The 57,135-nt window shown below is 49.5% G+C and carries 55 protein-coding genes, 2 pseudogenes and 1 other annotated feature (2 of these 58 only partly in view); of the genes and pseudogenes, 14 read left to right on the forward strand and 43 right to left on the reverse strand.

Annotated elements, in window-relative coordinates; all coding sequences use genetic code 11:
• A protein-coding gene (locus tag ACFQ3W_RS14975) for a DsrE/DsrF/DrsH-like family protein (protein ID WP_379320042.1) crosses the window boundary here: on the forward strand, positions 1-221 show its final stretch. It extends 256 nt beyond the left edge of the window; the window shows 221 of its 477 coding nt (coding positions 257-477); its start codon lies off the left edge, out of view; the stop codon is at positions 219-221.
• A 30-nt stretch (positions 222-251) separates the two neighbouring features.
• On the opposite strand, the gene ACFQ3W_RS14980 is transcribed toward ACFQ3W_RS14975, so the two are convergent.
• The 3 genes from ACFQ3W_RS14980 to ACFQ3W_RS14990 are packed head-to-tail and all read right to left on the reverse strand — an operon-like array spanning position 252 to position 3,287.
• Positions 252-1,241, reverse strand: coding sequence for a FecCD family ABC transporter permease (locus ACFQ3W_RS14980; protein ID WP_379320043.1), 990 nt, complete (start codon positions 1,239-1,241; stop codon positions 252-254).
• On the reverse strand, positions 1,238-2,263 hold the full coding sequence (locus ACFQ3W_RS14985) for a FecCD family ABC transporter permease (RefSeq protein WP_379320044.1): 1,026 nt from the start codon (positions 2,261-2,263) through the stop codon (positions 1,238-1,240). The genes ACFQ3W_RS14980 and ACFQ3W_RS14985 overlap by 4 nt, the downstream gene beginning before the upstream one ends.
• 19 nt (positions 2,264-2,282) lie before the next feature.
• Positions 2,283-3,287 carry an ABC transporter substrate-binding protein gene (locus ACFQ3W_RS14990; protein WP_379320045.1) on the reverse strand — a complete coding sequence of 335 codons (1,005 nt, stop codon included), beginning with the start codon at positions 3,285-3,287 and terminating at the stop codon, positions 2,283-2,285.
• Between the two features lie 266 nt (positions 3,288-3,553).
• Here ACFQ3W_RS14990 and ACFQ3W_RS14995 point away from each other — a divergent pair, with 266 nt between their 5' ends.
• Entirely contained in the window at positions 3,554-5,068 is a 1,515-nt protein-coding gene (locus tag ACFQ3W_RS14995; protein ID WP_379320046.1) for an aminotransferase class V-fold PLP-dependent enzyme, read from the forward strand.
• Positions 5,069-5,111: 43 nt separating this feature from the next.
• Here the strand turns inward: ACFQ3W_RS14995 and ACFQ3W_RS15000 are convergent, their stop codons facing one another.
• The 4 genes from ACFQ3W_RS15000 to pcp all read right to left on the reverse strand — a co-directional run bounded on the left by ACFQ3W_RS15000 (position 5,112) and on the right by pcp (position 9,512).
• Complete coding sequence (locus ACFQ3W_RS15000) at positions 5,112-6,026, reverse strand: DMT family transporter (protein ID WP_379320047.1); 915 nt, start codon at positions 6,024-6,026, stop codon at positions 5,112-5,114.
• Positions 6,027-6,503: 477 nt separating this feature from the next.
• A complete protein-coding gene (gene aguB, locus ACFQ3W_RS15005) occupies positions 6,504-7,382 on the reverse strand; it encodes an N-carbamoylputrescine amidase (protein ID WP_379320048.1) in 879 nt (292 codons plus the stop codon).
• Positions 7,383-7,414: 32 nt separating this feature from the next.
• The gene (locus ACFQ3W_RS15010; RefSeq protein ID WP_379320049.1) at positions 7,415-8,446 is read right to left on the reverse strand and encodes an agmatine deiminase family protein; all 1,032 of its coding nucleotides are present in this window, start codon (positions 8,444-8,446) and stop codon (positions 7,415-7,417) included.
• Positions 8,447-8,906: 460 nt separating this feature from the next.
• A complete protein-coding gene (pcp, locus tag ACFQ3W_RS15015; RefSeq protein WP_379320050.1) occupies positions 8,907-9,512 on the reverse strand; it encodes a pyroglutamyl-peptidase I in 606 nt (201 codons plus the stop codon).
• A gap of 306 nt (positions 9,513-9,818) precedes the next feature.
• Here pcp and serS point away from each other — a divergent pair, with 306 nt between their 5' ends.
• The 5 genes from serS (at position 9,819) to ACFQ3W_RS15040 (ending at position 15,191) form a co-directional block, all read left to right on the forward strand.
• Positions 9,819-11,099 carry a serine--tRNA ligase gene (gene serS, locus ACFQ3W_RS15020; RefSeq protein ID WP_379320051.1) on the forward strand — a complete coding sequence of 427 codons (1,281 nt, stop codon included), beginning with the start codon at positions 9,819-9,821 and terminating at the stop codon, positions 11,097-11,099.
• Between the two features lie 85 nt (positions 11,100-11,184).
• The gene (locus ACFQ3W_RS15025) at positions 11,185-12,357 is read left to right on the forward strand and encodes a C40 family peptidase (protein WP_379320052.1); all 1,173 of its coding nucleotides are present in this window, start codon (positions 11,185-11,187) and stop codon (positions 12,355-12,357) included.
• Between the two features lie 157 nt (positions 12,358-12,514).
• Complete coding sequence (locus ACFQ3W_RS15030; protein WP_379320053.1) at positions 12,515-13,159, forward strand: guanylate kinase; 645 nt, start codon at positions 12,515-12,517, stop codon at positions 13,157-13,159.
• Positions 13,160-13,231: 72 nt separating this feature from the next.
• Positions 13,232-13,792, forward strand: coding sequence for a GNAT family N-acetyltransferase (locus ACFQ3W_RS15035; protein ID WP_379320054.1), 561 nt, complete (start codon positions 13,232-13,234; stop codon positions 13,790-13,792).
• A 79-nt stretch (positions 13,793-13,871) separates the two neighbouring features.
• The gene (locus ACFQ3W_RS15040; protein ID WP_379320055.1) at positions 13,872-15,191 is read left to right on the forward strand and encodes a glycosyltransferase; all 1,320 of its coding nucleotides are present in this window, start codon (positions 13,872-13,874) and stop codon (positions 15,189-15,191) included.
• 121 nt (positions 15,192-15,312) lie between these two features.
• Here ACFQ3W_RS15040 and ACFQ3W_RS15045 read toward each other — a convergent pair whose 3' ends face one another.
• The 6 genes from ACFQ3W_RS15045 to ACFQ3W_RS15070 all read right to left on the reverse strand — a co-directional run bounded on the left by ACFQ3W_RS15045 (position 15,313) and on the right by ACFQ3W_RS15070 (position 21,477).
• Positions 15,313-16,377, reverse strand: coding sequence for an LLM class flavin-dependent oxidoreductase (locus tag ACFQ3W_RS15045; RefSeq protein WP_379320056.1), 1,065 nt, complete (start codon positions 16,375-16,377; stop codon positions 15,313-15,315).
• Between the two features lie 108 nt (positions 16,378-16,485).
• Complete coding sequence (locus ACFQ3W_RS15050) at positions 16,486-17,367, reverse strand: hypothetical protein (protein WP_379320057.1); 882 nt, start codon at positions 17,365-17,367, stop codon at positions 16,486-16,488.
• 154 nt (positions 17,368-17,521) lie between these two features.
• Positions 17,522-18,544 carry a hypothetical protein gene (locus tag ACFQ3W_RS15055; RefSeq protein ID WP_379320058.1) on the reverse strand — a complete coding sequence of 341 codons (1,023 nt, stop codon included), beginning with the start codon at positions 18,542-18,544 and terminating at the stop codon, positions 17,522-17,524.
• Positions 18,545-18,600: 56 nt separating this feature from the next.
• Complete coding sequence (locus ACFQ3W_RS15060) at positions 18,601-19,236, reverse strand: DUF2997 domain-containing protein (protein ID WP_379320059.1); 636 nt, start codon at positions 19,234-19,236, stop codon at positions 18,601-18,603.
• Between the two features lie 17 nt (positions 19,237-19,253).
• On the reverse strand, positions 19,254-20,885 hold the full coding sequence (locus tag ACFQ3W_RS15065) for an AAA family ATPase (RefSeq protein WP_379320060.1): 1,632 nt from the start codon (positions 20,883-20,885) through the stop codon (positions 19,254-19,256).
• Positions 20,878-21,477 (reverse strand): 4Fe-4S single cluster domain-containing protein, encoded by a 600-nt coding sequence (locus tag ACFQ3W_RS15070; RefSeq protein WP_379320061.1) that lies wholly within the window; start codon positions 21,475-21,477, stop codon positions 20,878-20,880. Before ACFQ3W_RS15070 ends, ACFQ3W_RS15065 begins: the two co-directional genes overlap by 8 nt.
• Positions 21,478-21,803: 326 nt before the next feature.
• On the opposite strand from ACFQ3W_RS15070, the gene ACFQ3W_RS15075 reads away from it, so the two are divergent.
• Positions 21,804-22,010, forward strand: a complete 207-nt coding sequence (locus ACFQ3W_RS15075; RefSeq protein WP_379320062.1) for a sugar diacid recognition domain-containing protein — start codon at positions 21,804-21,806, stop codon at positions 22,008-22,010.
• 79 nt (positions 22,011-22,089) lie between these two features.
• On the opposite strand, the gene ACFQ3W_RS15080 is transcribed toward ACFQ3W_RS15075, so the two are convergent.
• The 14 genes and pseudogenes from ACFQ3W_RS15080 to ACFQ3W_RS15145 all read right to left on the reverse strand — a co-directional run bounded on the left by ACFQ3W_RS15080 (position 22,090) and on the right by ACFQ3W_RS15145 (position 39,099).
• Positions 22,090-25,203 (reverse strand): alpha-mannosidase, encoded by a 3,114-nt coding sequence (locus tag ACFQ3W_RS15080; RefSeq protein ID WP_379320063.1) that lies wholly within the window; start codon positions 25,201-25,203, stop codon positions 22,090-22,092.
• Positions 25,204-25,224: 21 nt separating this feature from the next.
• Complete coding sequence (locus ACFQ3W_RS15085) at positions 25,225-25,476, reverse strand: NifU family protein (RefSeq protein WP_379320064.1); 252 nt, start codon at positions 25,474-25,476, stop codon at positions 25,225-25,227.
• Between the two features lie 36 nt (positions 25,477-25,512).
• On the reverse strand, positions 25,513-26,352 hold the full coding sequence (locus tag ACFQ3W_RS15090; RefSeq protein WP_379320065.1) for a carbohydrate ABC transporter permease: 840 nt from the start codon (positions 26,350-26,352) through the stop codon (positions 25,513-25,515).
• Positions 26,353-26,424: 72 nt separating this feature from the next.
• Entirely contained in the window at positions 26,425-27,348 is a 924-nt protein-coding gene (locus tag ACFQ3W_RS15095; RefSeq protein WP_379320066.1) for a carbohydrate ABC transporter permease, read from the reverse strand.
• Positions 27,349-27,366: 18 nt separating this feature from the next.
• Positions 27,367-28,791: an extracellular solute-binding protein gene (locus tag ACFQ3W_RS15100; protein ID WP_379320067.1), complete on the reverse strand. Its 1,425-nt coding sequence runs from the start codon at positions 28,789-28,791 to the stop codon at positions 27,367-27,369.
• Between the two features lie 310 nt (positions 28,792-29,101).
• Complete coding sequence (locus ACFQ3W_RS15105) at positions 29,102-30,250, reverse strand: CdaR family transcriptional regulator (protein ID WP_379320068.1); 1,149 nt, start codon at positions 30,248-30,250, stop codon at positions 29,102-29,104.
• 117 nt (positions 30,251-30,367) lie between these two features.
• Complete coding sequence (dapA, locus tag ACFQ3W_RS15110; RefSeq protein WP_379320069.1) at positions 30,368-31,264, reverse strand: 4-hydroxy-tetrahydrodipicolinate synthase; 897 nt, start codon at positions 31,262-31,264, stop codon at positions 30,368-30,370.
• Between the two features lie 19 nt (positions 31,265-31,283).
• The gene (gene garR, locus ACFQ3W_RS15115) at positions 31,284-32,171 is read right to left on the reverse strand and encodes a 2-hydroxy-3-oxopropionate reductase (RefSeq protein ID WP_379320070.1); all 888 of its coding nucleotides are present in this window, start codon (positions 32,169-32,171) and stop codon (positions 31,284-31,286) included.
• Between the two features lie 42 nt (positions 32,172-32,213).
• Positions 32,214-33,581 (reverse strand): glucarate dehydratase, encoded by a 1,368-nt coding sequence (gene gudD, locus ACFQ3W_RS15120; RefSeq protein WP_379320071.1) that lies wholly within the window; start codon positions 33,579-33,581, stop codon positions 32,214-32,216.
• A gap of 34 nt (positions 33,582-33,615) precedes the next feature.
• Complete coding sequence (locus tag ACFQ3W_RS15125) at positions 33,616-34,800, reverse strand: glycerate kinase family protein (protein ID WP_379320072.1); 1,185 nt, start codon at positions 34,798-34,800, stop codon at positions 33,616-33,618.
• Between the two features lie 298 nt (positions 34,801-35,098).
• Positions 35,099-35,319, reverse strand: a pseudogene (locus tag ACFQ3W_RS15130) (GntP family permease); the annotation flags it as partial.
• Positions 35,320-35,726: 407 nt separating this feature from the next.
• Entirely contained in the window at positions 35,727-36,911 is a 1,185-nt protein-coding gene (locus ACFQ3W_RS15135) for a hypothetical protein (RefSeq protein ID WP_379320073.1), read from the reverse strand.
• 270 nt (positions 36,912-37,181) lie between these two features.
• A complete protein-coding gene (locus ACFQ3W_RS15140; RefSeq protein ID WP_379320074.1) occupies positions 37,182-37,919 on the reverse strand; it encodes a histidine phosphatase family protein in 738 nt (245 codons plus the stop codon).
• A 769-nt stretch (positions 37,920-38,688) separates the two neighbouring features.
• A complete protein-coding gene (locus tag ACFQ3W_RS15145) occupies positions 38,689-39,099 on the reverse strand; it encodes a YjdF family protein (protein ID WP_379320075.1) in 411 nt (136 codons plus the stop codon).
• A gap of 251 nt (positions 39,100-39,350) precedes the next feature.
• On the opposite strand from ACFQ3W_RS15145, the gene infC reads away from it, so the two are divergent.
• On the forward strand, positions 39,351-39,857 hold the full coding sequence (infC, locus tag ACFQ3W_RS15150) for a translation initiation factor IF-3 (RefSeq protein WP_379320076.1): 507 nt from the start codon (positions 39,351-39,353) through the stop codon (positions 39,855-39,857).
• A 68-nt stretch (positions 39,858-39,925) separates the two neighbouring features.
• Here the strand turns inward: infC and ACFQ3W_RS15155 are convergent, their stop codons facing one another.
• Genes ACFQ3W_RS15155 through ACFQ3W_RS15165 form a run of 3 tightly spaced genes read right to left on the reverse strand, consistent with a single transcriptional unit; the run spans position 39,926 to position 41,983 of the window.
• A complete protein-coding gene (locus ACFQ3W_RS15155; RefSeq protein WP_379320077.1) occupies positions 39,926-40,858 on the reverse strand; it encodes a GNAT family N-acetyltransferase in 933 nt (310 codons plus the stop codon).
• A gap of 1 nt (position 40,859) precedes the next feature.
• Entirely contained in the window at positions 40,860-41,756 is an 897-nt protein-coding gene (locus tag ACFQ3W_RS15160; protein WP_379320078.1) for an alpha/beta fold hydrolase, read from the reverse strand.
• 50 nt (positions 41,757-41,806) lie between these two features.
• Positions 41,807-41,983 (reverse strand): hypothetical protein, encoded by a 177-nt coding sequence (locus ACFQ3W_RS15165; protein ID WP_379320079.1) that lies wholly within the window; start codon positions 41,981-41,983, stop codon positions 41,807-41,809.
• Between the two features lie 163 nt (positions 41,984-42,146).
• Between ACFQ3W_RS15165 and ACFQ3W_RS15170 the strand changes: the two genes are divergently transcribed.
• Entirely contained in the window at positions 42,147-42,326 is a 180-nt protein-coding gene (locus ACFQ3W_RS15170; RefSeq protein ID WP_379320080.1) for a hypothetical protein, read from the forward strand.
• Between the two features lie 233 nt (positions 42,327-42,559).
• Here the strand turns inward: ACFQ3W_RS15170 and ACFQ3W_RS15175 are convergent, their stop codons facing one another.
• Entirely contained in the window at positions 42,560-44,035 is a 1,476-nt protein-coding gene (locus ACFQ3W_RS15175) for a protein adenylyltransferase SelO (protein ID WP_379320081.1), read from the reverse strand.
• A 168-nt stretch (positions 44,036-44,203) separates the two neighbouring features.
• Between ACFQ3W_RS15175 and ACFQ3W_RS15180 the strand changes: the two genes are divergently transcribed.
• Positions 44,204-44,557: a hypothetical protein gene (locus ACFQ3W_RS15180; protein ID WP_379320082.1), complete on the forward strand. Its 354-nt coding sequence runs from the start codon at positions 44,204-44,206 to the stop codon at positions 44,555-44,557.
• A 145-nt stretch (positions 44,558-44,702) separates the two neighbouring features.
• On the opposite strand, the gene ACFQ3W_RS15185 is transcribed toward ACFQ3W_RS15180, so the two are convergent.
• The 7 genes from ACFQ3W_RS15185 to ACFQ3W_RS15215 form a co-directional block, all read right to left on the reverse strand.
• Positions 44,703-45,815 carry an NADH:flavin oxidoreductase gene (locus ACFQ3W_RS15185; protein WP_379320083.1) on the reverse strand — a complete coding sequence of 371 codons (1,113 nt, stop codon included), beginning with the start codon at positions 45,813-45,815 and terminating at the stop codon, positions 44,703-44,705.
• Positions 45,816-45,925: 110 nt separating this feature from the next.
• Positions 45,926-46,237: an ArsR/SmtB family transcription factor gene (locus ACFQ3W_RS15190; protein WP_379320084.1), complete on the reverse strand. Its 312-nt coding sequence runs from the start codon at positions 46,235-46,237 to the stop codon at positions 45,926-45,928.
• Between the two features lie 45 nt (positions 46,238-46,282).
• Positions 46,283-47,074 carry a class I SAM-dependent methyltransferase gene (locus tag ACFQ3W_RS15195; RefSeq protein WP_379320085.1) on the reverse strand — a complete coding sequence of 264 codons (792 nt, stop codon included), beginning with the start codon at positions 47,072-47,074 and terminating at the stop codon, positions 46,283-46,285.
• Between the two features lie 396 nt (positions 47,075-47,470).
• Positions 47,471-47,687 (reverse strand) — a binding site (T-box leader).
• A gap of 27 nt (positions 47,688-47,714) precedes the next feature.
• Positions 47,715-49,103: a S41 family peptidase gene (locus ACFQ3W_RS15200; RefSeq protein ID WP_379320086.1), complete on the reverse strand. Its 1,389-nt coding sequence runs from the start codon at positions 49,101-49,103 to the stop codon at positions 47,715-47,717.
• A gap of 475 nt (positions 49,104-49,578) precedes the next feature.
• Positions 49,579-49,806: a hypothetical protein gene (locus ACFQ3W_RS15205; RefSeq protein ID WP_379320087.1), complete on the reverse strand. Its 228-nt coding sequence runs from the start codon at positions 49,804-49,806 to the stop codon at positions 49,579-49,581.
• Complete coding sequence (locus ACFQ3W_RS15210; protein WP_379320088.1) at positions 49,791-50,000, reverse strand: hypothetical protein; 210 nt, start codon at positions 49,998-50,000, stop codon at positions 49,791-49,793. The genes ACFQ3W_RS15205 and ACFQ3W_RS15210 overlap by 16 nt, the downstream gene beginning before the upstream one ends.
• A 91-nt stretch (positions 50,001-50,091) precedes the next feature.
• On the reverse strand, positions 50,092-50,463 hold the full coding sequence (locus ACFQ3W_RS15215) for a hypothetical protein (protein WP_379320089.1): 372 nt from the start codon (positions 50,461-50,463) through the stop codon (positions 50,092-50,094).
• 92 nt (positions 50,464-50,555) lie between these two features.
• Between ACFQ3W_RS15215 and ACFQ3W_RS15220 the strand changes: the two genes are divergently transcribed.
• Both ACFQ3W_RS15220 and ACFQ3W_RS15225 read left to right on the forward strand, forming a co-directional pair.
• Positions 50,556-51,308, forward strand: coding sequence for a hypothetical protein (locus tag ACFQ3W_RS15220; protein ID WP_379320090.1), 753 nt, complete (start codon positions 50,556-50,558; stop codon positions 51,306-51,308).
• Positions 51,309-51,465: 157 nt separating this feature from the next.
• Positions 51,466-51,770 (forward strand): annotated as a pseudogene (locus tag ACFQ3W_RS15225) (IS4 family transposase); the annotation flags it as partial.
• 91 nt (positions 51,771-51,861) lie between these two features.
• On the opposite strand, the gene ACFQ3W_RS15230 reads toward ACFQ3W_RS15225, so the two are convergent.
• The 3 genes from ACFQ3W_RS15230 to ACFQ3W_RS15240 all read right to left on the reverse strand — a co-directional run bounded on the left by ACFQ3W_RS15230 (position 51,862) and on the right by ACFQ3W_RS15240 (position 54,581).
• Positions 51,862-52,503: a TetR/AcrR family transcriptional regulator gene (locus ACFQ3W_RS15230; RefSeq protein ID WP_379320091.1), complete on the reverse strand. Its 642-nt coding sequence runs from the start codon at positions 52,501-52,503 to the stop codon at positions 51,862-51,864.
• Positions 52,504-52,505: 2 nt separating this feature from the next.
• Complete coding sequence (locus tag ACFQ3W_RS15235) at positions 52,506-53,702, reverse strand: MFS transporter (RefSeq protein ID WP_379320092.1); 1,197 nt, start codon at positions 53,700-53,702, stop codon at positions 52,506-52,508.
• Positions 53,703-53,891: 189 nt separating this feature from the next.
• Positions 53,892-54,581 carry a bifunctional 4-hydroxy-2-oxoglutarate aldolase/2-dehydro-3-deoxy-phosphogluconate aldolase gene (locus ACFQ3W_RS15240; protein ID WP_379320113.1) on the reverse strand — a complete coding sequence of 230 codons (690 nt, stop codon included), beginning with the start codon at positions 54,579-54,581 and terminating at the stop codon, positions 53,892-53,894.
• Positions 54,582-54,690: 109 nt separating this feature from the next.
• Between ACFQ3W_RS15240 and ACFQ3W_RS15245 the strand changes: the two genes are divergently transcribed.
• Positions 54,691-55,458 (forward strand): IclR family transcriptional regulator, encoded by a 768-nt coding sequence (locus ACFQ3W_RS15245; RefSeq protein WP_379320093.1) that lies wholly within the window; start codon positions 54,691-54,693, stop codon positions 55,456-55,458.
• Between the two features lie 45 nt (positions 55,459-55,503).
• Here ACFQ3W_RS15245 and ACFQ3W_RS15250 read toward each other — a convergent pair whose 3' ends face one another.
• Together ACFQ3W_RS15250 and kduD are read right to left on the reverse strand one after the other, a co-directional pair.
• Positions 55,504-56,448, reverse strand: a complete 945-nt coding sequence (locus tag ACFQ3W_RS15250; protein WP_379320094.1) for a sugar kinase — start codon at positions 56,446-56,448, stop codon at positions 55,504-55,506.
• An 18-nt stretch (positions 56,449-56,466) separates the two neighbouring features.
• Positions 56,467-57,135: the 3' portion of a 2-dehydro-3-deoxy-D-gluconate 5-dehydrogenase KduD gene (gene kduD / locus ACFQ3W_RS15255; protein ID WP_379320095.1), read on the reverse strand. Its footprint extends 108 nt past the window's final position; 669 of the gene's 777 nt are visible here — the last part of the coding sequence; its start codon lies off the right edge, out of view; the stop codon is at positions 56,467-56,469.

The following is a 57,135-nucleotide window of genomic DNA, read 5'->3' on the forward strand; positions in this document are numbered from 1 at the left end:
GCAAGCTGATGCTGACAGAGATGATTGAAGACAACGAAGCGCCCAAGCTGATCCATTTCCTAAAGGGAGCGCAAAAGAAAAACGTCAAATTTTACGGCTGCAAGCTTTCCGTAGACATTATGGGCTTTAAGCCGGAAGAGTTCATTCCGGAGCTGGAAATCGTCGACGCCAAAACATATTTGCGTGATGCGCTGGAATCCGATATTCAGCTGTTTATTTAAAAATAAATCAGCTTCCAGGGGCCTCTGCCCCTAGCCTGCTGCCGGCGATTTTCGATTTACAAGCAGGTAAATAAAATAAGGGGCGCCGATTAAGGCGGTTATTAAGCCGGCCGGGATTTCTACCGGCGGAAGAATAATCCGTCCGAGCAGATCGGCCACCGTGACGAGCAGGGCGCCCATGAGCGCCGATACCGGCAGGAACAGGCGGCTGTCCGAGCCGCCGACGAGCAGCCGCGCGGCATGCGGGACGACCAGGCCGACGAAGCCGATGGTGCCGGCCACGGCAACGGAGCTCGCAGCTAGGCCGACGGCCGCCCCGAGGAGCAGCAGCCGAACGGCGTGAACGCGCAGGCCTAAGCCGCTTACGGTCTCTTCGCTCAACAGCAGCAAATTGATTTTTCTAAAGTTGAACAGCATAACCAGCGCGCCAATCACCGTCCATGGCCAGAGCATCTCAGCGTGCTGCCACGATCTTGCGTATAGGCTCCCTTTCAGCCAGACCAGTGCCTGTGCCGAATCCAGCGCAAACTTGACGATCATGAAGGTGATTAACGCATGCAGGCCGGCGGAAATCGCAACGCCCGCTAACGCCAGGCGTTCAGGCTTTATACCTCCTGGCCCCGCCGAAGCGGCATATACGATGAAGCCTGCCACAACAGCTCCGGCAAATGCCGCGACCGGTAACAGGAGCGGAGGGGAGCTGGGAAATAGCAGCAGCATAATCACTGCCGCTAGTCCACCCCCGGCAGATACCCCTACAATGTCGGGCGCCGCTAGCGGGTTACGCGTTACGCTTTGCAGTACCGAGCCTGACAAAGCCATGTTGATTCCTACTAGCACGGCAATGACAAGTCGCGGCAAACGATACTTGAATACAATCCCCTTCCCCTCCATAATGCCACTCAGCATCTCGGAAAAGGAAGTGGACACGGCCCCGAGGCGGAGGCTCAGCAGTGCAGCAGCCGCCAATAGAGAAAGGCCAGCTAGCATGATGAGCGTAAATCTAATCCTTTTGTTCATTTCACATCCCCTTTCTTGCTGCGGAGCAGATAGACGAAGAACGGGGTGCCAAGAAGCGCCGTAATAATTCCTACCGGAATATCAGCCGGGTAGGTGATCCACTGCGAGGCAAAATCCGCGAGCACAAGCAGATTCGCTCCCAGCAGCGCCGAAAAAGGCAGTAGAATCCGGTAGTCATGGCCAACGAGCCTGCGAGCCATATGCGGAACCATTAACCCGATAAAGCCTATGGGGCCAGCTACCGCCACCGCGCTACCGGTGAGCACTACGATCAAAACAGAAAGATACCTGCGGATTCGAAGCGTGTTCATCCCGAGGCCCTGCGCTGTCTCCTCCCCGAGAACAAGTACATTCATCCGCTGGGCCAGTGCAAAGGAGCAGACCAGCGCCACCAGCACAGGGATCAATATGATACGGATGTCATCCCAATTCGAGCCTGACAGCTTTCCGGCCATCCAATACAAAATTTCCGTCAGCTTGTTTTCATGCAGTAGAATGGTACCCGTTGTTAGCGCCCCTAGAAACAAGCTTACTGCAGACCCCGCCAAAACAATCCGATAAGGCGAATACCCGCTGCGAAACGCCAGTACATAAATCAGGCTTCCTCCTGCCGCTGCGCCAAGGAAAGCTGCTCCTAAAATCAGCCATGAAGCATTTTGCTCTCCGAACAGCACCAAGGCGATCACCACAAAACAAGAGGCCCCTTGATTAACCCCCAAAATCTCCGGATCAGACAGCGGGTTGCGCGTCATTCCTTGCAGTAAAGCCCCCGCAGCGGCAAGCCCGGCTCCTAACAGCACAGCGAGCAGCACGCGCGGGACGCGAACATGCCAGACCGTATAGCTTACCGCATCATTGGACTGGGTGGCAAAGACCTCAGCCAGATGTCGCAAGGAAATGCCTTTTACTTGAAAAAGGGCTGAAGCCGCCCCAAATATGATCAATAGCAGCAAAAAGAAGCAGAAATAAAAAACAGAAGAAACAAACGGGGTCTTAACCCGTTTGTCCCTTAATGGCGCCATATGCAAGCTTGCTCACTCCTTACTTTTGGGCAGACTTGCCGGTCAGCTGCGAAATCGCCTCATCCAAAATTTTGTTTGCCGCAATCGGCCCGCGTCCGCGCGACCAAATATTCCGGTCCACGCGGATCATATGCTGATTTTTTACCGATGTCATCTGTTTAAACAACGGGTTGTCTTTATATTTATCCAGCTCGTCTCCATAGATGAAAATGTAGTCCGGATTAATTTCGCTCAGTCGCTCAAGCGTCATGTTAACGACCTCGCCCTTCCCCTCAACCTCCGACTTTTCCCCCTGGAGCGGATAATCCACTCCGATGTCGGTTAAGAGAGAGCCGACAAACGAATCCTTCAGCCATACCGCAAACTCGTCGTCAAAGAGGCCGACAACAAGCACTTTTGGATTGCCTGTAATCTGCTGCTTAGCCTCGGCAACTTTTTTCTCCAGATCAGCCCGAATTTTTGCAGCCTCCTCTTCTTTGCCGACCGCTTTTGCGATCAGATCCATGTTGCTGAGGATTTCTTCATAGCTGTTATCGTCTAAAGCAATGGTGGACGTAATCGCCTGCAGTTCATTCTTGATCATGTTGTGGCGGTCCTGGCTGGCCAGAATCAAATCCGGGCCTACCGATTCAATCACTTCCAGGTTAGGCGCCTTGCGCTCGCCCACGTCCACTACGTCCGACGTGATTTGGTCCTGCAAATATTCCGGGATTCTCGACTCGCTGACCCCGGCGTTTCCAACCGGCATTACACCTAAGGCAACCATTGTATCAATAAATGAAAAGTCTAGCGTCACTACTTTTTTGGCTGGTTCAGAGAGCTCGGTCTCACCCCATGCATGTGTGAATTTCAAAGCCCCCGCCGGGTTCGCCGCTTGCCCCGATCCTTCGCTCGAAGTCTGAGTTGAAGATTGCACCGCCGCCTCTTTCGCCGAGTTATCCTTCGCTTCTCCCCCGCAGCCGGCCAACATCCCCAGCGTAAGTAAGGACGCAAATACGAGCCCGATCCATTTATTTCTGAGCATAAAAATAGATTCCCCTTTGTCTCTTTTTTGTTTGATATTGATTATCATTTTCATTAATATAATATCAAAATTTTAAGTGATGTCTACTCTTTTTTAGTGGAAATTCCTTTAACCCTTCTGGGCGGATGTGCGTATTCTAAATCGACTAGGAAAGCCGCACCGCGTTGTGTTTATTTACTTTCCCACGCCGTTTCCGTCAACACGAATGGAGCTAAATGTAAAAAGTTCAGCTAATTATGCCAATGTGTCAAAAGGGGAGAATCAACATGCTGGAAGCTGTCATCGGCAGCAGTACGTATGTACTGTCTACTTCTGACGAGGAAGAGGAATATTTCAAGGGATACCGGGATAATACGATCGGATACGAGCAAACATTTGAATCTCCTTATGGAATAAAAAAGCTGCTCTATGCCGACTGGGCGGCGAGCGGTCGCCTGTACCGTCCTATTGAAGCAAAGCTTGCTGGTGAGTTCGGGCCTTTTGTTGGAAATACCCACTCCCATTCCAATATGACAGGCACCACGATGACCGATGCTTATGAAGAGGCCAAAAGGATTATCAAAAAGCACGTCAATGCAGGCCCGGAGGACATTCTGCTGTTTGCCGGAACCGGCATGACGGGCGCGGTGAACAAGCTCCAGCGGCTGCTGGGGTTAAAGGTTCCGGATAAATTTAAAGCTGCCTGCCGAATGGCAGACGCTGATCGGCCGGTTATTTTCGTCACCCATATGGAGCATCACTCCAACCAAATTTCCTGGGCGGAAACGATTGGCGATGTCGTATGCATCCCTCCGGGGAGAGACAGCTCCGTCGACCCGGAAAACCTGGAGCGGATGCTGCGTCTATTCCGCCAACGCAGGCAGAAAATCGGCGCCTTCACAGCCTGCTCCAACGTCACGGGTTTCCGTACGCCCTACCACCGGCTGGCCCGCAAAATGCATGAGCATGGCGGCATCGCCGTTGTTGATTTTTCCGCCAACGCTCCTTATGCGGATATAGATATGCACCCCGGATCACCACTCGAAAGTCTCGACGCCATCCTGTTCTCCCCGCACAAATGCCTTGGTGGTCCCGGCACGAGCGGTGTGCTTGTGCTAAATGCTGCGCTCTGCGTCAATTCAGTCCCCGATCAACCCGGCGGCGGCACAGTATCGTGGACGAATCCCTGGGGCGATTACCGGTATTGGGCCAATGCCGAGGCAAGGGAGGAGGGCGGAACGCCCGGCGTGATGCAGGCCATCCGCACCGCGCTTTGCCTGAAGCTCAAGGAGCGGATGGGCACCGCCCGAATGCAGCGACGAGAGCAGAGGCTGACAGACTTGCTGCTGCGGGAGCTAGAGTCGGTGCCAGGGGTCCGCATTCTAGGTGGGTCCAGCCGAGAACGGCTCGGGATCGTATCTTTTACAGCCGAATCCGTCCATTACAATCTGATGGTAAAGCTGCTGAACGACCGCTTCGGTATTCAGGCACGAGGCGGCTGCTCCTGCGCCGGACCGTACGGGCATTTTTTGCTGGGCATTGGCAAGGGGGACTCCGAGAAAATCGCCAAACAGATAGAAACGGGTGATATGTCGGCTAAACCAGGTTGGGTACGTCTCTCCCTGCATCCCATGATGACGGACCGTGAAATCACCTATATTGGGGCTGCTGTCAGATCTATTATGGACAATATTGCCCTATGGAAACAGGACTACATATACGAGCCTAAATGCAACGAGTGGTCCCATCTTGGCAAAAAAAAGCCACTCGCTTTGTGCGAATGGTTTGAGTTCGAGCGTTAAAGACTGCGAAAATGATAATCATCACATCGTAATACCTTCTCTTTTACCGGATCTCAGCACCAAGGTTCGTTGCATTTCCGGCAGGCCGTACTGACGTTTTATTAGCCAAATATACGCCCCCGAGGATGAACACAAGCCCGGCGAGGAGACGCCAGCTGACTGGCTCATTTAGCAGCGTGAAGCCCCAGATGATCGCCGTGGCCGGGACCAGATAAGTAACCGTCGTGGCTAACTGCGGACTGCCTTTTTGCACCAAAAAATAGAACAAAATGTAGGCGATCCCCGAACCAAAAACCCCAAGCCCAATCAGTGCCCCTAAGGTTGGTAGCGAGGCAAGTGGAGTCAAGGAAACTCCCTCCGTCGAAAAAGCCATGATCCCGCTGCCTATCATAGCGCTAATTAGCGTGCCGAAGGTGATTTGGTACATCGACAGCCCGCTGCCAAGCCGCTTCGACCAATGCGAGCCGACCGCATAGCACAATGTCGCCGAAAGCATGCAGGCAAAACCGAGCAAATCGACCGAAACGATGGACGACGGATTTACGCCGAGCAGTACGATAATGCCGATGAAGGCAATGCCCATGCCGAACCACTGCCTTTTTACCACCGCCGAGCGAAAAAACAGCACCCCGACGATCATCGTCCAAAGGGGTGTCGTTGCATTCAGTACCGAAGCCATGCTGCTGGTCAGCCGGGTTTCGCTGAATCCGATAATCGCCCAAGGGATGGCGGTATTGACCAAGGCCATCAGCGCCATCGGGAGCCACGGGATGCTGCGGAGCTGGAATGGTTTCTTAAGAGCGAGCATGATCACCACGAGGGTGACAAGCCCAAGCCCCGAACGGAGGAAAGCCACGGTCCAGGGACCGAAATCCTGCAAAAGGATTTTGATAAAGAAAAAGGAGCCTCCCCAAATCAAGCTAAGTAATAGTAATGCCAAGTATAGTTTGCGAGCCATGGTCTTCCCCCTCTTTCTGATTTGGAAAAACGCCTAACGGCGTCCTTTGAGTTGGCATAGACTTCTACATTAGAGGGATGGGAGGGATGGGTATGGGGTTTCACCCGCTGTTAAAGTCGTGTTCTTATGGAATGGATCATGGGGTCAGAACACGACTTTAAAGGCGGGCCGTAAACTTTCCACCCCATACCCATTCCCTCTTCTGTTCTACTTCGAAGACCCCTTCTACTTCCTTTTGCTCAAAGTGGATCGTTCCCCTTCGAGTTGCTCCTACCCATCTTCCTCTTTTCCATCACCCTTCAGGACATCCGTTATACGGTCATATCTCCTTCATATGCTGACAATTTGCATACATGTAAGAGAACCACTTCGTGGCTCCCCAAAATATTTCAAATAAAAGCCCCTAATCCTGTCTGTACAGTTCAGTTTGGACACTGCAGCTGTAGGATTAGGGGCCAAAATGGTCTGTTTATGCTATCAGTCTATGCGAAGCTCGCCATCATAAGAGGTGATGATTTTGTACAGATCCGGCCGGCGGTCGCGGAAGATCCCCCATTCGATCCGCTGCGTCTCCAGTTGGTCCAGATCAAACTCGGCCACGAGCACCGTTTCTTCGGTACGGTTCGCCTCGGCGATCTTGTTGCCCTGCGGTCCCGCGATAAAGGAGGAACCGTAGAACGTGATGCTCGAATCCTCATCCGTCTCCAAGCCGACCCGGTTGGAGGCGATGACCGGCACCAGGTTCTGCGCCGCATGTCCGAGCATGCACATTTGCCAGTGGTCCTTGGAGTCGATGGAGCCGTCCTGCGGCTCGGAGCCGATTGCGGTCGGGTAGAACAGGAGCTCCGCACCCATCAGCGCCATGCAGCGCGCCGCTTCGGGATACCATTGATCCCAGCACACCCCTACTCCGATTTTGGCGTAGCGCGTCTTCCACACTTTAAACCCGGTGTCGCCCGGATTGAAGTAGAACTTCTCCTCATAACCCGGACCGTCGGGAATATGGCTCTTCCGGTACCGGCCGAGCACCTCGCCGTTTGCGTCGATCACGGCCAGCGAGTTGTAGCGGGCGTTGTTCTTTTTTTCATAGAAGCTGATCGGAAGCACCACTTCCAGCTCCTTGGCAACCTGCTGAAAATGCTTGATCGCTGCATTCTCCTCCAGCTCGGTGGCATATACGTAGTAGTCGGATTTTTCCTTCTGGCAAAAATAAGGGGTCTCGAACAGCTCCTGCAGCAAAATAATCTGCGCCCCCTGCTTCGCCGCCTCTCTAACCAGAGCATCGGCTTTGGAAATATTGTCTTCTTTATTGCACGAGCAGCTCATTTGTGTTGCTGCCACTTTAACTTTTCTCATGTTGGTTCGATCCCCCTTTAGTTATATTGGTTTCAAACTGCCGGCATTTGCTGGGTCGTGCAGTGCACATTGCCGCCCTCGCGAATGATCGCCATACCGTCAACCGTGCGTATTTTACGGTCCGGGAACGTTTCGCTCAGCACCTGGATCGCCTTGCGGTCCGTCTCTTCCGCCGCTCCGCCGAACACCGGCAGGATGATGCCGCCGTTGACGAAGTAAAAGTTCAAATAGCTCAGCGTCAGCCGCTGATCCTCAAAGATCGCCTTCGGCGGCTGCTGAATCTTGATGATTTCCAGCTTACGGCCTCGGGCATCGACAGCTTCGCTTAATATGTTGATATTTTCCTGCGTAATCTCATAATTCTCATCGTTCGGATCTTCGCATACCTGGAGAATTACTTTACCTGGCGCCGCAAAGCAGGCCACGTTGTCGACATGACCGTCCGTTTCGTCCCCATGAAGTCCACGTTTCAGCCAAATGATTTCGTCCACGTTCACGAAATTTTTGACGGCGGCTGCGATTTCTTCCCGGCTCATATGCGGGTTGCGGTTTTGGTTGAGCAGGCACTCCTCGGTCGTGAGCAGCGTCCCCTCGCCGTCCGTATGGATGGAGCCGCCCTCCAGCACCAGCGGAGCGGTAAACTGCTTCACTTGATGCGCGCTCAGAATTTGCGGAGCCACCGCATCGTCTAGATCCCAAGGCGAATATTTGCCGCCCCAGGCGTTGAAGCCCCATTTTACCCCGGCCAGCTCCCCCTCGTCACTTATGATAAAGGTAGGGCCGTTGTCGCGAAGCCACGCATCATTATGCTCGATAGGCAGGCATTCGATGCGGTCGCCGGCGTTTGCAAACCGGCCTTGGACCTTGTCCAGATCGTCCGGATTTACGATGACCGTAACCGGTTCGAATTCGGAAATGGCCCGGATAACCCCGGCATACCCCTCGCACACCTCGTTATATTGCTCCGGGTAGCACATCGAGTCCTGCACCGGCCATGAAATAAACGTACGTATATGCTGCGCCCATTCGGCGGGCATTTTATAGCTTAATTGTTTTGGATACATCGTTTCCCCCACACTCATGTCATAGAAATCAATTCCTGCGGATAAACCGCATGAAATCCCATTTTACCATGATATCATATAACAAAAAATATCCGCCCACAATGGAAGTGTTGTCCGGCAAACGGGGCGAATGAGGGGATCAGGGAATTATCATGTATTCCATGCCTATTCCTCTTGGAGTAACTCATCCCATCTACCTCTTGCTACGGTTGCGGTGTAAATTCACACCACTAAATGCATTTAGTGCAGCTATTTTCGGGCAAATTGAGGATTTCCGGATTTTAACTGTAAAACGTGCAACTAAAATGGGCTAAAACGGGAAGAAGAGGCGATTCCCCCCTTTTTAACTGCGCTTTTTACAACTAACTTTCTAAGATTGCCATAATGACAAGGATTAACTGTATAAAATGCAATTACTACGTGCGAAGACTTGAACCTAAGAACGAGATACAACCCTCTTCTACTCCAGAATCTCTATTGCCTGCTCCAAACCCGCAACCATCAAGTCCAGCGTCATGCTTGGGGCACCCTTATGCTCCAAGGCTTGCTCGGGAAGGTAAGGAATATGAACGAAACCGCCCCGCATCTCCTTCCCGCTCACCGCAATATGATGCATCAGCCCGTAAAAAAGCTGGTTGCACACGAAAGTCCCGGCCGAATCGGAAACCGAAGCCGGAATACCGCTGGCGTGGAGCCTTGCGACCATCTGTTTGATCGGCAGCGTGGACCAATAGGCTGTGGGTCCACCCGGCACGACCGGCGTATCCTCCGGTTGATTGCCTTCATTGTCCGCAATACGGGCATCATTCACGTTAATGGCGATTCGCTCAAACGAAATATCGGGGCGACCGCCAGCCTGCCCAAGGCAGATGACAACATCAGGTTCGATCAGCTCCACGGCCTCAATCAAACGATCAACGGACTTGCCGAACACCGTCGGCAGCTCCAGTCCCTCAACCATGTACGGACCGACTGTTCGCTCCTTCAGCCGCTCCATCACCAGAACGGCCGGATTGATTCGCTCTCCTCCAAAAGGCTCGAAGCCGGTCAACAATATTTTTTTCATAAAATTTTCTCCCCCCTCTTGAATAAAAACGAATCCCTGAGCTATACTGTTCACAAATATCCAAACCATGTCTATGAAGAGCATCCAACTCGGAGGCGTTTTCGTCAAGGGGAATCGTGCCGGTACGCGCGAAGCCATTCCCCCTAAGTTAACCGGGTCCGCCCGTTACCGCGGAACAAAGAGGATTGAACAGTCTTAGGCTTGTTCAGTCAATTTGGGTGGCACCGCGAGAATATAAGCGCTCCTCGTCCCAACGGACGAAGGGCGCTTTTTTGTCTTTTTACACCTATTAAAGGAGCGGTGACCATGTTAGACATTAAATGGATTCGGAAAAACGAGGAGCTCGTGCAACATGTAGCAAATCAAAAGGGTATTCCCCTCTCGATCGCGGAGCTTCTGGAGTGGGACGACAAACGGCGGCTGGCCTTGCAAGAAGTGGAGCAGTTGCGACAGGAACGAAACCGGATGACTCAGCAGATCAACACATTCATTCGGGAAAACCAGCAAGAGCTGGCAGAGCGGCAAAAACAGGCGGTACGTGAAGTCAACCGTCGTCTCGACACCTTGGAGCAGGAGCAACGGGAAGCCGAGCAGCGCTATCGCGAGCTGATGATGCTGGTTCCAAATCAGGTGTCGCCGGATACGCCGGAGGGGCGCTCGGATCAGGACAATGTGGAGATCAAGCGAGTCGGCGAACCGAGGGCATTTGATTTCGCACTAAAAGACCACGTCGCTTTAGGCGAGCTGCATCGCATGATCGATATTCCCCGGGGCGTAAAGACGGCGGGCAGCCGCAGCTACTATTTAACTGGAGTGGGCGTTGCCCTCCACCGGGCCGTGCAGCAGCTGGCCATAGACCTGCTCGTGAGCCGGGGCTTCCAGCTGCTGGAGGTGCCGCTCATGGTGCGTACGACGGCCATGTACAATACCGGTTTTTTCCCGATTGGGGAGGATCAAACCTATCGGTTGACGGAAGAGGACCAGTGGCTGGTCGGCACCTCCGAGGTGCCGCTCGTGTCGTATTACGATCACGAGATCGTCGATGTAACTAAGCCGATTAAGCTTGCGGCGGCTTCGGTTTGCTTCCGGAATGAAGTAGGCTCGGCGGGCCGGGATGTGCACGGGTTGTACCGGGTGCATCAGTTTGCCAAAGTTGAACAGGTCATTCTCTGTGAAAACAGCCTGGACACCTCGGAGACTATGTTTCAGGAAATTACGAAAAATGCCGAGGAGCTTTTGCAGCAGTTGGAGCTGCCTTACCGGGTCATGAACGTTTGTACGGGCGACATGTCCCAAAAGACGTACAAACAGTGGGACATCGAGACGTGGATGCCGAGCCGGCAGGCATACGGAGAAACTCATTCGTCGTCGCAGCTGCTCGATTTTCAGGCCCGGCGTTCCCAGATCCGGTTCCGCGATGCCGCAGGCAGCTTGCAGTACTGTTACACGCTGAACAATACGGCGGTGGCCTCGCCGCGCATCCTGATTCCACTCTTGGAAAATCACCAGCAAGAAGATGGCTCGATTCGCATTCCAGAGGCCCTGCAGAAATATATGAACGGGCTGGATATCATCCGGGCGGAATAGCCCGCCGGAAAAATTTGGCACACAACAAATCAACTTTACTATCGTCCAACTATATGAAAATACATCCAGAAATCAGGTGATCGTTGTGACGATACGCAAACGTGTAATTGCTGGATTGCTGGCAGCTTCGCTGCTGCCTTCCGCCGCTCCGTATGCGGGAGCGGAAGAAGCTGCGGGGTCAAGCGGGCAGCCAGTTCCGGCTGTCGGCAGCCAAACCGAGCCGGTTGTCTACAGAGCCGGTAGCAGCGGCAACGGCAATGCTAGCAGCACCAGTGCCAGTAGCAGCGCAAGCCCCAATGTCGGCAGCACCGACAGCACCATCGCCGTCTACTTGGACGGTAAGCTGCTGCAGCCCGAGACGGAGCCGCTGAACGTGAGCGGCACCGTGCTCGTACCGATGCGGGGCTTGTTTGAGGCCTTGGGCGCCAAGCTGTCCTGGAACCGGGACAGCAAAACCGTAACGGCCGCCAAGGCTGGCACCACGCTCATTTACCGCATCGGCGAGCCTTCCGCGCAGCTGAACGGACAAGCGCTGCCGCTCAGTGTACCCGGCCAAATTGTGGGCGGGTACACGATGGTGCCGCTGCGCTTTGTCAGCGAAGCGCTGGGAAGCAGCGTGGACTGGGACGCCGCCGCAAAAACGGTGCGGATCACTTCGGAGCTGAAATATGAGACGACTGTCAAGTGGGGCGTGAACCTTCGCAGCGCGCCGAATGCCTCCGCAGACAGCGTCACCAAGGACATGCTTCCCACCGGGGAGAAAGTGCACGTCGTCCGTGAGGCCGGACCCTTGTGGCTGGAGGTACGCACCCGCGACCGGCACAGTGGCTATATTTCTGCAAAGCCGAAATATACCGACTATTCAAGCCCCTCGCTGATTGCGCTGCAGGCGGACGAGCTCATCGCCTACGGAAAAAAATACTTAGGCGCTCCGTACGAATTTGGTGCTTCTCCGGATCAGACAGATACGTTCGACTGCTCCTCCTTTGTCCAGCGTGTCTTTCAGGATACGCTCGCCATAGAGCTTCCTCGCGTCTCCTACGATCAAGCCAAGGAGGGCACGGAAGTCAAAATTGAAGACCTGCGCAAAGGAGATTTGCTCTTTTTCAGCGCACGAGGGCTAGACATCGGACATGTCGGGATTTACGCAGGCAACAACGAAATCCTGCACACGTACTCCAAGAATCAAGGCGTTCATATCGAGCCATTCACCGCCTCTTGGCGAGAACGATTTGTGACTGCTCGGCGAGTATTTTAGAGCGTAGTCCTGCTTACAGGGCTATTTTCCCTGAAACCTACGAATAGCATAAGCTTTTTGCTGCTTTTTGCCGAAATATAATATATAGAAGTAAATGCAGCAAGGAGGTGAATCCCTGTGCGGGCAAGGTGAACCCTTGTCAGGCGTAGGGTAAGATATGTGGGACTGGCTAAAAACATCCAAGACAACGCATGGCAAACCAGAAACGAAGGCCGAACCCGACAAAAGCACCGAACCCGTTCCGGCTGAAACCCCTGAGCTCAAAATCATTATTATCACAGGCACCAGCGGTTCGGGACGCAAGGCTACAGCCAAGAAGTTAAGCACGGATCTCGGAATTCCTTACGTGCTATCGTACACCACGCGTGCCAAACGCCCGAATGAGCAGGACGGAGAGCATTATCACTTCGTTTCGACTGATGAATTTCAGGCTATGGCAGGCCGGGATGAATTTTACGAAGCAGTGACCCTGGAGCGAGGCCGTTATGGCGTCTCGAAAAATGAGCTGAATCAGGCGCTGGAGAAGCGGAAGGCTGCGATCATCGTCGTGAACTGGGATGGGGTGCAAACGTTCCGCAGAGAGTTCGGACAAGGAGCGATTCGGATCTTCCTCTACGTTACCAAGGATGATATCCGGCTGCGCCAGGAGCGGGAAGCCGCACCGCCAGAAGTGCTGGAGGAGTATTTGCGAAACTACCCGGACCAGGTGATTCACAAGAAAGAATCGGATTACCTTCTGCAAAACATTGAACCATCCGTAACAGTGGACAAAATCAAAGCGTTCTTGCATGATAAACTATAGAGTGCCTAAAAGGGACTTCCGGTTCGCCGGAGGCCTTTTTAGTTTTTAATAATTTTATAGGGAGGCCTACATATGAACATCAGACCGGCTGTTATGGAGGATGCATTGCCGTCAGCCCGGCTGCTGTATGATGCACTGCATGATATCGCCCATCAGCTAACGGGGCAGGAAAGCAAAGAGGATGCAATTCGCGGTATGGCTGAGTTTTTTGAAAAAAAAGAAATCCGGCTTGGTTATCCGCAAGCCTTGGTCAGCGAGATCGATGGCAAGGTTGCGGGGGTTATCGTTACTTATGCGGGGAACGAAGCAGAGCAGCTCGATCGGCCAATCGTGGAACGCCTTCGGGAAATGAAACACGACCCATCCATCACACTCGATAAGGAAGCCGATGAGGATGAGTTCTACATCGATACCTTATCCGTTTCGCCCGAGTACGGCGGACAAGGAATCGGCTCCGCCCTGATGAAGGCAGCGGAGGAACGTGCAAAGCAGCGCGGTTTTCACAAAATCGCACTGGCCGTCGTAACAGGGAACGACCGGGCATACTGCCTCTATTTGCGAAGGGGTTTTCAGGTGGATAAAGAAATCATGATTAACGGGCATGTTTATTATCATATGGTTAAAGCCTTATAGGTCATTTGTCCATTTCGCGGCGGCGGGGCGAACGTATAATAGGTACGAAATCACGAATGAAGAGGTGATCCCCCCGCCCATGAAATACAGCGTCATTATCCCTGCTTACAACAGATCGCAGCAGTTAATGCTCACCTTAGCGGCGTTTGAGAAACAAACGTATCCCATGGATCAATTTGAGGTGGTTGTGGTAAACGACGGCTCCACCGACGATACGCTGGAAAAATTGCAGCAATACCAAGCTCCATACCGACTGGCCATCGTGAACTTGGCACAAACGAGCGGAAGGTCAGCAGCACGAAATCGGGGTGTTGCTGAAGCAAACGGGGAATACATTATTTTTTGCGACCCGGACTTTCTTGTATCTCCCCACTTTATTCACGTGCACGATTCATATCATCGGCAGCACCCGAAAGCCGTCGTATCCGGCGTCCCCTACCTGTTTATGAACGCTTATACGCAGCTGCATCCCGACTTCTCCGAAGAAGAGAAAATGGCTATGTCTGGAGTGCTCATCCCCGCCGGCTTGTGGAGCGAGCATTTCTTGCACACGAATGAACGGATTGAAATCGTCACTCGGGAAGATATCCTGAATGAGACTGATCGGCTGTCAAAGGTAATCGCTCCTTGGGAGCCCGTAGAGTCCCACTATGCCCAGTTTTCTACTACGGATGTGGCCCCTTGGCTTATGGCAATTACCCGCAATTTATCCCTGTCGAAACAACTGTTTGATCGAGTCGGCGGCTTCAACGAAACCTTTCAAAAGCATGGGCTGGAGGATTGGGAGCTAGGCTACCGCCTCCATCGATACGGCTGCGCCTTTATTAGCATGAATGAGCCCGTAGGTTATCATCAGGAGCACCCGTCAGGGCACCGAACGGAGGATACCCAAGGGGAAAACATCAGGATTATGTTCAAAACGCACGGTTTTGAGGATCCGGAGCTGTCTTTGTTTGCTGTGATGTCACCTTCCGAGGGCATTGAAGCGTACAAAAATATGTTGCGTATTTTGCAGGCATGGCGTAAGAGCAAACGGGCAGCTTTGCGTTACGCGGCCAAGCGGGTGCGCCGGGCCTGTACACGGAGCGCCAGACTGTTCTACAAAAGTCCCGGCTCTCCTGAATATGAGCGTTTCAAAACTGTACTCAAAGAAGCCTTCACGGCGGCGCATGCTATATACACAGAAACACAGGTCGCTGGCAAAAACCACAGAATAAAAGCTGTCCTTAGCCAAGCATGCCGCAGCTTGATGCCAGTGACTCGGAAATCCGTACCTCGGAGGTCCTTTGCTCGAAGATCCTTTGCTCGAAAGACCTTTACTCGGAGGTCCTCTACTCGCAGGGCTGTTGCCCGGAAGCGCAAAGGACTCCGAACTAGAAAGCGGCTCTCCCGGCGCTGACTTCGATTATGTTTTTTGGGGGGATGAGGCAAATCCCCGTTTTGTCCGGCAGCACCTCCATTACGGGGGTGCTCCTTGGTCAAACTTCATCTCATGAGTAGGTGACCTTCACCTCTCACCTCTACTCTTTCGGTTCCCCGGCCGCTTCCCAGCGCGCTATTTCCTCGCGTACCCGCGGCGCTACTTCAGTTCCGAGCAGCTCAATCGACCGCATGACATCCTCATGAGGCATTGTGCCCAGCGGGCAGTGCAGGAAGAAACGAGTGATGCCTACGTTTTTGCGTAGGTGAATGATTTTTGCGGCTACCGTCTCCGGATCGCCGACGTACAGCGCACCTTCGAAGCTTCGTGCGGCATCGTAGCTGGCGCGATCGTAGTGGCTCCATCCCCGCTCCCGGCCGATGACGTTCATGCTGGCCTGCGTTGACGGAAAAAACTTCTCGACTGCAACGTCGAGCTTATCTGCGATGAACCCATGGGAATGCGAGGCCACTGGCAGCTTCTTGACATCATGGCCCGCCTTGGTCGCCGCTCTCTTATAAAGCTGAACAAGCGCAGCAAACTGAATCGGCCGGCCTCCGATGATCGCCAAAACGAGTGGAAGTCCCCGCATCCCTGCTCGGATCACCGACTCCGTATTTCCACCACTGCCGATCCATACCGGTAATGGCTGCTGAACCGGCCGCGGATATATCCCCAAGTCATGAATAGCCGGTCGGTGCTTGCTGCCTGCCCAGGTCACTTTTTCCGAATCCCTCATTTTAAGCAGCAGCTCCAGCTTCTCATCGAACAGCTCCTCGTAATCATTAAGATCGTATCCAAACAACGGGAAAGACTCGATAAAAGAACCGCGCCCGGCCATAATCTCCGCGCGTCCATTTGAAAGCCCGTCGAGCGTAGCAAAGTCTTGGAAAACCCGAACCGGATCGTCCGAAGATAGTACCGTAACCGCACTGGTCAGCCGAATCCGCTTCGTTTGCGGAGCCGCTGCCGCCAGTACAAGAGCCGGGGAAGATGCCGCATAATCTTTGCGGTGATGCTCACCCACGCCAAATACATCCAGCCCTACCTGATCGGCTAAAACGATCTCCTCAACGACCTCACGCAAGCGCTGGGCATGACTGATAACCTCACCGGTCACTACATCCGGCGTCGTCTCAACAAATGTACTAATTCCAATTTCCATGGGTCGCCCCCCGTTTCTCAAAATTATTGTATCTACAAATTAAAATTTCTTCTTTATGAGGTAAGCATATACTTTTATGTACAATAGCGCAAAAAAGCTAATTATGAATCAACGAGGCGTAGCCGAACGCGCAGATCCATCAGAAGCACTTGAGTCAGTGGACCGGGAAACCATTATCTTTCCGCTCACTTCAGGCATAGCCCCGGAATTCAGCTTCACCTGATCCAGCGCTTTCAGCAGCGAGGAGATAAATTGTTCTGGCGAGCCTTGATAGCTCCCACCGACCAAGTAAAGGTGTAGTATTATTCCATCAACCAACTTCATCGTGATGACTTTCTCACCGCTATACTTGCCAGAATTAAAAATATGGAGACCCATAATATCATTTAATCGAATTTCATATTGTTCCACTTCCGACGAAGTTTTTAATCGAACCATTTTCAATCGATCCGTAGTTATAACAAATACCTTGGAATCGTATGGCGCTCTTGACCAGGAGGTAGAATCCTGATAGAACCCAACTACCATCTCATCCAAGTTAATAAGGCCCCTTTGCTCAAGCTCCAAGAGACTATGACCATCCATGGCAGTATGCTGCTTTATTCTTCGTTTAAGCGTGAACTGGACATAATAAATACCTGCGACCGATGCAGCCGTGGCGTACCAAATTTGATATTCCAGCACCCAGCATACAATAATTGTAAGTAGCATGATACATTGACTTACCGTTAATCGGATTCGCTTTCCCCGAGGGGATAGCCGGTAAAACCAAAACCCTTTCCCAGGGCGGTAGTGGGGGATATTTCCCTCAAGCAGTTTGCCATACGTGATTGTCATGATCAATGCCAGAACTAAAAATAATCCCCCTATAAAAAGCCATACCCATTCTTTTACATAAAAAAGCAGAACCTCAGATGGAATCAGCACGAGAATTATATTCCTACAGGCCTTATATACTGTCCTAGTCTTATCCTTTGCTACGTTTTCCAAAGAGAACACCTCCTTAATCCATAATGGTCATTATATAGCCTACGATCCCAGATAAATGGCCTTAGTCCTTAAATTCATTGGACTAAGGCCATTCCTTAAGTATCAGTCCCTCTAAATTGGGCAGATGGCGTTATATGGGGTCCATTTCACGTTCCTAAAAATCAATTTTTCGTCTGTTCGTTGTGTCAGGGGTTACCATTTGGCCTCTTTCCTGGGCTACCTCTATAGCACCACTCGGCCGACTCTGATCTTGCACTGTATCAGGATAATTTGATGGCGTATAGTTGGCTAAATCAAGATGTCTGATTACGGGACGTGGTGCTCCTTCATTAAAGCTCGGTTCAGCAGGTTTATTGCGCATCGCCTTACCCGTCTGTTCAGGAACTGCTCCGGGATTCATTTTCACTTGATCCAGTGTTTTCAACAACGAGGAAAAGAACTGCTCCGGCGAATCCTGGTTGCTTTCCCCGGCAACATCAAGGTGGATAAGCGTCTGATCATTCATCAACAGCGCGACAAGCTTTCCCCCACCGTGCCTCCCGGTATCCACAAATTTCAGTCCAAAAATATCTCTCAGCCGAATCTCGTAACGCTCTCCTTCCTCTGGGGTGGTCATTCGGATAACAACCAGCCGATCCGGCGTCAATATAAGGATCTTAGCGTTCTCGGGAACCTCCGACCAGGAGAGGAAATCCTTGTACAATGAGATGACCGATTCTTCCGGTTCAATAATGCCTAGCTCCTCCAATTCAAAGAGGCTGGCATCATCCACTTCTGTATGGAGCTGGATTCGGCGCTTTAACATGACCTGAATATAGTAAATACTGAACAGCCCACCAACAGCTGCATACCAGCTATGATGTCCAGACATCCAATAGAGGAGGACGATAAGGAAAAGCGTCCACTGGGTTACCGTGAAATAAACCCTTTTGCTCTGGGGCGACATTCGATAGTACCAATACCCTTTTCCCGGTTGAAAAGGAGCAATCGTCCTCATCAGCATACTACGACTTGAGATTATAGCAAGGATGATCAATGCGTCAAATGCCCCGGTAAACAATGTCCCTGTCCAATCCTTGGTAATCACAAATAGGAGTGTAATCGGAATAAGAATGCACAGTGCGATCCAAAACATGATATATTTTCGTCTAATTTTGTTATACCCCTCGTTATCCATGAAAGAAGCTCCTTTATAAGATAGATATCCAGCCCAGCTTTGTTAGGTAATATTACTTAACGGCTGGTTAGCCGCAGTACCTGTAGTTCGCGATCCTCAACCGTTGCTTGATAGGAAGGCATCCATGTTCTCTGTATCGTTGATCCCTGAGTATCCGCTAATAGCGATTCTAAAACGGATGTTGCATCGGTACAGGAGCGCCCTATAACACCCTGAACCTTCTCCTCAATCATGCCGTCGTCATTTCTGGTGACGGTAACGGACTTGCCGGAAGCACCGAAAGTGAGCACAAATGATACCCCTTCCTCCGTCTTATTCTCACGGACTTCCGCGTACAGCCCTGCTTCCCTGTATTTCTTACAGGCGGCATTCACGGCGCAGCGCAGATAAGCAACTTGAACTTCCGATAAAAGCTGCTCACCGGCAGCATCAAGCTCCTCGCCAGACAACTCGCTGGACTCTACGTTCGGCTGCAGGCCATCTTCCGATTCCATGAAAATGATATTAAGGTCATCTCTAGTCCCTGTTAACAGTTTGCCAAGGGGCTGGCCTCCGATCCCGAGCCGCTTTTGCAGATCAGAACCGAATACGTTCCATGCGACATTTTCCGGGTTCAATCCCATATCCCGCATCGCTCGAAAAAGCAGCCGCTTATCTCTAAAAATCATTTGAAACGTTGTACAGTGGCTCATCTTGGTCCCTCCTTCTACTAAAAATCGATACTCCGTCCGCCAGTTACCTCACTGGCCGAGGCGCTCCCCACGGCTGCAGTCATGACCTGCTCAGGAGTGAGGCTGGCTCGCACAGCGTTTTCCATCGCCCAATTCCGCATATAGCCGATATCTTCCTTTCGCACTCTGCTTAACGGAACGGATTGGAGAATAGCTCTCTCAAAATCAGCGGTTGTAACGTCCTCTTCAGGGTGCACCGCCGAGTTTTTCACAAAAAATGCCTCCAATAACGCCTGATTTACGCACGCCTCAATCTCCGATCCAGTCAGTCGAACACCATCTCCCCAGGTAGATTCACCGGACAGCTTGACCATTTTGCCAATGTCAAATTGATCAGGGTCTCGCTTGATGCGTTTGATATGAATGCGGAATATTTCTTCGCGTTCCTGCTCATTAGGCAGATCGACAAAGAAGATTTCATCGAATCTCCCTTTACGAAGCAGTTCGGGTGGTAGGCTTGCGATATTATTGGCCGTAGCAAAAACAAAAACAGGGCTTTTCTTTTCCTGCATCCACGTTAAAATCGTGCCGAACACTCTTGATGTCGTCCCACCATCCGTCTGGCTGCTGCTCGCTTGTCCGGATAGGGCCTTTTCAATCTCATCAATCCAGAGGATCGAAGGAGAAACGGCCTCGCACATGGCGAGGGCCTGCCGAATGTTGGCTTCCGACGTCCCAACGTACATTCCGAAGACACGCCCAAGATCGAGTCGAAGCAGCGGCATTTTCCAAGCTGCAGCTACACACTTCGCGCTTAAGCTTTTTCCGCAGCCAGGTATCCCGACTAGCAAAACCCCTTTAGGCCAGCCAATCCCGAACTGTTCAGCTTCAGGCGTATAAGCCTGTTTGCGGATCTCCAGCCACTTCTTTAAATTGTCGAGACCTCCAATATCGTTCGTTTCCAGGTTTTCCGTCTCCACGTACTCTAAAATGCCAGCCTTACGAATATTCTGTTTCTTCTCCTCCAAGATGAAGTCAATGTCCTGTCTGGATATCCCTTTATTCTTAACTAATGACTTCGCCAGACAATTTTCAATTTCCGTCTTGGATAGGCCTATCGCCGCTCTTCCTAGTGCGTCTAATGTCGGATCCGAGCAGTCGATGTTCAGTTCCGTTCGATCGGCATACTGTTTAGCAAATTGTGAAATGATGCTCTTTAGCTCGGCAAGATCGGGATAAGGCATATCGATAATCGTTACTTCTTTTTGAAGCTCCACCGGGATATCCGCTAAGGGGCCAACAATAATTGAGTTTGATGGCATTCTCTCCCGAATTTCCTGCGAAAGCTCCTTAAATCGCCGGACATATACAGGCGAACTATTCAAATGAGACTGGAGGTCCAGCCATACGAAAAGGGAGGGCTCCTCTGCAAGCTGCTCTACCTTGGCTATGGCCGTCATCAAATCCACGGTATTCGGATCGATGGCTTGATCATCATTCATGGTCAACCCTTTGGTGCACGACCAAGTGAGCAATCGCTTATTCAGCTTGGCCGCCATACTTTTAAGAAGATCCAGAGCTCTTTCTTCCTCTAACGTATTTATGAGGATAATGCCATAGCGTGCGCGAATGAGGACTTCAAGTTCCTGAAGAAATTCATCTTTAGTCATCGCTTAAACCTACTTTCATGAGATTAGAAAAAATTTCACGCAGCCTCTTGTCCGGATACCCGGATAACCTAAGCGTATCGTCTGACTGAAAGGACACCTCCATACGCCGTTCCGGCGTAAGGGTATCCGGCTTAATCCGATCGGTTACAAGGATAAGCTGCTTGGAATTCCAAATTTCGGACGGATCCGTTCCTTCCACATAAGGTCCGGCGAGTACTGCATCCGCCAGAAGAATCGCTGAACGAGCGGCTGGCGAGGCAAAAATACGCTGTGGGGCGTAGCCGCTGAAGATTAACACCGTTCCGGGATTGACCTGCCTGAATGACCTGATGAGTTCAGATACAGCTTCAGGCTGCTCCAACGGTTCTCCACCAGACAAAGTCAGTCCATCCACATTTAGCTGTCCAAGCTCCCTGCCCAATCGTTCCGGATCGGCCCCTTCGTCCGTAGCCGACATCTTCGAATGGGTACCCGGGTTAAAGCAGCCCGGACAGCCTATGCTGCAGCCCTGCACCCAGACGACAGCCCGGGTACCGGGACCATTAACGAGACTATTCGGGTTAATATCATGAATGTATAACTTACTAGTCACAGCTTCCCTTCCCTCCGATATTCTCCCCCCTCGTTTTGCCCAAAAGCTTTCGTTGGCAGGGAACTAATGGGGGAAATCCACCGAATCGTGATACGTCTGACTATTTCTCCATAATCTAACAAATTTCCTGCTTCCTAATAACTAACTCGTCTATTTGAGTTCTCCCTTTATACGATTGTGATTATGTTTTGGAGTAGTTGAAAAGTTGAAAAAATGAAATAAACACTTGATAGTTTCGTGCAAAACGCACAAATATGACTTTACTCTTTTTCAATGAAAACACATACGACGGGTAATTACTTTTTTTACAAGAGGAGGATTCCGAATTGTCTCAGCTCTCCGAGAAGCAGGCTCAGGAAATTGTCGACAAAATGATGATGGATATTCCCTATAACATCAATATCATGAATGACAACGGCATCATCGTCGGAAGCGGAAAAAGAGCCGATTCATCGACAGCAGATGCGTCGGCGTTATGGTTGGGTGGTAACTCCATTTTACAGAGAGTGGTTTCTTTTTATTTGACTAAATGAAAAAGAGGAAGTCCCTTAGTCATTACGGTGACTTTGGGACACCCTCTTCTTAATCTGTAAATCATATGATATCAGTACTTTACTTTCTTTGTAGACGCACACTGATGATCTGATTCGGAGCATAGGAGAGTTCAATGGTGTCATAATCAAAAGGAACAGGGTTCCCCGCTTTCTCCATCAAATCGCATTCTGTAGCTGACCCGATAAGAAACGGCAGCGTAATCCGAGCCGTTCCATGCGAACCATGCAATTCCGCAAAGCGGATAATCACATCTTTGCTGCCGTCTTCCGCCAGCTTAAAGGCTTGTACCTTTAAGGCAGGCGCACTGCTTTTCAAGAGAGTCCCTTCCTTGATAACCAGCTTCCGTCCGGAATATACAGTTGCCGGAAGATTGAGCTGGTAGGCACTTTCTACCAAACCATCGGCAATGCCGCTTGGACCGTGCGGATAAATAGAATACGTGAAATAATGTGTCCCCAAATCGCTTTCCCGATCAGGGCGAATCGGTGCCTTAAGCAAGCTGAGACGTATAACGTTATCCTCAACATCGCAACCGTATTTGCAATCATTAAGGATAGAAACCCCAAACATGCCTTCCGATAGATCCACCCATTTGTGACAAGGCACTTCAAAACGCGCTTGCTCCCAGGTGGTATTCTTGTTGTTCATCCGCTCCAGCACGCCCGCTGAAGTATCGGTTGAATACACCCGTGCCTTCACATTCACCGGGAACGCTACTTTCAACAATTTCTCCTTCTCGTGCCAATCCATCCACGTTTCGAAGTCGACGCGAGGACTGTTGGCATAGAGTCGAACAATCTGCACTGCCTGGCTCTTGCTGAAAGACTTCTCCATGCGTAGCGCCACAGAGATAGGGCCCTCTTCCACGATGGAGATGTTCGTCCATCCGTCAAAATTGATCTGATGGTTCTTATAGGTTTTGACGATATCCCAAGCATTGTAAATCCCCGGACAGTCCTCAAACATTTGCCACTGGTTTAGCAGCGCCCCCGGCGCGCCTACCTGCTGGTTGTGGACCTTGTCGATCATTTGTACGATATTGCCAGCTTTGTCGAAATGAACAGATACAAATGCATTCTCCAGGCAAGATAAGGAAACCTGAAGTTCAGCAGGCTTTTCCATAATAGCATCGGAAGCCTTGTACTCACCCAAACTGAACCCGTTCAGCTCAAGCTCGGTACAGTATCTTTCAGCGCCTTCGGCCGTCAACTGCTTTTGAACCGGATATACCCGATTGTCTTTGTCCACAATGGACGGTACATTTACGGGTTTATCAAAGAAGGAAACGGTTTGTGTATCGGAAAAAGCGTTCACCGCCACAAAGCTGTTGCTCTCCTGTTCCGTCATGGCATTCAGCGCTTTGGCGTTCAAATCGTAAAACTCCGCATTCATCTCTTTATAGGTCCGTATCGCATCGATGCCTACCGGCGCCGTATGACTGCCTGGGAGAATGTCGTGGAACTGGTTGAACAGGAGCTTCTTCCACGGAATGGAAAGATCCTCCTGGGGGACGACGATCTGATCCGTCAATAGGGCCGCGATGGCCGCGGTGGCTTCCGTCTGCTGTGCCAGATATTCTCCTTTGCGGTTATAGCGCTTCAATTCGCCCTTCGTCGTAAAGGTGCCCCGGTGCATCTCAAGGTACAAATCTCCGTCCCATACCGGGAATTCAGTAGTATCCGTAAAGACAGTATGCAGGTAATCCTTGCCGGTGGTCAGGCGCATTTGCGGAATGCCGCCCATTTGTTGTTCGCGATAATAATATTCCATCATTTCATTGGTAATGCCACTGCCTCCATCGCCGTATCCAAACATTTGCAGGGATTCGTCGCAATAAGACTTGTCCTGGAATGCTTCCCAGCTTCCGATTAACTGATTAGGGTCCATCCAGCTGTTGAAGTGAACTGGCGGCACACAAGCATTGACGGTCGTACCATCCAAGCCCCGCCAGAGAAAATTGTTGTGCGGAAACAGATTAGTATCGTTCCAAGTGGACATTTTATTTGAGACAAAATAATTCACACCGCCCTGTTTCAAAATCTGCGGCATGATCGGGCTGTTGCCAAACACGTCGGGAAGCCAGGCGATGTCGACATCCACGCCAAACTCTTTCAGAAAATAGCTTTTACCGTACATGATCTGCCGCGCCAAACTTTCCGCGGACACCAGATTGCAATCCGGCTCGACATACATGGCACCGACGATTTCCCACCGTCCTTCGGCCACGCGCTGTTTGACTTCCTCAAAAAGCGGCGGGTAATACTTCTGTAGCATTTCATATACCCAGGCCTGGGTATGGGAATATTTAAATTCGGGATATCGGTCCATAAGGCGAAGCTGGATCAATACTGTTCGGGCGTTCTTTTGAATTGTCTGCCCCATTGTCCAGTGGTAGGCCAGATCAAGATGGGAATGGGCCACGCAGGCCAGCTTTCCGTTTTTGCCAAACCGGCTGCTTTGCTCAAAGACCTGAGTTCGGATATATTCCCGTATAGCCGGCGCGGCCTGCCTAAACGCCTCGTTATCCTCGGTTTCGAAAAACGGAAACAGTTTGAGAATTTTCTCCACATGGCTGGTATAGAAGACTTTGGCGCCCTCCTCCATGTAATTTGCATAGGCACTCTGATAAAGCATGTCCAAGTCATATTTCAGGCCCAACATTTCTTCGTCGATCACGACCAGGCAGGGGCGCTTGAATGTCTGTATGCAACCTTTCAAGTTTCTGGCGGTTCCCCTGTCATCATCGGGCTTGGATCTGGTATAACATTCTAGAATCATGTGGTGCTGTTCACCGGCCTTTGCCGCGTCCAGGAAAGCACACCAACTGCGGTTCGGGTCCAGACCGTCTACATAACGTCCGTTATCCGTAATAATGACCTCAGTCGCTGTGTACATGTAAAGATATACTTTTTTCCCATCCAGTTCTTCGGGAATCGTAAAATCACATTGGAACATGCAAGTGACGTCGGGGCCGCCCCATTTATCTCCATCCTGGATCGGATGAAAGTCATCCTCCCAAACGTAAGCATCCGGCTCATACTGGCCGTTGCGTACCTGCCAATTGTCCAAGGGATGAATTTCGCTGAATATCCTTTGATCCACCTGCTCAAAAACAAGCTTGGACCATTTCTGCATGCTGACGCTTCTGCGCTCTACCGCGATGTGTGCCACTGCATATCCTCCGATCTATCTCTATCTGGCGTAGTAAGGAATGTGTTTGTTGATCTTCACGCTGAAGTCCATATCGAACCGCTTAGACACCCGCTCTTTGATCCAATGGTTCAGTTCTGGATCGCAGCATTGGCAAGCGGCGCAATCACCGTAGGCACCCAAAGTAATTGTGCCATCCTTAAAGCCCTCAAATATGATATCTCCGCCGTCCACACGGGTTTTGGGACGGATTTCATTCATGATAATGTCCTCAATCTGTTTAGCGAGCTCCATACAATAACCATCCTCCTGATGTTCTAACTTGTCCCCTTATCCTTTAACCGCACCAGCCGTCATCGCGGAAACAATGAATCTTTGTAAAATAATGAAGATGATCAAGGTCGGGAAGATGCCGATAACTGCGGCAGCCGCCAAATAATGCGTTGTGATGGAATCCGCGGTGGATTGCATATTAACCAATCCAACTGAGATCGGGTACTTGCTTGAATCATTCAAGAGAATGAACGGTACGATAAATTGTGCCCAGCTTTTTACGACAACGAGAATGACGACGGAAACAACACCAGGAACAATCAAAGGAAGAATCGTCATGTACATGGTTTGAAATCTATTACACCCGTCAATCGCAGCCGCTTCGTCCAATTCCTTAGGTACCGTGTCGACATAGCCCTTGATAGACCAGACGGCAAAGGGAAGAGTGATAGCGATATAAACGAAGATCAGGCTTCCGTAATTATTCAACAGACCCAAGCTGCTTAAATATTTATACAAAGGAATGACTACGATCAAGGGGGAAATCATTTGAAAGAACAAAACGGCCAACATAGTCGCTTTTTTCCCTTTGTAATTGAATCTTGAGAAAGCGTAAGCTGCAGGTATACAAAGTAACAAGGTACCTGCCACCGTAGCCAAAACAATCAGTAGCGAGTTTTTCAAATAACCGAAAATGTCTGTCTTCCAAAGGACGTAACGATAGTTGTCAAAATTAAATTGATTCGGCAACAGCTTGGGAGGAGCAGCAAACAGCTCCGGCACCGTTTTAAACGATAAGGATACAAGCCACAGGAATGGCAGCAAGAAAAAGAGGGAAATCAGGATATACACGAAGTATAAGCCTATTGAAGCCTTTATTTTAGCGCTCTTGTTCATTATCCAATCTCCTAACATAGACCGTGTGTATCCGAAAAGGCTTTTCGGATACACACGTCACGGATAAAGTATTCAATTCGTGTTGTCGCCGCTGCGTCTCAGGAACCAGAAATAGAACGCCGCCATCAGTCCGTTGATCAACAGTAGAATCGTTGCGTAAGCCGAGCCTGAGCCCAAATTCATTTTCACGAAAATTTGGTTGTAGGCGGTTAAAGCCAGAACCTCCGTGGAATTACCGGGACCGCCGGAAGTCAGCGACATGATCATATCAAAAGTGTTGAAGGTCATGATAATGTTAAGAATCACATTGATCGATATCACTGACATAATTGAAGGAATGGTCACGTGAATCAATCTTTGCCAGGAAGTCGCTCCATCGATATCGGCCGCTTCCATGATATCCTTGGAAATAGTCTTTAGCCCGGAATAAGAAAGAATCATACTCTGGGCGGTGCCTCTCCAGATGTTAGCTATGATCGTACAAACCAAAGCCGAACCGCCTGCAGTCAGGAATGTAACATTGTTGATGCCGATCGAATGCAATAGGGAGGTCAAAATCCCGGATTCAGATTCGTTCAGGAATATCTTCCAAATTACCCCGATGATAACTCCAGGTATGGCCCATGCTAACAGGGTGACCACCCGCACGAACACTGTGCCGCGAAGTTTAAGCTCTTCTCCCTTTACGATGGCGAGTGCAATCGCAAGCCCCAAAACCGTCTGGCCGACGACGCTGAAGAAGACAAAGACAAAGGTTGTCCACAACGTTTGATAAACCTGTTTGTCGCTAAAAATATCGAGATAAGAGCTGAACGTATAGGAATAATCTTTTCCTGTCAGCGATGCATCGGTGAAGCTGTAGCGAATCACTTCAAAAGCCGGATACACGAAGGTGATGAGCAGCACGATGACCAGCGGAGCAATCCATAAGAACGGTCCGTGCAGCAGGTTGCTTACAGCTCCCTTTTTGGGTTGTTCTGTTGCGGTTTGAAGCATGCGTTTCACTCCCTGATATTACTTGCCTGCTTTTTTTATTACGTTTTGCAAAGCCTCGTCTGCCGTTGCAGCGCCAGTAATAATATCGCCGATGGCAACTTGGAGCTCACCGGAGAGTTTTGTATACTCGGGAACTGGCGGCCGGCTTTGTGCATGATCAAGATACGACTTAAAGCTCTTGTAATATTCGTTATCCGCGAAGAAAGGAGTTTTCTCATAAATGGAACTTCTTGTCGGGAGGAACCCTCCGATTTGGCACCATTCCCCGGCAGCGGAGTCATCTGAGTAGAGGCTGAGGACAAAATCAGCGGCCAGTTTGGCTTTCTCCTTGTCCTTACTAAACACCACATTAGTCCAGCCACCTGCCGAGGATGTGCTGGTGTCGCCAGCATTAATCACGGGCAGTTCGGCAACTCCCCATTTCTTTTCGAAATTTTCCTTACCAATGATTTCCCCGAGCTGAGGGACGGCAGAGCTGGAAGCAATAAACATGCCGAACTTATCGGTGGAAAGATCACCAAACATACTCGATTCCTTTTCAAATTCCACAACTCTTTGCGGCGTTACGCCTTCCTTCAACGTATCCTGGAAGAACTTGAGAAAGTTTAACATTGCGTCTTTTCCCTTACCATCCTTGAAAGCCAAGCTGTTGTCCTCGTTCAGAAGCTTGACCCCCTGGCTCCAGTAGATGCCAAGGTGGTTGTTGACAGCGCCTTCGTTACGCCCTGCAACATAAATGAGGCCAGTCATGCCCTTATTGTCTTCCTGAATTTGCTTAGCCGTGCTTATCAATTCGGCAACGGTTTTTGGAGGGGTTTTAACTAAATCTTTTCTGTAGTACAAAGCGCGAACGTCTGTCGTATACCAATCGCTGAGAATATCCGTACCTTCCCCGCCTGGCTGCATCGTACTACGCATGAAGGGAAAGTAATCGTCGATTGAAATACCCTTCGCGGCGAAGGCGTCGTTCAAAGGCTGCGCGTATTCAGCAACGGTCGGCATCATGAATGAATCCACTGCGGCCACATCTGGTGCGCTTCCTTCACTAAGCTTGAGTTGCAGCTTGGCCATATTGTCGCTCGAATTGCTACTCGTGCTGATCGGCGTAATTTTTACGTTAGGATGTTCTTCGATCCATGCTTTCATTTTCTTGGTAAGGTAATCTACCCGAGCCGGAGAAGTAGCTTCCAGCGACTGGCTCGGATTCGGCTGCCAGGTAATTTCGATTTCAGCGTTTTGGTAGCCGATTAACTGTGGGCTGATCTTCATTGCCCCTTCCGGAACCTTCTTGGTAATATCTCCGGTATTTGTAGCGCTTTCGTTTTTTTGAGTTGCGGATGATGCATTTGTTCCAGCGCTATTACTGTCTTTGGACCCGCACCCGCTGAGCAAAACGGAAAATACCATAACTGCTGCCAATACGCTTGAAAATGTCTTTTTCAAAAAATGTCCCTCCCATTGCTGGTTTTTGGTTTTGTTAAGACGTTTGCATAAACCCCCGTTAGTTTGAATGCACTTTTAAGTGATCGATAAAAACTAACCAAGCAGAGTTACTTCCCCCTTATGTTACCGATTTCAACTCTTTTAACCACGCGTGAGTGAGAGTGCTATCGAATGACTTCGGAAGATAAGTGTGCCTCCGATAGTTAAAATATATCATTCGGCTCTTGCTCCCACATCGTTTGCCTATCCAAATTCAGCGGCATTTTCTACGTGAAAATTGTACTGTAGCACAAGCCCCAGTGCCTCACGTTTATTTCTGCAATTGCTCAAAGGTTAGTAGCAGTTTGATTTTGACCAGATCATTGAATTTCCGGTAGTCCATTTGCAGTAACTGAGATATTTTATCTAGCCGATAAAACAAAGTATTTCGGTGTACATGCAAAAGCGCTGCCGTTTCCTTGACATCCAGATTGCAATCCATAAATGTCCGGAGCGTTTGCTTATAGTCCTCATTCAACTGACCGGACCATTTGTATTTTTGCATAAATTCATTCTGTATCGGCTGCGGTATCGTATCCAAATAAGGAACAATCCCCCACTCATCGATACTCGTTGCTTTTGGCCCCTGCTCGAATTTCTTGCTTAAACGAATGCAGCTGCGGGCCTCATTGTAAGAAGCTTTATATCCCGCCAGACCCGATCGAGGATACCCAACGCCTATATAGTAGCGATATCCCATTTTTTTAATATATTGCTCGATTTTGGCATAAACCGGTTTATGAAGCTGCTCTGCTGCCGGAACAGCAATAAAAAAAGCACCGTCCTCAATATAGGTATAAAACGATTGAAAACTGACAAGCGCCTTAAGCCCGTTCAAAAAGTGGTCCTTCCGCTCATTAATTCTCTGTAGCGCGTCACCGCCCGTCATCTCCTCGGACCATTTCATCTCCTCAATCTCCACTACCATGACGATTCGTTCCTCGTTCAGCTCAATCTGGAGCGAACGGGCCGTCAATTTCAGCTTCTTCTCCCGCAAATCGTGAGGAGCAATCAATTCCATTATGAAGCCCTCCAGCGCCATTTTGCGGAACTGGAGCTGCTTGTTCATATGTATTTGCTCCAAAAGAATTTCCACGTTCATCTTAATAATGGTACCGAATTTATAGACTTCGGAAGGGTCACCGGTAATCCCCACCACACCCACGATACTATTCTGAAATTCAATAGGCAGATTAACACCTGGCTTGGAGCCTGGCAAACTTCGGCACTCCTCTTCGCCAATCAACTGCTGGGTTCGTGAAGCCAGTACCTGCAAAGCGCCTTCATGCTGTTGCCCAATGCGTTGGGACTGACCGCTGGCCACAATTATTCCTTGGTCATCCATAATATTGATGTTGAAATCCATCACAGACATAAGTTGACTTGCAATCGGCAATGCCAGCTCGGTAGTAATTTTCATCAAGTGCTCCCCCTGACAGCGATATAAGAATAGCCGGCTACGGTTTGCGCAGCCGGCTACCTCTGCTAATCATATCGCAGAATTAAGCTCAGAAGATATTAGGTTTCTGACATATGGTTATTGATTAATTTCTCCCATATCCTCTAGTATTTTCTTAATTTTTTCTAAGTTTTCTTCCGAACAAGACGTATTCGGAAGAATAGGTTTTCCTGCCTGTAAGCCTAATAAATTAACAGCATCTTTGGTAGCCACAGGGAAGCTACCAAGGTTCCAGGCCATCCGAAGCGGAGCCAGCTTGTATTGAGCCTCTAAAGCGCCCTGCAGGTCGCCAGCCATATACTTGTCGTAAATTTCCACAACCAGTCGAGGCACGACATTGGCTGTCGAAGCCACACAGCCAACGCCGCCGTATACGAGAGTGCTCAATATCATGATATCCCTGCCAGCCAGTACCTTAAAGCCTTTATCCCTTGTGCGACGGATGAATTCGGCCGTCTGGGTTTGATCTCCGCTGCTTTCCTTGATCCCGACGATATTGGGCACTTCAACAAGCCGCTCCAGCAAGCGTGGCGTTATATTGTTACCGACCTTGTCCGGATTGTTATACAACAAAACGGGCAAGGAGGTAGATTCCGCGATTGTTTTGAAATGTTGATACAATTCATTTTCAGTCGGTGTCACGAACATCGGAGGTAAGACGGAGATGGCCTGCGCTCCAAGCTCTTCGTATAATCGGGCTTGCTTGACCCCTTCTCTAGTCGTAATCGAGGCGATGCCGGCATAAACCGGTACCCTTCCCGCACTCTGCTCGACAGTGACACCAACGACTTTCCCAAGGTCTTCTGGATCAAGTCCGAAAAACTCCCCATTGCTGCCCAGCGCAAGAATGCCATGAACTCCGCCTTCAATGACATGGTCTACCATACGACGCAAGCTCTGCTCATCCAGACGTTCTTTGTCATCAACCGGTGTAATGATCGGGGGAATAACCCCACGTATAAAATGGGTATCCATAGCGGTATCTCCTCGCAGATTAGCGTTTCACTTCCGTTTTAGCCAACTTTTCATAATATTGAACTAGTGCACTATGATCGGCGCTGCCCAAACCATCAACCTTCAGCGCATGCATCATCTCTAGCACCGAGGCGGTAAGTGGGAGCGGCACACCAATCCCATGCGAAGTCTCTAGTGCATTGGTCAAATCTTTGATATGCAAATCGATGCGGAACCCAGGATCAAATTTCCGATCCAGCATAAGCGGAGCTTTAGCCTCCATAACCGTACTACCGGCCAAACCGCCGCGTATCGCTTGGAATACCAGATCCGGCTCTACTCCCGCTTTATTGGCAAGAACAAGCGCTTCGGACAAAGCGGCGATATTCAGGGCAACGATGACCTGATTAGCCAATTTTGTGATGTTTCCCGCACCAACATCACCAGTATGCACGACCGAACCAGCCATTGTTTTTAATAGGTCATAATGTTCATCGAACAGCTTCTTATCTCCGCCCACCATAACAGACAGCGTACCATCGATGGCCTTTGGTTCTCCACCGCTTACCGGAGCATCCAGAAATGAAATTCCCCGTTTCTCAAGAGCAGCGGCGATTTCTCGACTTACCAGCGGAGCGATGGAGCTCATATCGATGACTACGGTGCCTGGTTTGGCCCCTTCGGCAACTCCGTTTTCGCCGAGAACAACTTCCTTCACATGAGGCGAGTTTGGCAGCATTGTAATGACGACATCCACCTGTCCCGCCACTTCCGCAGGAGAAGCGGCAACGGATGCGCCTGCCGCCTTCATTTCGTCCACTACTTTAGCATTTCGGTCCATGACGACCAGACTGTAGCCGGCCTTAATCAAATTAAGGCTCATAGGTTTTCCCATAATTCCAAGTCCAATAAATCCGATTTTCTTCATCGTGTGATTCCTCCTCTTTCCCTTACAGAACTTAATTTCTAATTAACGCACCATGCACGGCCGTTTGTTGTCAAACTTCCAGCCCGGAATCAAATACTGCATCGCTACCGCATCGTCCCGGGAACCTAGCCCCATGCTTTGGTACAATTGATTGGCTTTCATGATTTGCTCCATATCGATTTCCACACCCAGCCCCGGCTTTTCCGGGACGTCTACCATGCCGCCGATGATTTGCAGTGGCTCCTTCGTCAAACGTTCCGTCCCTTCCTGCCAAATCCAATGGGTATCAATTGCCGTAATAACACCCGGTGCCGCCGCTGCCACATGTGTGAACATTGCGAGCGAGATATCAAAATGGTTATTGGAATGCGAACCCCAGGTAAGTCCCCATTCATGACAAAGCTGCGCCACGCGCACGGAACCCTGCATCGTCCAAAAATGCGGATCAGCCAGAGGAATGTCGACGGATTGCAGAGTGATGGCATGTCCCAACTGGCGCCAGTCCGTTGCGATCATGTTGGTAGCCGTAGGAAGTCCTGTCTGTTTTCTAAACTCGGTCAAAATTTCACGGCCCGAATAACCTTCCTCAGCTCCGCAAGGGTCTTCGGCATACGCCAGTATGTGCCCCTTGTCACGGCAAAGTCGTACAGCATCCTTCAATAGCCACCCGCCGTTAGGGTCAAGCGTAATCCGCGCATCAGGAAACCGTTCAGCCAAAGCTGTAACCGCCTCAATTTCCTCTTCTCCTTGCAGAACGCCACCCTTGAGCTTAAAATCGTTGAACCCGTACTTCTCATACGCAGCTTCGGCCAAGCGCACAACTGCTTCCGGAGTCATGGCTTCCTCACGGCGAAGTTGATACCAGGCACAATCGCCCTCATAAGAGGGAGCATACGGAAGATCCGTTTTATTTCTGTCGCCGATATAGAACAGGTATCCGAGCATCTCTACCTTCTTACGCTGCTGCCCTTCACCGAGCAAGGCGGCTACGGGAACGCCGAGATATTGACCGACAAGATCAAGCAGTGCTGCTTCCAATGCCGTGACGGCATGAATAGCTATTCGAAGATCGAACGTCTGCAAGCCTCGGCCGCCAGAATCGCGATCGGCAAATGCAATACGCATCCGATTCAGAATATTGTTGTACATCCCGATGGATTGGCCAACCACCAAGTCGCGCGAATCCTCAAGCGTTTTACGTATTTTTTCCCCACCCGGCACCTCACCTACACCGATGTGACCCAAGCTGTCCTTCAGGATAACAATATTGCGCGTAAAGTACGGGCCATGTGCACCACTCAAATTCATAAGCATACTGTCCCGACCCGCAACCGGAATGACCGTCATTTCCGTAATGCTCGGCGTCCCTGTCACCACCGAATGATTCTGTTCTGCTGTGTCGTTAATCATTTAAAAGCCTCCGTGTTCGATGAATGAAAAATGATTAGCCTCTTGCTTTAATCTGCGGTAAATTATAAACATTTCCTATACCGTATTTCTCCGGAATCAGAATCGAGCGCAATACGGAAGAAGCAGCGTGGCGAATATTGGCCGGGGCTCTGCCGATAGCCTCTTCCAGTGTCATGGGAACCTGCGTCGCCCCGATCACTACATCTATACCGATACTGTAGACTTCGAAGGCTTCCTCCGTAACTCCACCGGAAATACAAATGACCGGTTTGTTGTACTTCTTGGACAATTTGGCCACTCCGGCCGGCGTCTTCCCAAAGACCGTCTGGGCATCGGTTCTGCCTTCTCCGGTGAAAACAAGATCTGCATCTCGGACCTCCTCGTCAAAACGTGCTACATCAAGCACTATATCGATCCCCCGGGCCATCTTCGCCTTTAAAAAAGCCATAAGACCAGCTCCGAGGCCCCCAGCAGCTCCCGCCCCAGCCACGTTCTCGATGTCAATACCGAGCTGTTCCCTAATTTTAGCGGCAAGATGTTTTAAGCCCTCATCCAGCTTGATAACCATTTCTGGGGTAGCACCTTTCTGCGGGCCGAAAACCCAGGCTGCACCCTCATGCCCACACAGCGGGTTCGTCACATCGCTGGCAATCGTTATTTCACACTCCGTTATTGCCGGATGAACATTCGTAGTATCGATCGAGCATATACGATGCAATTCCCCGCCGCCGAATCCGATTTCTTCTCCCTCGGTATCCAAGAACCGCACACCAAGCGCTTGGGCCATGCCGACACCGCCATCATTGGTGGCACTTCCGCCAATACCGATCACCAGCTTGTGAACACCCGTCTCAAGTGCAGCCTTAATGATTTGCCCTGTTCCATAAGTCGTGGTGATCCATGGATTTAATTTATCTTTAGGTACTAACGTAAGACCTGAAGCAGAGGCCATTTCAACCACAGCCGAGCTCCCTTTGTCAAAAATACCGTAAATGGCAGTTACCGGCTCGCCGAGTGGCCCGATAACCTCCAATTGACGGGTTTCACCGGAAGTAATGCTGAGGATGGCCTCTACCGTACCTTCACCGCCGTCGGCGATGGGAATTTTGCGTATATGTGCTTCGGGTAGCACTTCCAAAATACCTTGCTCCATGCAATCCGCCACTTCTTTGGAGCTGAGGCTCCCTTTATAAGAGTCGGGCACTATCATAATCTTCATCCTATCACTCCTACCGATCCTCTTTGCCTGGAATCAAACCGTCACCAACTTGACGGCCAGTGCCGCATTAATGGTGCTTTCATATGTGCAAGTTTGACAAACCTCATTATTCTTACAGTCATCGTACGCTCCCCGGCAAACCCCCACGCTCATCGAAAGACACACGTTTTAGGATGTTTTCTAGGTGCTTTATGAGACTATCTTTCTCATTTGCGGTATAGCTTAACTATACACTTCCGCTTACTTCTCCACATTGTTACCCATCCACAATGTTACTGACTTTTTACAATGAAAAATTGGACGTTGGCACAACTCCCGCCAACACGCCAGCCGCGAGTACTCGGATGACCGTACCCATGACGCTTTGCGTCCCTTTAACCAGCACGCCTCTGGTTTCCTCCAAATTAGCTTCGCCAATTAAAGCGCCTACAATTGCGTCCAAAAATAAAAGCGTATACCGGATTCAGCTTTCTCAAAAATCAGAATAATTGCGATTCCAAGACCTGCCAGAGCGCCAATCTAAGAAAAAACGGATGCGTCCCAATAATGCGGGAGCATCCGTTTAAGGCGATAAGAAGAAATGCATTGAAAATAAGAGAAGGAGAGACATAATATTCCGACGGAAAAGCTAAAAGCTTTCGGTACGAATTTTGCTGACGAAAGCATTGTCTCGTTCGCCTTTGTTTTTGAGATCTAATGTTATTGAAACTAGCTAAATCACGCTAACGAAACTGAGACACGCTATACGGCTGATTTCGGCAGTTTGCTTCGTCTAACGAACTCAGGAGTGCTTATTTCATGATTATGGGCCGTTTTTGTGGCTTTTTAGGTCAAATAAGGACGTTGGGGTGCGTTAGATTTATCATTCTGCTTAATCTGCCAAAATAGCGCTTATTCAGTTCGTTACACTGTTCAAAAGAGAAAGATTAGAACTTGTACCGTGAAACTCCGTGATCCGTGATGATGTATCCTACTCCATTTCCTACGTAACTGAACATAACGTCCTCTCCAAACTTGAAGGTGTATTCTGCTTCAAGTGTTGACGGATTCAGGATATACTCGCTTGAGCCTACAAAGTTCAAATCCAGATTGCCGTCAGGGAGTTTACTCAGAGAAATATCAAATTCCGAATGATCCTTTATTGTGGCCGTTTTCAGGAAATTCTTTGTAGTGTACAAAGAAAGCTTGTTGTTTTCATATACACCGTATTTGCTACCAAGCCGAGCAACTAAAGCGTTACCGGCAATATCTCTCCCCCAGAGCAACTTCCCACTTGGGCTGAAGCCGATCAAGCGGTTTCCTGTCTTCTCCAGATTGGTCCGAGCGACTACTGAGCCATCGTTTAGCACATAATCGTAGTCGACCTCGGCATAGGATCCCGCCGGAAACTGATATGCAAATACGCGTTTCAATGAAGAATCAAGCGCTTCGAGCCGGGAGCCCTTCCCAGTTTTATAATTGGTTTGAATGAGGACCCGATTCCCCGCCGCGAGGACTGTTCCCTTGTAAGGGATCGTTTTTAATTTACTGCCGTTTTTATTTAACAGTGTTATAGTGCCGCCTATAAAATTACTGTCCTTATCCCATGCTCCCGTTGATGCAAACACGAGATTGCCGTTATCCAGCAAAAACAAATCCCCGTCCCGTTTGGACAAGTTCACCTTCCATTTTCGCTTTCCATCGGGTCCTACAGCATAAATTTGAGTGCTGTTAGGGGAAGAATTTCCTACAAAAGTAACATACACCGTTCCATCTGGTCCGACTAAATAGGGCTTCGATTCGCGATCCATAGCCGTTCCGGGATCTGCAAAATTGACCGACCACTTAAGTTTTCCGGTTTGCATATCATAGGACTTCAGCGTATCTACCAGCCAAAGCTTCGTTTTCGTCGTCGCATGTTTCTCTTTGGTATGCAGGTAGACGGTGTTCAGCGAGCTTACCTCGTGCGGAGACTCCTGTACGCGTCCAAGATCCCCAGCAGCTTTGGGCTGGCTCCACACCGGTTTAGGCAACTGGGAAATAACTTTGCCGGTTCCTGCGGCAGAGGCCGTTCCGATGCTTGCCGTTAATAGCACAGCAGCCAGCAGCGTTGATAGCATTCTTTTTTTCAAAACCGATCATTCCTCTCGTTCAATAATTCACGATGTACTCGTATCTTCACTAGTTTACTCCTGTATATCTCCGGTAAAAAGTACCTTTTTGTAACTTTCTGAAATCATTTTTGGAATTTCCTGAACTCTCTGAACATAAAAAAACCACTCCTTACAGGAGTGGAGAAAGGCTTCGAATTATCGTACTATCCAGCCGTTGTTCGCTATTTCTCTTCTTCATTCACCGTTAAAAAAGGAAAAAAAATTCAGAGCTTGTGCGTTCCTATAGGCTTAGTTCATCAGCTCCGTTAAGGACAGCCGGCCTGCAATTTCATAACCCTGGTTCTCGCCCCCGGGCTTGACAACAACGATCCCGGCGTTTGGAATATCACCCAAGCCAATACCGGACGGGAAACTATGCGCTACAATGACTCGATTCGTACCTGAGGGAGGAATTCGCTCCAGCATGGCAGTCAGCCCGGAAAGGGCTGCTTCTTGCTGAGCCGGGGTGACGCTGCCACCGCCAAGGGCATAAATTTGCAGCCAAAACGGATTTGTCTGCACATGGGGAGCTCCAAAGGCTAGCGCCGCTGTCTCCCTAGTTCGGCATAAAGGGCTGGCTTCCACCGGATCATGGATGGGAATTTGCAGCCGGCGCAGCGTCTCCCCTAGGGCAGTGGCCTGCCTTCGACCTTCCGGTGACAGGTTCCTTTGGGTGCTGCAATCGTCTAAAACGAGCGTAGGCTTGTCCTCTCCAACAGTGGCCTCACCGTGTCTTATATACAAAATGTAACCGCCCTGCCGGAGCGATTCGAGTAATGACGACGGGGCTGGCACGGAGGGCGACAAGGGGGCTGAGGCAGGAACGAGAGTTGAAGCAGGTAAGCCGACTAAAGCTGGAGCCGAAGCTTTGGCTGCCTGATTGGTCCTGCCTGTTAGCGAATCACCTGCTTCAGCTCTAATGCAATTCGTGACCGCAAAAAGTAGAACAAACAAGCTAACGAGCACAAGGCTACCTCTACGCAACAATTGAAACATCTCCTCACTCGCTGGGGTATCTGTATTGTCTATATTCAAGATTTATTGTGTGCAAAGAGGTTGGCGATCCATCCAAAATTTTGCGTAGTACAGTGAACTGAACAGCCAGGCATCAAAATCTCCACTGTTAAGGCGGTAATATAATGCCACTACCACTCATTTGTTCACCGATGCTACAATACGGGGTTAATTGTATAAAATTAGGGTTGGCGATGAATGACCTTTCATGGGAATTTAGCAGGAAAACCCCCCGTTATTTTTTGTGAAAAGAGTAGATTGGGATGAATTAACAGGAAAACCTCCTACTAATTTTACTAATATCGTCTGTATTGAGGGTAATGCATCATATTAGCAGGAGGATTTCCCTCTAATTACTCCTAATCGGTGATCGGTGGACAATTAGCATGAGAATTTCCCTCTAAATTCTTCTTCAATCGGTGATACGTTCCATTAGCGGGAGGTTTTGTCAGCCGGTTCTTCGCCAATCGTTCCATCATGCCGGTAAAAGAAGCGTTCGATAAGCAAAAGCAGTTTATTGCCGATGCCTCGCCCCTCTGGAACGCATAAAAAAAGGCTCTCCCGGCGAAAAAACTATCTTGAAACGAAAGGTACTCGAAGTAGAAACAGAAAAGGGGATGGCATGGGGTTCCCCCCATACCATCCCCTCTTCCTTCTCATCCTTCCAGTGTAGAAGTCAAAGCCATCTCAAAGGACACCAACAAGCGGTCTCTTTTACTATTGGACCTCTTTTCGGTAATGCTTAATGACCGCGGTGCTTCGCCTTCGCCTTCTGTACCTTGAGCTCCCTTAAGCGCTCCTTCGCGGCTTCCCGCTGCTGTTTGGAGTAGGTTTGTCGCTCCAGCTTGCACTGCTCGTATTCGAGCTTCAAAGCCTCCTGCGCATAGGTTGAGGCCCCTTTTTGCTTGACCTCCTGGGCAGCCTGTCTAGCCAGGCGTTTCGGGCTGACCCGCTTCGTTTCCGAAAACTTGACGGCGATCTCTTGGGAAAGTCCGCTCAGCAGGTTCCCCATTTCCTTTCCTATGAACTGCAGAATTTCCTCATCCTGCGGCTCCTTGCCAAATACGTATCTGGCGGCCTTCAGCTTCCCTTTGTCCTGATCTTCGATCACTCCGACCCAGAACTGTCCATCATGATAAACCGTAAGCTTCATCTTGAATCCCCCTCTATGATAACGAGAAACGACGGACATCCCGAGGGGGAAGGCTACTGACATGGATAGCAGTGGAAAACGGCTTACACCGACCATCCTCCATGCGCCTGGACTACCAACCAGACTGTGTTTTTTCGTTTCAAGAACATTATAAGGAGCTAGAAATGGAAAATGCAATGCTCTCCCGCCATTGAATTGCCCCCGGGTTGTGTATATGATGTCCTTATGATGTAAACGGGAGGTATTGTACAATGGCAGCCGTACTCATGAATGAACAAATCAGAGCATCGGAAGTGGTGCTCACAGGGCTCCATGGCGAGCAGCTGGGCGTTGTCTCGAGAAGCGAGGCGCTGGCGCTCGCCAAGGCGGCCGGGGCCGATCTGGTCTGCACCTCGCTGATGAGCAGCCCGCCGCCCTGCAGCCTGATGGCGAAAGGCAAAGCAAAAGCGGCGGTAGCCCGCAAGCCTGGCGCGAGCCAAGGCGGTGGCGGTGATCGGCGCGGGGAGAAAGCCAAGGAGCTGCGCTTCACCGCTCATATAGAGGAGCACGACTACGATACCAAGCTGCGTCAAGCGGACAAGCACCTTCGCTCCGGCAAGTCCGTACAGCTTGTCGTAAAGGCGTCCGGTTCGAAGGAAGCTGCCGCCGCCAAAGCAGTGCTGGAGCGACTGCTCGCGGACTTGAAGGAAGCGGGCGCGAAGGAAACCGGAATCCAGACGTCCGGAAAAGGGGCACAAGTGAAGGTCAATCCGCGATAGCCGCTCAAAAAAAGGTCACCCGCCATCCTTGTTTTAGGATTGGAGCCGGTGACCTTTGTTAATTTATTTCACTTGTCTGCGCGGAGTTCATAATAGTCCATCGTGGAGGTCTCTACAAAGCCGCACGATTGATAAAGGTGGAGGGCGTTGGCGTTATTGACGGCTACCTGAAGCATAACTTCGTTCGCGCCAGCCTCCTTTAATTTATGGACGCCCATGGTGAGAATGGCGCGTCCAAAGCCTTTCCCGCGATACTCGGGAAGAACGCCAAGGCCGTATATGCCGCCGAGACCGGAATGCAGCTCGAGGTGGATTTTGCCGATGACTGTCTCGCCATATTCCGCGAAATAAATCGTCATCCCTCTCTTCTCCTCCTCTTCCGGAAGAAATTCCGGCTCATCACTTGTGGTATCAAATTCCTCTCCAAAATAAATGGCGTTCTGCCGGTTTATTTCCAAAGCATCCGCATTGGTCGCCTTTCTAAACGTCAATCCTGGCAACAGCTGCTGCACAGTCGGTGTCGCTGCGTCATCGTTCCTCAGATACATTTCATATTCCGTATGTTCGTATTTGGCCCCGGTTCCTCGGATAAACTGCTGCCCGGCTTCCGATTTTCGGTCGCTTAACAGCAGCATGGACCCGGCTTTCCCTCGCTTCCACTCGGCTATGACCAGCTCGCTCAGCCGCTTAAAAACACCTTGGCGCCGATATTCGGGATGTACCATGCCGTTCACTTCAATCGGCATGCCTCCCCCTCCAAAGGCGTTAATGCCCATGTAACCGATGAGTTCCGGTCCGTCGAAAAACATAAATTCATTTATGTTTTTCATGCCGGGTTGGCTTACCGCATCAGAGGTGGCCGCCAGCTTATAATCAAGCTCAAGCTTGAGAGCTACCGCATTATCCTTGGTACACTCCTCCTCAAGCTTATGAATCCGTTCATAATCGTCACGATTTAAAGTCTCTACGAGCTTAATCCATGGCTGGGTTATTTTTTTCATACTAATTTCCCTCCTTGACTATTTCATACTTACTTATGAATCTCTTGGCTGCTTGACCTGCTGCAGTCGGAAGCAGCATCCAGACATAGGCATGGATCGAGTTTTCGATACGCTCAATTTCGTATTCATCCAGCAGACTAGCGAATGAGTGCAAACTGCTTCTAATTTTCTCATCCGCCCACTCCTCATCGCTGGGGAGGAATAAAACGGGGCATTGCACCTTTTTGTAATATTGCTCAAACTTCAGATCCCAATATTTTTGAACATATTCTGTTCTAACTCGGTTTAGAAAACAATATGTAAAATTACCGTCAGGCAACTGTTGCAGACTATTTTCCAAGAAGGCTAGGAAATTATCATTCCACAATCCCTCCTGTGTTAACTCCGCCCGTTCTTCTTCGACATATTCTTCTTTCGTTTTAAATACACGTTCTACCCTTTCAGCCAATCGCGTCTGTTCTTCTTCTTTGCGGCGCTGGATCTCTTCCCCCGTACCATTAAATAACCCATATTCTCCGAACTCATTATACATAGCCCCTTCACAGATCAAGGAACGCACAAGCTCCGGATGCGACGCAGCAAGACTTAGACCAATCTCAGCCCCCATCGAACTGCCTACGACATGACATTGTTCTACGTTTAATCGCTGCAACAATAAATAAATATCATTAGCCATATCATCAATATGATATCCCGTTAAAGGTTTCCCGGATTTACCGTGTCCCCTGACATCAGGAGCAATGATACTGTATTCCTGTTCAAATTGCGGTATAACTGCGTCCCACATATTCAAATTCCCGCCGCTAAAATGAATAAACAGAACAACTGGCTTATGGGGGTCTAATGCATACCTTACATTTATCTCGATGTTATCTAGCTGGATGATTTCCTCAATCATTTCTTTGCCTCCTGATGTTTAGTTAGACTCAAGAAACGACTCAAAAGTCGCTATATCCGCAAAACGGTTGATAGGAACCCCTTAATCTTTGATATGAAGCTGCATGGCCACTGTCCGGTTTCAGCAAAAAATATAAAGCGGGCCGTTTCCTCCTGCGCCTGAATCGCCGCGAAATACGCGGTATCGTAATCGTTCATCTCGCACGCTGTGACGATTTTGTCCAACACACCTTTTAGCTCCTCATAAAAACCGCCCATCCGGCTTTTTTAACATACTCTACAAATACCTTAGCTACATCAAATACATCTAGCATTGCCTTCCCCCCAACATAAGCCCTATCTGCTTATCATATCAAAGTTTAATGCTGTCCTTTGGGAAAGAATAGCTATAATGAATTTGGCGAAAAGAAAAAAACGCCTAGTGGCGTTTTTGGTTTTTAGTATGTGGGGACATCCATTTGGCTTCTCCCTCGCTTGCCATTCACAACTAAATGTAAATAGTGCAGCTATTTTAGAGAGAATTGTGAATTTTTCGATTTTAGCTGCATTACGTACATTTAAACTTGAGTGATTTGGCTTGGCGTGGGCATTTTACTCCCTTTAGATGCACTTTTTGCATTTAAAATCCCGAAGTTGCCAATAAGGCTGTATTTAACTGTATAAAATACATCTAGTGAGTTCTGCGTTCTGCGCACGGAACCCAATTTTTACTCATTATTCTGCACTACAGCAAATCATCTGCAAAGACGGATTGCGAGGGCAGGTGTGTATGGTAACAACTTTATCGTGGTTTCCCGGTCCCCATCAGGTTCCGCAGAAGGTCCGGTACGGGCCGCACGCCTCGGCTGGAAGTTTGGCATACTCCGCTTGATCCGGAGAATAGTCGAAGGGACGCGATAGGACGCTGAGCAGGCGGTTCATGACGCTGTAATCATCTCTTTGCACCGCCGCTTCGAGGGCTTCCTCTACCCGGTAGTTCCGCGGGATGACCGCCGGATTGCTGCGCCGCATAAGCTGATAGGAGGCTTCACTAGACTCTGACTGTCTGCTGCGTCTACCCTGCCATTGCTCCTTCCACGAGGCAAACTCCTCGGTACCGAACAAGACGGAGTCCTCCCTTTTATCAAACGTAAGAGCAAGGAACGTGTTCGTGTAATCCGCACGATATTTCTCCATGAGCATGAGCAAATTTTTGATCAGAGATTCATCCTCCGGCTCCTCGCCAAAGATCCCGAGCTTTGCTCGCATCCCTTTAAGCCAATGCGCGCTGAACAAGCCGTTAAATTGTGCAATAGCCTCCTCGGCCATCTCGATCGCATCCTCCCGGTCGTCATGCAGCAGCGGTAGCAGAGTTTCCGCAAGCACCGTAAGGTTCCATGCCCCGATATAAGGCTGGTTGCCATAGGCATAACGCCCATGCAGATCAATGGAGCTAAATACCGTCCCCGGATTATACACATCCATAAAAGCACAAGGCCCATAGTCGATCGTTTCGCCGCTTAACGTCATATTGTCGGTGTTCATTACCCCGTGGATAAAGCCAACGAGCTGCCACTTCGCGATGAGCTCCGCCTGCTGCCGAATGACAGCCTGAAGCAGGGATAAATAGCGGTTCTCCCCCGCTTCGATTTCCGGATAATGCCGCTGCAGCGTGTAATCCGCCAGTGTTCGCAAATCGTCTTCGGTGCCCCAATGAGCCGCATATTCAAACGTCCCGACGCGGATATGGCTTGCGGCTATACGGGTTAAAACGGCACCTGGCAGCTCACTTTCCCGAATGACATTCTCTCCGGTCGTCGTCACGGCCAGACTGCGCGTCGTAGGTACGCCCAAGGCATGCATCGCTTCGCTGATGATATATTCCCGAAGCATCGGCCCCAGCGCTGCCCGGCCATCACCCCGGCGTGAATAAGGCGTTCTGCCTGATCCTTTAAGCTGAATATCAAACCGTTCCCCGGAAGGTGTCATTTGCTCTCCGATCAGCAGCGCCCGGCCATCCCCCAGCATCGTAAAATGCCCGAATTGATGCCCGGCATAAGCCTGAGCCAGCGGCTGCGCTCCCTCGGGAACCCGGTTGCCGCCAAACACCGCTGCACCATCCTCCTGCTGTAGCGCTTTGGCATCAAGCCCCAGCGCGGCTGCTAAAGGCTCATTCAGAACCGCAATCTTTGGGGCGCTGACAGGAGATGGTTCCATCCGGGTAAAAAAGAACTTCGGCAGACCGGCGTAGCTGTTGTCGAAGTTCCACCCTGCTTTTATGCTCGCTTCATGCTTAATCATCGTATTCCCCCTTTTCCCTTACGGCTGCATTGCTTTCTTAACTACAGTAAAACAATTCTAATGCTGTTAATGTTTACTTCCACTTATGATCTCATACTCATGAAAATGAACCAAGTGCCCACCATAGGCATACGATGAAGTAGTTAAATATAGGAAGGTAGTGAATAAATGAGTTTCCAACCTGGGCTGTTTCCGCAACCAGGGATGCCCTCGCATCCTGGAGTACCCCCTCAACCGGTGCTGTATCGTGCTGATCGGGAATCGATCGAAAATTTAAGAACCATTCGAAGACGTCTCCACCAAATTTGCCAGCAACACAGAAATCAATGGGTAAGGATTGAAACGCTGGACGGTCAAACGTACACGGGGAGAATCGTAAACTGTGATCGTGGATTTATGTATTTATCCGTGCGCAGGGGGCCGGGGCAGCCTCGCGGTCTGTTCTCTCCATTTAGCAGCGATGAGCTCATCCTGACGCTTGTTCTTTATGAGCTGCTGGTCATCACTTTGTTGTACACTTAAATGCTCGAATGATTCAGTTTCCTATCTAAAAATTATCAGCCGACAGGGGTTTCTTCCCGTCGGCTGATAAACTTGGAGCTAGTCTTTAATTATTACTGCAAAGCAAAGGAAACTACAAATTATACATAAATTTCCATTATCCAAATTAATACAGCGTTTTGAGAGCATCCGATGTGAAAGGAACCAGCTCATCAACTTTACCGTCATGAATCTTGGATGCCCAGGCCGGGTCAACCAGCAAAGCGCGACCCACGGCGACCAAGTCGAACTCCCCACGGTCCAGCTGCTCGAGCAGTCCGTCAATATTTGCGTTTTGGGCGCCCTTTCCTTGGGTAAAGAGGCTCATAAACTCATCGTCCAGGCCAACCGAGCCCACCGTAATCGTTGGCTTGCCGGTCAGCTTTTTCGTCCAACCCGCAAGATTCAGGTCCGAGCCTTCAAATTCAGGTTCCCAGAAACGGCGAGTTGAGCAGTGGAACACATCCACGCCAGCATCGACCAGCGGCTTCAGAAATTGCGCAAGCCGGTCCGGGGTTTCGGCTAATTTTGCCGTATAAGCCCCCGACTTCCATTGCGAGAAACGGAATACGATCGGGAAGTCCGGACCCACCGCACGACGGCACGCTTCAATGATTTCCACAGCGAACTGGGTACGCGCCAACATATCTCCTCCATAACGATCTGTACGCCGGTTAGTGAATTCCCAGAAGAATTGGTCAATCAGGTAGCCGTGCGCGCCGTGAAGCTCAATGCCGTCAAAGCCGATGCGCTTGGCATCCGCAGCCGCCTGAGCAAAAGCGTCAATGATTGCGGAAATCTCCGCCTCGGTCAGCGGTTCGCTCACTTTTTCCCCGGTTGCAGTTAACCCCGAAGGTCCTACAGGCAAAGCTTCTGGATTCGGCAGACTGCCGACCTTGCGTTCCGTACCCACATGCCAAAGCTGAGGAATAATCCGGCCGCCCGCTTCATGCACCGCTTCTACAACCTTAGCCCATCCGTTTAAGGCTTCTTCTCCATAAAAATGCGGCACATTTGGTCCGTGCGCCGAGGCCGGATGATTGATGACGGTCCCTTCCGTAACGATCAGACCGACTTCATTTTCTGCGCGGCGTCTGTAATAATCGACAACGTTTTGTCCAGGTACCCCGTTTGGAGAGAAGCTCCGGGTCATCGGCGCCATCACAATGCGATTGGACAGGTTCATTTTTTCACTGGTAAAGGGTTTAAACAAAGATTGCACAGATTGGGATGTTTTCATAATTACCTCCATTTTTTTGATATACATATATCCATAAAAGTAGATATTAAGTTCGTGAAGGAGCAGCCCGCCGCGGCTTTGCTAAAGGACTGCTGCTTCATGATGGAATCCTACAATTCACGCTGAATCAAATGCTTGAACGCTTCGATATTTTTCTCGTTGCGTCTATAACAGGTGTGCTGACCTAAACGTTTTGACTCGAGCAGCCCAGCCTCCTGCATCTTCACTAAATACCCGGAAATCACCGATTGGGCCAATCCCGTCTTTGTGCATATGGTTCCTACACATACTCCCCCCTCAAAGCCATATTCTTTTGGCAAATGAACTTGGGACGGAAAGTGCTCCTCGGGATTTTTCAACCATTCCAAAATTTGAAGACGTGTGCTGTTGGACAGTACCTTTAATATGCATAAAATATCCATAAGCTTTATTATATCTATTTTTTTAGAAATGTATATATGACTGCTTTATTTCTTCTTACCAATGTATAAGCCATGTGTGCTCATGCCGAGGATGCTTTTTTCACGGCAGGTTTGAAAATGATAGCTGAGCCAAGCGTCGAACTCTGCTTCTCCGAGGCCGTCTACAGAATCTTGGATCGTATGGCTAATTCCATCGGTACCGACATGGTCGACCGTAGTCACATCGTATTGTCCCATAAAAGCCTCCAGCTCATCCGGGCTTGTAAAATAGGCATCCGTCCAGAAGCAGTCCGCATCGCCCTCGGTAATGACGCCCTTGCGAATCACCTTATCGATCACGCTGGCTCTAATAAATTTTGGATCGCGCGTAGCCAGCATCGGAATCGTCGAAAATTTATTAATATAGGCGATGGCCAGAAGGCCGCCTTTCTTCAGCACTCTTAGCGCTTCTCGGATACAAGCCTCGCGGGCCGCAGCATTCGTAAGATGGTACATCGGTCCGAAGCAAAGGACAACGTCAAAGGCTTCAGCGTCAAAACGACTTAAATCCGTAGCATCCGCCACATGTGCCTCCAGGTTTAGCCCCTTTTCGCTGCATTTGTCCTTAATGATCTCCACATGCTTTGGAGTGAGGTCAACCGCAACCACCTCATACCCGCGTTCCGCGTAATGAAAGGTGTAAACACCGCCTCCGGCGCCTACGTCGAGAATTCGGGCACCCGGCTGTATGAGCGGATCCAGTACATGCGTGGAGGTAAGAAACTCAATTTTGCGAGAATTCCTCGCGAACCTTGAATCCTCGTCGATCATTTCATAATATTTGGTCACATTGCTCATAGGGCAGGCGCCTCCTTTGGGAAATAAAAACAAAAAAATGGCTCCGGGTCATCAATATAGGTTCTTGCCGCTCCTACCATCCACCACTAAATGTATTTAGTACAGCTATTTCCGGGCAAAATATGGCTTTTTGGATTTTAGCTGTAAAATGTGCATTTAAATTGGATCAATTGGGATTGACGGGGGTATTTTGTTTCTTTTAGCTGTACTTTTTGCATTTAAATGCTCAATATTTCCAATAGGGCGACATTTAACTGTACTTAATACACTTAGTGAGTTACGGAAACCGTTAGTTTTGCGGAACACACTAAGTTATGCGATAACACTGTGAGTTCTGCGGTAAAGAGCTCCCCCGAGAATTTTAAAGTTTTTGTGCATCAAAAAAAATCCCGCCTCCGAAGAGACGAGATTTATTCCCGTGGTACCACTCTAATTTGACCGTAATCGGTCCTCTGCTTTGATAACGGGGTCGTGATCCCCGATGTACTCTACTCATCTTTTCAAGCACATTTCTCGGAAGTGGGGTTCATCAAGAGGCTTCCTTCGGGCTTCCACTATCCCCGAATCGCTGCATTGCACCTATCCCTGATGATAGCTTCGTCATTGAATCCATTTGGATTTAGTTGGGATTATAGCACGATCACTTCTGCTGCGCAATCTGCTTCAAGCAGGTATCGAGCGCCGACTCTCCGGTTGGGGAGACGAAATCCGGCTGTGTTCCATATTCCTCGTTGTTTGTCCCGTCGGGGTTAATCCCGTAAAGCATGCTGTATCGTACCACCATACCACTGTTGGGAAGAACAACGTAAGCCGGGTCAATGCCACCGCCATCTCCACCTGTAGGCGTGCCTACGAGAGTGGCGAACCCTGTGCTTTTACAAAACATCGCAAAGGCCTCGGACGAAGAGTATACATTTTGATTAACCAGCACCCAGATCTTGCCGTTAAACGCCTTTTTCTCTCCGCTTGGCTTCATTACTTTTTCATTTACGGTAAAGCTGCTTAGGCCCTTCAAGTCTTCCTTAGCCATTTTCGGGAAGTCGGGAAGCTCAGCTACAGGTTTTGCGTCTTTCAGGAAGTCAGCGGCTGCCAAATATGGCTTGTTGTTCGCACTCACATTAAACAGATTGTACTGCTTCTGCGTTAAGTCCTTAGAAATATTAGGCGCTACAATATGATCGAACCAGTACTCCTCATTACCGCCACCATTGTCCGTAATATCAATAATCAAATGATCATAACCGGAAATTTTGCTGTAGAAATCGCTAAGAATTTTCCCGTCCTTCTCAATGTACTCATTGCCAAAGCTGTTGATTTTGACATAAGCAATTTTGTCCGGCGTTAAAATCTTAGTAGTGATATTCTCAGCAGGGGTCTGCCCCTGACTGACAGGTGTCTGTGCATTTCCCGATTGGGGGTTCCCCAATGCTTGGGCTTTTTGCACATCGATCACCTTAGCCTCAAGCCCGGCCAATTTGGTGTAGGCATCCAATGTTTTTGGGTTCGAGAGAGCAGCGTACCAAGCCTTAAGCTGAGGCATCGATTGTTGAAGCTCCCCATAGGTGCTGAGTAAATAGCTGTACGTACCAGAGCTCATAAATAACGAAAGGTGGCCAAGCCCTTGCAGATTTTCCACCGCATTTGCGACCGTGTTGACAAAGGTCAGATCATCCTTCGTGGCGGCAACCTGTGACTGATATTTTTTGTACACGGCGTCGACATCAATCCCCGAACGCTTGGCTACACCAAGAAATGGGTAGCTTTCGCGCAAGGTTTTCCACAAGTATTCATAATCCTCTTGCATCTGCTTGTTGCTGAGTCCCCCGAGAAAATTCTTGTTAGCCATAAGTACAGCCATTCTGGGATCTTGGGCGGGTTTTGGCTTGTTCTGGGCCGCCTTGCTTGCGTCCGTTTTACTTTTTGCCGGTGCAGCTGCAGCTACACGGGAACCATTTGGCGTCGGCAGAAATTGGGCGAACCCCAAGATCAGCGCTGCTGACAATGCAACGGCTAATACCTTTTTCATCATTTCATCATCCTTCTAAGCGAAATTTGCCTACCCAATATTTTCCTCAAGGAAAGGGCTTCTCCTTCGCTATAAGTTGATTTTTTTGTGAACATGTGAAAAATCAAACTATATAACTCAACTTTCGCAGAGCCAAAATGGGCATAACCCCAAGTACAGTGCTTCCGCCTGCTTACCATGGGTGGTTGGAGAGGCATTCGTTCGTCCCAATGGACTTCACGCTACTAAGTTCGGTGAAGTCGGGCATCACGGGGATGCAGACAGGATTGAGCCTTGCGGCGTGCCGGTATTCGTTGCTTCCCATTCCCCGTTTTCCATCACGCCTGCCTTTATGAATCGTCGGATGAGTCGAGGGATATTGGGGTCCGCTACGAGAAGCCCAGAAACCGCATCAGCCATTCATGATCAACGTCGGTGAAAAAGCTGCGAATGTCCGCATCCACGACATAACTGATCTTCCGCCATTCCAATACCCGGTTTAAGGCTCGAGCGCATTGTAACAGCCCCGGTTGGGGCGGAATCCGTATGACATGTCCAAAAAGTTCTGCTCATAGATCGCTTGCAGGATTTTGTTCAATCCCAAATGTACGACCTTGTCTTCATAGGACGGGATTCCCAATGGCTGTTTGCTGTTGGCATCCTTGGGCATATTGACGCGCCGTACCGATTGCGGTTGGTAATGTTTCTTCTTCAGTCGTTCGACCAAATTTCGGATGTTTTCATGGGCATTCTTTCATACTCAGCCTGCGTGATTCCATCTACTCCGGTTGCTTTTGCATCATCCAGTTCATGGTGACATTGCATCAGCAGCCCTTCGTTGAGCAGATGATACAACGCTGTGAAGGACTCCTTCGGTTTTGCTTTTGCCAGCTCTGCTATTCTTGCCAGTTTCGTTTGCATTTTTTCCTACCACTGTGTGTAGAAAGTGTTTCCTTGTCAAGAGTCAAAATAGGTCACGATATAAATCCTTCCTAGTAAACTTCGGGACGTACTATTTTTGATATAGTTCCAATAATTCGATTTTATCATTCCACTTTATTTTCAAATCATATTTACCTCCATCCTTTGGCTTAAGGGTACTATTAATAGAATCTTTAAATTCTAAAGGCATATGAATATTTCCTTTTCTACTTTGTGATATTTTATTTGTCTGCCCCAGTAATTCATATTCAAAGTAGTCTATATCTTGCCCCACACTTCCGATATATCTAATACTTATCTCCCCATCGACCCTGCCCTTTATATCGATTGACAAAGTAGATTCCCAGTTTTTTGTTTTTCCTTCAAAAGTAAGACTGCTTTTTTGTATGCAACCTGACAGTACTAGAAGCAATAATATAAAAATAGCTAGCTTTTTTTTCATACTACACCTACCTCCTTATTTCACTTCCATACTTTGTATGTTATATTAATTATATAATATATTTACTATTAAATGTCATGGGAGGTTGATTTATGAAAAGGCTATTACTTTCAAGTATCACTATCTTAATGTTTACTGTTCTTTTAGGAGCACCAGTAAGTGCATCATCAGTATCAATTACACCCAATTTAGATATTCCCAAAGGATATGAACTTGTTAAGGTATATGATAATACATCCAGATACGATATAGCATCTCTTCAAAGGAATCATTCCTTAGAACTTAAGGTTCTACCCGATATTATTGATGACAATACTGATGATAAACATGATGCCCAAGTTGTTGATCAGTCCGTTCGACCATTGTACGATTTAAGAGAAATCAGCACAGGGGAGATTGTAACTGAATACGCTGCTGACGTAACAATTATGGGAAGCTCCGGCACTAAAACAGCGGATGGATATGATAGTTCTATTAGTGTCTACGCTAAAGCAACAATTTACTATATTTTTAGTGGTAGTGCATCTGAAGAGGGAGTTACTTTAGATAAAGTCGACTGGAGATACGAAATTAAAGATAGTACAGTAAAAATTAAAAGCAAGAGCCATTTGTTTGTTCAAGATGGCCCCCCTCTTTCTAGTGGACCTGCCGTAAAACAAAGAAAAACCCTAACCCCCACAGATAATTCCGGTACTGATTTGGTGAGAAATTGGGGCTGGGTTCCTCTTAACAGTTTGGCAACTTCCACATTAATGGGAGTGGACATGACTGCTGAATTAGGTACAACTTATGATTCAAGTACTTGGAAGATGAACGTAAAATGCATGATAATTGGCATTGTCTAAAAATTGTAGCTTTTTAAACATAATCTTTCTCAAGGAAATGGACCATAGAGGCTTAAGCCAAAGTGGTCCATTTTTCTTCCGGTAATCTCAAGCCAATTTCTCCTGCTTATTATGTCCACGTCCATAGTCGATTACTACAAAATCCAAGGTCCTTCCCCGCTCTTATGATTTGCTCATCAGTCATACCACGATGTATTCTCGCGATATATTCTGCTGGCTTGGCAGCATCGTCAAAGCACGGATGCTCGCTTATTTGGCGGCTTGTTTTATTTGCTGTGTGACGAAGTGGGCATGTTGGACTGGATGGTAGCTTTGTAACAATTGCTAGATCTGATCAACGAATCTACGAAAGTAGGCAAAAAGCTTTCAGCCCTGATTCAACGTCAACTCCAGCAATGGATTTTAGCTTTGCCCAGCTATATAATCAGGGCTTGTTTACCCATTTCATGCTGCGGAAGTTGAGTTATAAATAATATAATCTTAATAAAACACGGGCCCTAGGCGAGATAACCCACCATTACTCGTGCTTGATGAATAATACCTTATAGGTTCATTATTCCCCACGCTTCACCGAGTTCAGCACCATGTCCACTACAGATTCTGCGATGTCATCATAAGTGACAACTCCATAGACGCTCGGCAACGAGGTATAGCTCATTCTTTGCAGCACGCCCATCATCGTCTGAAAGATGTAATAGCCTGCTTTGACCGGGTCTAGGTCAGCCTTCAAGGTCTTGTCCTCGATCCCCTGAACAATCGCCGAGTTTAAAAAATCCTTATGGTTGCTATCATTAACAAAGCTTTGAAATCGCTGCTTCAGTTCCACGTTCGCTTCGTAATCCTCATAGTACAGGTCAAACAAAATGATAAACTTCATTTGATCCTTGAACTCTTTGGCAAAATCCACCCAGGCATGCAGAATAAGCTGAATCCGGCCTAACCCGCTTGCTGCAGGATTGTCCCTTTGCACGATGTAATCCGTCATATGCTCAAGCACGTCCATTTGCACTTCAAAGATCAGCTCATCAATCGACTTGAAGTGCTTGTAGAACGTGATCCGGCTGATCTCCGCCCGCACGCATACTTCTTTCACATTCACCTGCAGAAAGTTGTGCTCTAAAAAAAGTTTTCTCCCTGCGGCGATGATTTTCGCGCGATTTTGATTTTTTACATTTTGATGCCATGAATCGCTCATGCTCAACCCTCGTTCTGGTAGGCTGTATTTTCTTTCTTCGTTAAAAAGATCGTTCCAAATAAAATGATAGCCCCTACGATAAACGGCAAATTGATGTGCCAATCGAACAAATTGCCTGCCATAACCGGGCCGATGATATTTCCCATACTAGTATAAGTAGTATTCAACCCGGAAACAAACCCCTGCTGGTCGCTCCCGGCCGCGTTGGCAAGCAGCGTATTAACCGTCGGACGGAGCAAGGAGTTGAACGCGAAAAATATCGCCGACACCGCTAATAAGTAGGCGAAATTGACTTTAAGCAGCATGAGTAAGAGCGCAGCCGAGGTCATGAGCAGGGAAAATACGATTAATCGATGCTCGCCATAGCGCTTGATGACCTTGTCGATCACGCACACCTGGGTAACGATCCCGATGGCCGCCCCTAAAGTGATAAGCACGGAAATGTTTTTCGAGGTAAAGCCATATTTCTGCTCCACGAATAAGGAATACACCGTCTCATAGTTCACAAGGCCAAAGGTCATCACCAGAATGAGCAGCAAATACCGGAAATACGGGGCGTGAAAAGATTGTACGAGCTGTTTTCCCATCGATATCTGCGGCCCTGATGATGATCTCCCCTTGCTGCGCTGCTCCAAAGGCAGCGTTTCAGGCAGCAGAAGGGTTAACAAAGTAGCAACAAGCCCTAAGCCCGATGCCAAAAAATACGGCACTCTGATGCCAAGCTGCGCCACCATCCCGCCAATGCCGGGACCAAGCACCATGCCTAAATTCATCGCCGCACTGATATAACCCATCCCTTGGGCGCGCGTATCCTTGGTGGTGATGTCGGCAACATAGGCCAGCACCGAGGGGACCATGATCCCCAGACCGATGCCTCCGATAAAACGAGCTATATATAATAGCGTTAGCGTATGGGAAATGGCAAACACAAAGTCGGAAATCACCGTAAAAAACAGGCCCGACAAAATCATGATTTTTCGGCCGTATTTATCCGAAAGCCTTCCGCCTATCGGGGAAAAGAAAAACTGCGCCGCTCCAAACGCCGCGACCAAATATCCGGCCGCCGTTCCGGCTGCGTTAAACAGCTTCAAATAATCAGGCAGGATCGGAATGACCATCCCTTGGCCTAGCAGAGCAATAAATAAATTGAGCATTAAAATGAACAGCGGGTACTTGTCCTTCTTCAGTAAATAAGTCATCCTTAACCACCTTAGTTTACACATAGTAAATGATTAACATAGTGTAAACTATTATAGAGCTCGGTTCAAAGATTTGTAAATGAACAAATATATTAAAAAACGCGAGCATAAGGTTTCAGTTAAGTCCCTACCTACTCGCGCTTTGCTATATCGCCATAATTGTCATGTTATGAAACCCCTTCGATGGGCTTATCCCCTTTGCATGCTGCCTGTGTATGTGGATGAAGCGACTAACTGCCCTCTAGCCTCCCGGACTTTTTCGACATATTGCTGTGCAGACTCCGTTATCCGATCAAAGTCACCGGTCTTGGCCGGGGACATCAAATTGCCGCCGATCCCTACCGCGACGCAGCCGTTCTCAATCCACTTGGCGATGTTGTCGAGGCTTACCCCTCCTGTGGGCATTAGATTCACCTGCGGCAGCGGAGCCTTTACCGCTTTTACAAAATCCGGGCCTGCCGCGCTTCCAGGGAATAGCTTGACGATATCAACCCCTGCCTCCAGCGCTTGTTTCATTTCCGTAATCGTCATGCAGCCCGGCATATAAGGAATCTGGTACAAATTGCAGAGCCTTGCGGTTTGCTCGTCAAAGACGGGACTGACCACGAACTCGGCCCCTGCAAGAATAGCGATTCTTGCCGTTGCTGCATCCAGAACCGTCCCCGCCCCAATCACCACACTCGGATGATTTTGGTAAAGGGAGGTTAACTCCCTGATGACCTGGTCTGCATTCGGAACGGTAAACGCAACCTCAATGCCTTGAATGCCGCCTTTGACGCAGGCTTCTGAGATTTTTACAGCCTCTTCCTTCGCATCGGCTCGAATTACGGCAACAACGCCGCACTCTTTTATTTTCGTTAGCACCTGCAGCTTTTTCATGTACACCCAGCCTCTCTCCTATAAAACGCGCTATAGCGTATCATATTGCAGAACGGCGTTTTATCATGTAGGATAACGATTAAATCATGAATATAAAGAGGTTATCACCATGTCGAACGTTCAATCGCTCGAAAGAGCACTGACCCTATTAAACGCCCTCTCCGACTACCCGGATGGCATTCAAATCGCCCGATTAACCGAACAGGTCGGCCTATCCAAAAGCACCACCCACCGGCTGTTGGCCACTCTATCCAGCATGAATTACGTCGTAAAGGACCCGGAAACGGATAAATATAAATTAGGTCTGCAAATTCTGTTCCTGTCCCGGAATATCCTCAATCAGAACAATGTCGTAAGTACGGCCAGACCTTACCTGGAAAAACTGTCGGCCGAGGTCAATGAAACGGTCCACCTCTGCGTCGAGGATCTGGGCGAAGTCACCTACATCGACAAAATTGAGAGCAATCAAACGATTCGCATGTTTTCCCGGATCGGCAGCCGTGCTCCCATGTACTGTACGGGCGTTGGCAAGGTGCTATATGCGGGCATGGCGGAAAGCCGCTTGGAGCAGCTCATTGCTCAAGTCGATTTTGTGCCAAAAACAAAGAACACGATTACTTCTGCAGAGGCCCTGCGAAAAGAAATCCAAAAGGTCAAGCAGCAGGGGTATGCACTGGACGATGTGGAAAATGAAGAGGGCATCCGGTGTATTGCAGCCCCGATTTACAATCATGAGGGCAAAATCGTCGCAAGCTTCAGCATTTCGGGGCCAAGCAATCGAGTAACCTTGGATCTCGTAAACGGAATGCTGATAGATAAAGTGAAGCAGACCAGCATGGAAATTTCCCGGAGTCTCGGGTATGTTGGCGGAATATAAATGGCCGAAAACAAAGGTGTTCCCTTCCTTCCGGGAATGCCTTTGTTATGAGCTGGCCGCCTCCATAAAGGCTTCTAATCCGGTACGGTCCGGCAATCCGTCGTTGTCCCCCGGAGACATGACGGCCAGCGCGCCAATCGCTGCACCTCGCCGGACCGCTTCCTCCAGGGGCCGACCCTCGAGCAGTCCGCTCACGACGCCGACGGCGAACCCGTCTCCCGCTCCTACGGTATCCACCACCTGACGTACGCGGAACCCTTCCGTATAGAAGCATCTCCCTTCCGAGCTTGCAAAAGCGCCTTCGGCCCCCAGCTTGATCACCACGGTTTTGACCCCGGCCGCATGATAGTAATTGGCGATGCCCTGAACGTCAGGTTGACCCGTTAGCCACCTACCTTCCTCCAAGCCCGGAAGAACAAGATCGGCCTGGCACGCCAAATGGTTGATAACCTGAACCATCTCTTCCTGATCCGGCCAAAGGCCAGGGCGTAGATTCGGATCAAACGAAATGGGAACGTTTCTGGACTTCGCCTCTTGGATGAAACGGTAAACCATCTCCCGGCACCCGAGCGATAAGGCCGGTGGGATTCCCGTCAAATGAACATGGTCAACGCCGTCCCAATCAAGGCGCATGATCGACTCAACGGTCATATGAGAGGCCGCGGAATTTTTGCGGGCAGAGAACACCTCCGGATCCCCGCTGCTCACCTTCTGCTTCCACTGCATGCCGGTCAAACGGCTGCCATGATACGTGACAAACGTGGTATCAATGCCATTTTGGCGAAGGAACTTCCCGATATTGCGCCCAAACGGGTCCTCTCCCAGCTGGGTGATATACGTGACCTGGTGTCCCAGGCGAGCCATTCCGATCGAAAAATTCACCTCCGCACCGGCTACAAATCGGCTGAATCGCCGGACATCCTCCAGCGGGCCTTCCTGCTCCGCCACGAACAGCGACATTGGTTCGCCTACAGTTACGATCTTGCTCATATGCCCTTGCAACCTCCCCTAGCGGGCCAACCAGCCGCCATCCACTGCCAGGACGTGCCCGTTCATATAATCCGAGGCCCGGCTGGCCAAGAACACCACGGCTCCCATCAGATCCGCCGGAGTTGCCCAGCGCCCTGCCGGTATGCGGGACATAATCTCCGCATTCCGCTGCTCATCCGCACGAATCGGCGCCGTATTATTCGTGATTACATAACCCGGCGCTATGCCATTGGTTTGAATGTTGTAAGCCCCCAGCTCATTCGCAAAAGCCTTGGTTAACCCGGCCACCGCATGCTTGCTCGCGGTATAAGGAGGGACAAACTTTCCACCCTGATAGGACAACATGGAGCACACGTTCACGATCTTGCCGCTCTTGTGTGCTACCATCACTTTGGCGACTTCTTGACTGAGCAAGTAAACCGCGTTCAGGTTGACGTCGATCACCGCATCCCAATCTTCCTCTTGATATTCAAGCAGCGGCGCCCGCCGGATCGTCCCCGCATTGTTGACCAGAATATCAATGGTCCCGTACGCATCCACGCATGCCGCTACAAGCTGCTTCAAGCTTCGACGGTCCGTCAAATCGGCCTGATAAAATTGAACTTTTCGGCCCGTCTTTTCGATGAGCGCCTTCGTTTCATCCCAGTTATCGTTATGCGTCACAATAAAGAGGTCGGCGCCCGCTTT

Origin of the sequence: Paenibacillus puldeungensis, from assembly GCF_042678945.1 — a bacterium.
Lineage (GTDB): Bacteria > Bacillota > Bacilli > Paenibacillales > Paenibacillaceae > Fontibacillus > Fontibacillus puldeungensis.

Coding starts and splice junctions, on each gene's coding strand:
- ACFQ3W_RS14980 (WP_379320043.1), bottom strand. CDS start 1,241: ATGAACAAAAGGATTAGATTTACGCTCATCATGCTAGCTGGCCTTTCT.
- ACFQ3W_RS14985 (WP_379320044.1), bottom strand. CDS start 2,263: ATGGCGCCATTAAGGGACAAACGGGTTAAGACCCCGTTTGTTTCTTCT.
- ACFQ3W_RS14990 (WP_379320045.1), bottom strand. CDS start 3,287: ATGCTCAGAAATAAATGGATCGGGCTCGTATTTGCGTCCTTACTTACG.
- ACFQ3W_RS14995 (WP_379320046.1), top strand. CDS start 3,554: ATGCTGGAAGCTGTCATCGGCAGCAGTACGTATGTACTGTCTACTTCT.
- ACFQ3W_RS15000 (WP_379320047.1), bottom strand. CDS start 6,026: ATGGCTCGCAAACTATACTTGGCATTACTATTACTTAGCTTGATTTGG.
- aguB (WP_379320048.1), bottom strand. CDS start 7,382: ATGAGAAAAGTTAAAGTGGCAGCAACACAAATGAGCTGCTCGTGCAAT.
- ACFQ3W_RS15010 (WP_379320049.1), bottom strand. CDS start 8,446: ATGTATCCAAAACAATTAAGCTATAAAATGCCCGCCGAATGGGCGCAG.
- pcp (WP_379320050.1), bottom strand. CDS start 9,512: ATGAAAAAAATATTGTTGACCGGCTTCGAGCCTTTTGGAGGAGAGCGA.
- serS (WP_379320051.1), top strand. CDS start 9,819: ATGTTAGACATTAAATGGATTCGGAAAAACGAGGAGCTCGTGCAACAT.
- ACFQ3W_RS15030 (WP_379320053.1), top strand. CDS start 12,515: ATGTGGGACTGGCTAAAAACATCCAAGACAACGCATGGCAAACCAGAA.
- ACFQ3W_RS15035 (WP_379320054.1), top strand. CDS start 13,232: ATGAACATCAGACCGGCTGTTATGGAGGATGCATTGCCGTCAGCCCGG.
- ACFQ3W_RS15040 (WP_379320055.1), top strand. CDS start 13,872: ATGAAATACAGCGTCATTATCCCTGCTTACAACAGATCGCAGCAGTTA.
- ACFQ3W_RS15045 (WP_379320056.1), bottom strand. CDS start 16,377: ATGGAAATTGGAATTAGTACATTTGTTGAGACGACGCCGGATGTAGTG.
- ACFQ3W_RS15055 (WP_379320058.1), bottom strand. CDS start 18,544: ATGGATAACGAGGGGTATAACAAAATTAGACGAAAATATATCATGTTT.
- ACFQ3W_RS15060 (WP_379320059.1), bottom strand. CDS start 19,236: ATGAGCCACTGTACAACGTTTCAAATGATTTTTAGAGATAAGCGGCTG.
- ACFQ3W_RS15065 (WP_379320060.1), bottom strand. CDS start 20,885: ATGACTAAAGATGAATTTCTTCAGGAACTTGAAGTCCTCATTCGCGCA.
- ACFQ3W_RS15085 (WP_379320064.1), bottom strand. CDS start 25,476: ATGGAGCTCGCTAAACAGATTGAGGACATTATCATGAATGAAATCCGT.
- ACFQ3W_RS15090 (WP_379320065.1), bottom strand. CDS start 26,352: ATGAACAAGAGCGCTAAAATAAAGGCTTCAATAGGCTTATACTTCGTG.
- ACFQ3W_RS15095 (WP_379320066.1), bottom strand. CDS start 27,348: ATGCTTCAAACCGCAACAGAACAACCCAAAAAGGGAGCTGTAAGCAAC.
- ACFQ3W_RS15105 (WP_379320068.1), bottom strand. CDS start 30,250: ATGAAAATTACTACCGAGCTGGCATTGCCGATTGCAAGTCAACTTATG.
- dapA (WP_379320069.1), bottom strand. CDS start 31,264: ATGGATACCCATTTTATACGTGGGGTTATTCCCCCGATCATTACACCG.
- garR (WP_379320070.1), bottom strand. CDS start 32,171: ATGAAGAAAATCGGATTTATTGGACTTGGAATTATGGGAAAACCTATG.
- gudD (WP_379320071.1), bottom strand. CDS start 33,581: ATGATTAACGACACAGCAGAACAGAATCATTCGGTGGTGACAGGGACG.
- ACFQ3W_RS15125 (WP_379320072.1), bottom strand. CDS start 34,800: ATGAAGATTATGATAGTGCCCGACTCTTATAAAGGGAGCCTCAGCTCC.
- ACFQ3W_RS15145 (WP_379320075.1), bottom strand. CDS start 39,099: ATGAAGCTTACGGTTTATCATGATGGACAGTTCTGGGTCGGAGTGATC.
- infC (WP_379320076.1), top strand. CDS start 39,351: ATGGCAGCCGTACTCATGAATGAACAAATCAGAGCATCGGAAGTGGTG.
- ACFQ3W_RS15155 (WP_379320077.1), bottom strand. CDS start 40,858: ATGAAAAAAATAACCCAGCCATGGATTAAGCTCGTAGAGACTTTAAAT.
- ACFQ3W_RS15160 (WP_379320078.1), bottom strand. CDS start 41,756: ATGATTGAGGAAATCATCCAGCTAGATAACATCGAGATAAATGTAAGG.
- ACFQ3W_RS15170 (WP_379320080.1), top strand. CDS start 42,147: ATGAATTTGGCGAAAAGAAAAAAACGCCTAGTGGCGTTTTTGGTTTTT.
- ACFQ3W_RS15175 (WP_379320081.1), bottom strand. CDS start 44,035: ATGATTAAGCATGAAGCGAGCATAAAAGCAGGGTGGAACTTCGACAAC.
- ACFQ3W_RS15180 (WP_379320082.1), top strand. CDS start 44,204: ATGAGTTTCCAACCTGGGCTGTTTCCGCAACCAGGGATGCCCTCGCAT.
- ACFQ3W_RS15185 (WP_379320083.1), bottom strand. CDS start 45,815: ATGAAAACATCCCAATCTGTGCAATCTTTGTTTAAACCCTTTACCAGT.
- ACFQ3W_RS15190 (WP_379320084.1), bottom strand. CDS start 46,237: ATGGATATTTTATGCATATTAAAGGTACTGTCCAACAGCACACGTCTT.
- ACFQ3W_RS15195 (WP_379320085.1), bottom strand. CDS start 47,074: ATGAGCAATGTGACCAAATATTATGAAATGATCGACGAGGATTCAAGG.
- ACFQ3W_RS15200 (WP_379320086.1), bottom strand. CDS start 49,103: ATGATGAAAAAGGTATTAGCCGTTGCATTGTCAGCAGCGCTGATCTTG.
- ACFQ3W_RS15210 (WP_379320088.1), bottom strand. CDS start 50,000: ATGCAAACGAAACTGGCAAGAATAGCAGAGCTGGCAAAAGCAAAACCG.
- ACFQ3W_RS15215 (WP_379320089.1), bottom strand. CDS start 50,463: ATGAAAAAAAAGCTAGCTATTTTTATATTATTGCTTCTAGTACTGTCA.
- ACFQ3W_RS15220 (WP_379320090.1), top strand. CDS start 50,556: ATGAAAAGGCTATTACTTTCAAGTATCACTATCTTAATGTTTACTGTT.
- ACFQ3W_RS15230 (WP_379320091.1), bottom strand. CDS start 52,503: ATGAGCGATTCATGGCATCAAAATGTAAAAAATCAAAATCGCGCGAAA.
- ACFQ3W_RS15235 (WP_379320092.1), bottom strand. CDS start 53,702: ATGACTTATTTACTGAAGAAGGACAAGTACCCGCTGTTCATTTTAATG.
- ACFQ3W_RS15240 (WP_379320113.1), bottom strand. CDS start 54,581: ATGAAAAAGCTGCAGGTGCTAACGAAAATAAAAGAGTGCGGCGTTGTT.
- ACFQ3W_RS15245 (WP_379320093.1), top strand. CDS start 54,691: ATGTCGAACGTTCAATCGCTCGAAAGAGCACTGACCCTATTAAACGCC.
- ACFQ3W_RS15250 (WP_379320094.1), bottom strand. CDS start 56,448: ATGAGCAAGATCGTAACTGTAGGCGAACCAATGTCGCTGTTCGTGGCG.